The organism is Neobittarella massiliensis (ex Bilen et al. 2018), from assembly GCF_900289145.1.
Taxonomy (GTDB): Bacteria; Bacillota; Clostridia; order Oscillospirales; family Ruminococcaceae; genus Neobittarella; species Neobittarella massiliensis.
In genome coordinates this window covers 114801-172471 of the sequence record NZ_OKQO01000006.1, presented here as the reverse complement: position 1 = coordinate 172471, position 57671 = coordinate 114801, and the positions used below count along the sequence as shown (strand labels likewise).

Sequence of the window (57671 nt, the reverse complement as noted above, 5' to 3'; positions counted from 1 at the left end):
CGTATTCGCCAGACGATAACAAGGTATTCGTTGTATTAGTATGGGCCCTATGTCAGATTCTTTTTACTTTCTTTATATTGAACCTAAAACTATTTAAAGAAGGTATTAGAAAATGGCTAGGTAAGGGATTTAATCGTTTCATTATACTTAGTAGTTGGCTTATTTTATGTTCAGTCACATTCTTGGGTAATCTTATTTATAAAGACTCCCGCATCCAACTACAGGTGTCCTTAATTATTGGATTGAGCATACTTGTCTCTCTTTTGTGGTTAGCTGACGAAATCAAAAAGAGACAGGAACGGCACAAGTTGGAGGAGGCCAATCGGCAGTTATCGGCGGAGGTACATAAGTCAAAAGAGTTTTTACCCAGTATTCACAAGGTGATCCAAAAGCAGGCCGCCGGCGCAGTGCCCCGCGGCGTGCAGACCGAACTGGCGCGGATGGCGCAAGAACAGGAACTGGAGACCCGCTGTGCACTGCTGGAGTACGATCCGGTATCGGCCACAGGCCTTTACTTATTGGACGAGCAGTTGACCGATTACCGCCGTGAGGCCATTGACAAAGATGTGGACCTGTTTATTTCGGTACAGGACCCGGTGGCGCCGCTGGTGGAAAACGGCGTTATTACCCAGATACGGTTACAGCGGCTGATCGGCGATCTGATGCGCAACGCCTTTAACGCCATCGACCGACGCCCAAGCGGACCGAGAGGTCAGATCCTGCTTTTGCTGGGACTGACTGCCGACGGCTGCTATGAGATAGATATTTGTGGTAACGGCGCTCCTTTCCCCGCGTGGGTGCTGGAAAACCTGGGCGTGCGGGGGACCACTACCGGTGGCACTGGCAACGGTATGGCCGATATATTTGATACGCTGGCGCTGTGCAAAGCATCGTTTACTTTGCAAAAGGAGAGCGAGGGCCAGCTATATACCAAGCACATCACCATTTCGTTTGACGGAACGGGCAGGCTTGCTATAGATCACTAACGGAAGTATACGCGTGAGGTGCAAGGAGAGATTTTTTACATGTGTAGGTACAGATTTGAGCGGCACAAATACAACCTGCCCGAGGTGGGCGACTACTACAGCTACCGTATTGGTTTTTACCCGGAGGAACCCAACGGGCCGCCGCTAAAGGTGATCGAGGATGTATCGATGGACTTTGACTTTGCACGGCGGTTGACCGACTTACTGAACCAGTGTGAGGTGCACTTATGTCACTTTATGGATATCGTGGAGGATGCGCTGCTGTGAGCGGCTCGCGCACAATGTATTAAAAAAGACCCCGACCCTACCGGTTGGCGGTCTTTTTTTAGTTTTGTTTAGGCACTTTTGTGCCAGCAGGGACCCGGGCAGGAGCGCCCCTCTATTATATAGGGGCGCTCCTGCTCTTTTTGTGCCTTTTGGGCACAGCACAGAAAAAAGTGGGGAGCGCAGGATAACAGTCCGGTTTATGGGACAGCTAAGCTGGTAAGATAGAGTCACCACAAGAGATAAAGCCGCCAAGACGGCCCGACTGAAAAAAGGAGTGCTGAGAGATGGAGTACAGAGTAAAAGGCGTGAACGGCCACATTGAAGTATACGACAACTGGGGGAACTTCCTGTTCTCGGCCGACACTTATCAGGAGGCCGAGAGCGACCTGCGCGACATGGGCCTGGCAGCCTGAGCGCCGGATATATACTGCAGACCAAGCGGCGGGGCACCGAAGTGGCGCCCCGCTTTTTTGTGTGCGGCCGGGGGACAAGATCCACTTTTTGGCTGACAGAGGTTGTATGGCGGCGGGTATCGTGTATAATAAGATAGATGTAATATGCCCATACATAAAAGTGGCCGGGACCGGCTGTCGGACCGGCTTTTGATAAGGAGGTCACATATGTCGGCACTGTTCGTGTGTTACCCCAAATGCTCCACCTGCCAGAAGGCCAGCGCATGGCTCTGCGACCACGGCGTAGAATACCGGGAGCGCGATATCAAACTGGAAAACCCCACCGCCGAAGAACTGGCGGCGTGGCACAAGCTGAGCGGGCTGCCGCTGCGGCGCTTTTTTAACACCAGCGGAATGCTATACCGGGAGATGGGCCTAAAGGACAAGCTGCCGGATATGGACGAGGCGGCGCAGTACGCGCTGCTGGCCACCGACGGCATGCTGGTAAAGCGGCCGCTTTTGGTGACCGAGGACCGGGTGCTGGTGGGCTTTAGACCTAAAGAGTGGGAGACGCTGCTGTAGGGCGGCCCCCTTAAAGAGCACCAGAAGTTGAGGGCGGGCGGCGGCCCGCCGGAGGTACTATGCAGATAGACAGAGAAAACACGGGTGGCCGCGGGAGAGAGACCCGGGTATCGGCCACCATCGTGACTTACAATAACGCCGACAAGATCTTATCGGCGGTGGGAACGCTGCTGGAACACACCCGCGGGGTGGAGCTGACGGTATACCTGTCGGACAACAACTCCACCGACAGCACGGTGCGGCTGGTGCGGCAGCACTACCCGCAGGTGGTGATCTTGCAAAACGGCGGCAACGAGGGCTTTGGCTGGGGGCACAACCAGGTGCTGGACCTGCTGCGCTCGGATTACCACGCGATCGTGAACCCGGATATCATTCTGGACTGCGACTGCATCAGCGAGCTGTGCGGGTACATGGACGCCCACCCGGACGTGGGGATGATCACCCCCAAGATCCGCAACCTGGACGGCAGCGAGCAACATCTGCCCAAATTGAGCCCCACCTTAAAATACCTGTGCGGGGGGCGGTATGAGGATGTGGCGGCGTTTTTTAAGCGCTGGCGCACCGAGTACACCATGCGCGACAAGCAGCTGACCGACCCGGTAGACATTGAGTTTTGCACCGGCTGCTTTATGCTGATACGCACTGAGCTGTTCCGGCAGATAGGCGGATTCGACTGCCGGTACTTTATGTATTTTGAGGACGTGGACCTGACCCGCGAGGTGTTGGCACAGGGACAGCGGGTACAGTTTTACCCCGGCTGCTGGGTGTACCACGAGTGGGAGCGGGCGGCGGCCCAGAGCTTTAAGTACTTGTGGATCGAGGTGGTGTCGATGTGCAAGTTTTTTGACAAGTGGGGGCGGTACCGGCGGGGCGGCAAGCCCAAAAAGCCGGCCAAGCACACACCGCCGCCACAGCGCATTTGACGGTGGCACGGGTAGCGGTGGCGATGGCCACCTACAACGGGGCCGCCTTTTTGGACCAGCAGCTGGCGAGCATTTTGACCCAGTTGCCAGAGGACGGGCAGCTGGTGATATCGGACGATGGGTCGCGCGACGGGACCTGGGAGAAGCTGGAGCTGCTGGCGGCGCAGGACAGCCGGGTGCGGCTGGTGCGGGGACCGGGCAGGGGGCTGCTGCAGAACTTTGCCCACGCGCTGGGGCGGGCTGACGGCGACATCATTTTTTTGGCCGACCAGGACGACGTGTGGCACCCGGACAAGATCGAAAAGGTGCTGGCGGCTTTTGCGCGGCCGGAGGTGCTGGCGGTGCTGCACGACGCGCGGGTGATAGACGGTACGGGCAAGGTGGTAGCGCCTTCGTACTTTGCCATACGGCAGACCGGGCCGGGCTTTTGGCACAACCTGAAGAAAAACGGGTTTATCGGCTGCTGTATGGCGGTGCGGCGGGAGCTGGTGGCGGCGGCGCTGCCGCTGCCGGCGGGCATCCCCATGCACGACAGCTACCTGGGGCTGCTGGCCACCTGTCTGGGGGAGGTGGCCTATTTGCGGTGCGCACTGTTTGACTACCGGCGGCACGGCGGCAACCAGACCGGCGAGCAGCACGGCGGGGCGGGGGAGATGATCAGCCAGCGCTTGGGGCTGTACCGGGCGGGGCGGCGGCGGGCGCGGCAGATCAAGGCGGCGGGCGGTATTGACAGCAGTGCGGCGAGAGGGGGGCGGTGTTGATGGCTGGGGCGCGTATTTGCACGGTAGTGCTGGTGTACAACGTGCGCTGCCAGGACAGCGCCGCCTGCCGGGCGCTGGCGGCGATGGGCCGCCGCGATGTGCTGGTGGTGGATAACTCGACCAAAGACCTGCCAAACGGGGCGTACTGCCAAAAGCGCGGGTGGCAGTATGCGGCCATGGGCGGCAACTTTGGGCTGGCCCGGGCGTACAACCGGGCGACGGCGCTACTTTTGGATGCGTGTGACTATATCGTGTGGCTGGATGACGACACCCAGCTGACAGAGGACTACTTTGCGGCGCTGGAGACAGCCACCCGGCGGCAGGGCGGCGTGGATATATTTTTGCCGCTGGTCCACGACGAGGCGGGGCTGTTATCGCCCAGCGCTATTCGCGGCAACAAGGTGTGGCGGGTGGCGCGGCCGGAGGACATTGGGCCGGGAGAGATCACCGGTATCAACTCGGGCATGGCGGTGCGCACGGAGCTGTACCGCGATCACCGCTATGACGAGGGGTATTTTTTGGACTATATCGACCACGCCTTTTTGCGGGATATGAAAGCCGGCGGCGCGGTGATCGCCGTTTTGGACGCGGTGTTGCAACAGCGCTTTTTTGGCAACCAGCGGGGCGATGTGGCGGCGGCGGCGCGGCGGTTCGCCATTTTTAGAAAAGACTTTGCCCGCTTTTGCGGGCGCGGGCCAGGCGGGCGGCTGTATGCGGCGTACGGCATTTTGCGGCACGGCGCGGGGCTGGTTTTAAAAAACCGGTCGCTGGGCGTGCTATTTGGCGGCAGAGGCTGAACCCGGCAGCGAAGGTATAGATGGCCACGGGGCCACACCAGGGCGGTCCGGGACGGCGGTATTTCCGGACGAGACAGCAAGATAAAAAGCGGCGGCCCGCACGGGGCTGCCGCTTTATTTTTGTTGCCGCACAGGCTATCTCTCGAGCAGGGCAAATAGGAACTCCTTTACAGTGGGACGGCCGGTATTGATGTTGACGGCGTAGGGATAGTACTTCTCTAAGATATCGATGTCGGTGGTCTTCCAGGCGGAGTCGATCGCGGTGCGGATGGCCTTTTCGATATTCTGGTCGCGGGTGTTGTGGCGCCGGGCGATGATGGGAAACACTTTGCCGGACAGATCGGTATTGGTGCCATCCATCTCGCGCATGAGGCCGACCGCCTCGATGATGTACTTGTGCCCCTTGAGGTTGGACGTGATACCGATCTTACCCAACATGAGCGCCAGATCGCGCTGCTCGCGGTTGGCGGCGGGCAGGCGCACCTCGATATGCGGGGCAGTGACCGGAGCGGCGACGACACCTTTCTTAAAATATTTGGATGCGCGGTCAATAAAACCGATGACCTGAGCCGGGCTGTAGTCGAGCAGACTTTTGGTGAACACGAAACCGGCACCGTGCTCGCGGGCCATTTGCAGCGTGGGCTTGGACAGTGTATTGGTGGTGACCACCACGTAGGGGCGATCGATGACCGGCAGGTCGTCGAGCTGATACAGATAGTCGATACCGTTACCTTCGTTTAACTCCAGATCGAGGATGACCACGTCGGGATCGAGCTCACGGGTGAGTTCCATCGCGTGGCGGGCGCTGTCGGTGGTGGCCATCAGCTCCATGCGCTCACAGAGATCGATACAGTGCGCGAAGTTGTCGCACTCCTCTTGCTCATCTTCTACCAGCAGTATCTTTATCACGTCCATATTGCCTCCTCATTGCTGCACGATCCGTTGGGGCGGGCCAGCGATCACCGCTGACCGGCCACCTGTAAGAACTCTATCAGGGCCTGGCGGGCGGGCTCGGGCAACTGGTGCACCAGCCGCAGCAGGGTGATATCCTGCTCGCCGACACGGTACGCGAGCTCGCTTGCGCCTATGAGATAGTCGACCGAGACATCGAAATACGCCGCCAGCTTAAGCAGCGTGGGGATGTCGGGCTCGTACTTGAGATTTTCGTAATTGGCCACGCTCTGGGCGCTGACGCCCAGGTGGTCGGCCAACACCTGCTGCGAAATGTGCCGCTGCTTGCGCAGGCGTTTGAGCCGGGATAAATTCATGTGGTCTGCCTCCTCTTCCGCTGCCTGAACGGGCCGGCAGAAAAAGTATCGGTAACGGCCAGTACACCTATTTTGCAAAAAGCCACCTTTTGCGAACACCGCTGAGAACCGTACAGGTGTATAGATCCAAATGCATATCGATAACGACACCAATATACAATTATTACCATTTATGTATTTCTTTACCGGTTTACTTTTGTCACTAATATAACAATTTTTACTGGTTTTGTCTATCAGCAGTGCCGTTATTTCTCTTTTTCCGATAATTATCATCAAGTTATTGGGTAATTTTGAACAGAAAATTTTCACGATAGGCATATATGTATACAAAACAAAAACCGCTCTTTTATTCCTGCAGGCGAGTCTTGCAGCGGGGCCAACGGGTGGAGGTGCGGCGGGTGCACACTGTTTTTTGGAGCCGCTGCGGGGCAGCGGGCAGCAGCGGACGACAGTAACCGGACACCGGGCAGAGGTTGACGGGGTTTGGGCAGGGGAGAGCGTATCGAGCACACAGCGCCTCAAAAGAGCTACTAAAAATACCGGGGAGAGTCCCCACCAGGAGAGATACTGAAGTTGCGGGGCAACGGGGCGGGGAGGATGGTCGGAACGGGGCAGCGGCGGCGCCCGGCTGCTCTGGATGGTATGAGGTAGGGCGGGGCGTAGGTGGGGGTGGGGGTAAGTTGGAAGTATATTTTGCCGTTGGGGATGGGGCGTGCTGGGCCTGGGAGAAGCGGACAAGCAGGGCCGTGACCGGGTGCAGGCAGGCGGTGGGGTTGGACTGGGGCCGGGCCGTGATCGGGTTGTGGCAGGGTTGTGGCAGGTCTGTAGCTGGGCAGTGGGTGGGTTACACGCGGGCTACGGGCGGCTGTGATCGGGCTACGGCTGGGCGGTGGTTGGGTGGCGGCTGGACGGTGGTAGCAAAAGGGGCGGTCGGGCAACCTGACGAGGCGACACACTTTTTCGGGATGGGGCTTGTGGGAGCACTATGCTTTTTTCATTTTTACATGGGGAAAGTAAAAAACACCCCCATCCAGAGGATGGGGGTGCGGGCAGCTATTGAATAGATGATAGGCAGGCGCTGGGGCGCTATAGCAGGGCGCCGGCAGGCACAGCTATGGGCTATGTATGCCGTTCGGACGCCTGGGAGCCTATCGGCGGGTAGTGGATGGTGTTATCTACGCCTGCGGTTTTTTATAGCCACATTTGGGGCAGACGCCGTTTTCGTTGAGTGCGATCCCGCACAGCGGGCAGCGATCGATGACCTTGTTGGGGCTAAACTCCTCCGAGGCGGCATTGACACCACTGGTAAAGGTGATCTTGGCGATGTTCAGCTTGTCTTTGAGCAGATCGTAGACGATCTTGATCATGCCCTCGACGGTCATCGTCTCTTTCGTGACCACCAGGCGGCAGTCTGGGTAGGCTGTGGCCAGCTCGGTCTTAAAGGCGGGACCTTTCATCTGGTTGTTGGGCGCGCCGTTGCGGATACCCTGTTTCTCGTAGACATCGAGGATGGCGGGCAGCAGCGGATCATCTTGGCGCAGGATCAGTGCGTGGTCGAAGTTCTTCAGCACTCCCCAGGCTGTCTTTTGGATCTCGTTACAGGGAAAGACCATATTTACGCCGGGCTCGACGGTGTCCTCGACCTCGATGGTCAAGACACCGGTGTGACCGTGCAGGTACTGTGCCTCACCCTTAAAACCATAAAACCGATGTGCGTACTGTAGATCTAACGTGGTGATACTTCTCATTTTGACATCTCCCTGAATGTATATTTACGGGATCATGCACCCGTATGCGCACTGTTTATTAGGGCTCTGGGGCCCGGTGGGCCTTGGATTGGACTTGGGCGGGAACACGGGTAGGGCAAAGCTATTTTTGACACTGCGGACAGATGCCTTTGAACATGAGGTCGTGCCCGCTGAACTGAAAGCCGTGGGTGTCGCGTATCGCTTTTTGCAGATCCTCGATGTAGTCCATATCGACATCGAATACCCGGCCGCACTGCGTGCACCTGACGTGGTAGTGGTCGTGACAGCGGTGGTCGAACCGGTCGGCCGCGTCTGGGACCTCGATCTTGCGGATCTCCCCGCTCTGGGAAAGCTGATTGAGGTTGCGATATACAGTTGCTTTGCTGATGTTGGGGTGCTCGCCGACGACCGCCTGATAGACCTCTTCGGCGGTGGCGTGACACTTTAGTTTGTTTACTGCCTCGAGCACCAGCGCGCGCTGGATCGTATTGCGTCTCATCGTCACAAAAACCCCTCTAATGATATTTATTCTCAACTAGCATATTATCACATTCAATAACACATATCAATAGCAAAATGCAAATATTTCCTGTTTTTGTGGAACTGATGGGATAGAGCGGGGCGTAGATCGGGGCACCTTGTTTTTATATGTGCTATGCATGGGGGAATGGGTGGTCTAATTCATTTGGCAGGGACAGGAATAGCCGTATGAAGTTTAAAGATGTGTGTGGTCTGCCCGCAGCGGGTAATGCCGGGCAGGGCAGCAGTGTTACCACATTCAGATCGGAGCTGTAGGGCAGTAAGGCAGCTAGTGGGGCTGCTTATACATAGATGGGGTAGGGCCAGCCGCAGGAGGGATGTTCGCTGTTGCCAGGAGAGATACCGGATATAAAAACAGCCCCCAGTCGTTGAGAACGGGGGCTGTGGGCTTGCCAGGTTAAAAGGACAGGCTGATCTCTGGGTTTGTGGGAGGAAAGCAGTTGGGTATAGACAAAAAGGGGGGCAAAAAATTACACTCCCATCAGATGATGAGAGTGTAACCACAGCTGGTTGCGGGGGCCAGATTTGAACTGACGACCTTCGGGTTATGAGCCCGACGAGCTACCGGACTGCTCCACCCCGCGATATAGGCACCCTGTTTTGGGGTGCTCTATTAGTATAGCGATATAGCGCTGTGTTGTCAATACCCTGAAAGGATATTGCGCAAAAAACTTTTTGACCGGATGCGACCTGTTTTTTACAGCAGATCTTCTCCCTCGTCATCGGCGGCAACATCTTCGCCGACAGCCGGAGCATCTTCTTCCTCGGCCTCGTCGTCGCCGGCGGCACAGCAGTCGTCGCAGCAGCAGGTGGCGCAGTCGTCCTCGTCATACTCGTCCTCGTCGCCGAACTCCTCGGTGTAGGCGTCGAGGTACTCGCAGCCATCGGTGCCGTCGCAGCACACCAGGCAGTGTTTTTTGAAGAAGTTATATGCGAGGTAGATGACGCCGGCGGCAGATGCCAGTACTGCCAGCACCGAGATAAATTTTCCCAGCTTCATAATAATATCCCCCTATATTTCTATAGTTTCAGTATCTGTAGATTTCATTATAATATGTGGCGCACAAAAAAACAATAGCGGGTTGTGTCTGATTTGTGAATTTGTACCGACTGCCGGTCCTATTTAGGGATATGGTAGGCCCTACACGCATTTTGATAGGTGATGTCGCAGAGCTCCTGGCAGGAAATTTTTTTGATGCCGGCGATGACCTCGACCACCTCGGGCAGCATAGAGGAGTCGCAGCGGCGCTGGCCCTGTGCGTAGGGGGTGGCGTAGGGGGCGTCGGTCTCGAGTAGGATGCGCTCGAACGGGGTGTGCTCGATGGCTTTTAGCGGCATGTCGCGGTACTGGGGGTGGGTGATGTCGCCGCCAAAGCTGACGTACATGCCCAGATCCAGCACCCGGCGCAGGCCGTCCAGGTCGCCGGAAAAGCGATGCACTACCCCGGGCAGACGATAGCGCTCGAGCACCTGATAGGTGTCCTGATGGGCGTCGCGGTCATGGATGATGACCGGCAGGCCCAGCTCGCGCGCCAGTTCCATCTGCTCGCAGAAGATGCGCATCTGCAGGTCTTTGGGGTCGTCCCAGAAATAGTCGAGCCCGATCTCGCCGATGGCCACCACTTTGGGATCTTGTGCGGCGCGGCGCAGGCCGTCGAGATAATCGGCCGGGGTCTCGGGTGTCCAGTGGGGGTGCACCCCCACCGAGGCCCAGACAAAGTCGTACCGGCGGGCGATCTCGAGCACCCGGGGGACCACGCCCATATCGGAGCAGCAGTTGAGCACCCGGCTGACGCCTTGCCGCTGCAGCCCGTCGAGCACCGGCCAGCAGTCCTCGCCGAAAATGGCATCTTCGTAATGGGCGTGGGAGTCGAAAATATTGCGCACAGAAATACCCCTTTCTGCCGACAGGCGGCAGCTGCCAGACACCGGCGCGCCACCTGCCTATTTTACGGCGCCGGGGCACGGATATCCACTGCGGCGCCGATGGTGCGAAAAGAAAATACAAATTCACTATACACCAAATCCATCCCGGCCACAAGGGGCCGTGCCGTCGGCGGGCGCCTGCCTGTAGCTTTTCACAAAAAAACGGCCCTGCCAGGCGGTATTTTCCATTGTTGCGGCGGGGAAAAGAGATTGCAAAACGGCTCGAAAACTGCTAGAATAACTCTAACAACTGGATAGGTGGTATTTTGCGAAAAATACGCGGGAGGGAGGAAAAGCGAGGAAAACTTGATTCTTTCTTCCTTTTATTTTGCCCAAACGCGCCGCACTGCCGCCGCCACATACGAGACGACCCACTACTTGCCGCACTGTATACACGCCTGTGATACAGTGCCGTTTTATGAGTAGCCGCAACTGCCAAAAGGGGGATACGCCATTATGCTAGCAGGCCGCAATCTGCTCTCGCCTTCGGACTTTACGGCAGAAGAGCTCGACGAGCTTTTCGCCTTGGCCGACGACATCATCGACCGCCCGGATCAGTACCGAGATATCTGCCGTGGAAAATTACTGGCCACACTGTTTTTTGAGCCCAGCACCAGAACCAGACTCAGCTTTGAAGCTGCCATGCACCGTTTGGGTGGCAGCGTATTTGGGTTTTCTGATGCGGGCTCTTCTTCTGCCACCAAGGGGGAGACGGTGGAGGACACCATCCGCATGATCAGCTGTTACGCCGACGTGGCGGTGATGCGCCACCACATCGAGGGCGCGCCCCAGGCGGCGGCGCTGTACACGGCCATCCCGCTGATAAACGCCGGCGACGGCGGCCACCAACACCCCACCCAGACACTGACCGACCTGTACACCATCCGCACCGCCAAGGGCCGTCTGCACGACCTGACCATCGGCCTGTGCGGCGACTTAAAGTTCGGGCGCACCGTCCACTCGCTCATCGAGGCCATGGGCCGGTACACGGGCATCACCTTTTACTGCATCTCGCCCCGGGAGCTTGTGCTGCCCGACTACGTGATAGCGCAGATGGACAAAAACCCCAACATCACCTACACCCAGGTAGAGCGCATGGAGGACTGTCTGGACAAACTGGATGTGCTGTACATGACCCGGGTGCAGGGGGAGCGGTTTACCGATAAAGACGAGTACCTGCGGCTGCGGGACTGCTATATCTTAGACCCCGCTAAAATGGCTTTGGCCAAAGAGGATACCATCGTGCTGCACCCGCTGCCGCGGGTGAACGAGATAACCCCCGAGATAGACGCCGACGCGCGCGCCTACTACTTTACCCAGGCCCAGTACGGCATGTATGTGCGCATGGCGCTGCTGGTAAAACTGCTGGGGGCCGAGGACCCCGACAGCCAGGTGGGCGGCGCCAAGTGGCACCGGCGGCCCCACGCCCAGCTGGTGCAGCCGGAAAACCCCGACCACACCTGCCCCAACCCCAAGTGCATAACCAACGCCGAGCCGGGGCTGCCCCGCCGCTTTGAAAAGTTGGGCAGCGGCTGGCGCTGCCGCTACTGCGACAGCCAGCTGGACAGATGACCGGCGCCGCTTTTGACCGGGAGGGAGAGACTATGGCTGACCTGCTGATAAAAAACGCCCAGCTCGTCGACTGCGACGGCAGAGGGCGGGGAGACCTGCTGATAAGAGACGGCAAGATCGCCGCGGTGGGAGGAGAGATCGCCGCCGACTGCGCGGTGCTGGACGCCCAGGGCATGACGGTGATGCCGGCTTTCATCGACATGCACGCCCATTTTCGCGACCCGGGCTACACCTATAAAGAGGATATCGTCACCGGCAGCGCGGCGGCAGCGGCCGGCGGCTACTGCGCGGTGAACTTAATGGCCAACACCGACCCGGTGTGCTCGCACATGGACGTGGTGGAAAAGGTGCTGCAAAAGGCCGCGGACTGCGGGCTGGTGCAGGTGCACCAGTGCGTTTCGGTGACCGAGAACTTTGACGGCGAGACCACCAGCCACCTACAGGAGCTGGACGGGCGGGTAAAGCTGCTCAGCGAGGACGGCAAAGGCGTGATGAAAAACGCGGTGATGGAAAGAGCCATGCGCTTTGCCGCCAGCCGCCACATGGCGGTGCTCTCCCACGCCGAGGACATGGATATCTCGCCGTATGACTACCGTTTGGCCGAGAACATCGCCACCGCCCAGCACATCGTGCTGGCCCAGCACACCGGCTGCCATCTGCACCTGTGCCACGTGAGCACCAAAGAGGCCATCCGCTACATCATCGCCGCCAAAAAGGCGGGGGTGGACATCACCTGCGAGGTGGCGCCGCACCACATCTGGTTTGCCGACGGCGGTTACCGGGTAAACCCGCCCATCCGAAAGCAGGAGGATGTGGACGTGCTCATCGGCGCCATAAAAGACGGCTGGGTGGACATGATCGCCACCGACCACGCCCCCCACACAGACGACGACAAGCAAAAAGGCGCCCCGGGCATGGTGGGGCTGGAGACCGCCTTTGCGGTGTGCTACACCAAGCTGTGCATACAAAACAAGCTGCCGCTAGAACGGCTCAGCGCGCTGCTGAGCCGCGGCCCGGCCGAGCTGCTGGGGTACGACAAGGGGAGACTGCGGCCGGGCTTTGACGGCGACGTGGTGCTGGTTGACACCGATAAAAACTGGGTGGTAGACCCGGCGGCGCTGCACTCGAAAAGCCACAACACCCCGTTTGCCGGGGTAGAGCTGACCGGCCAGGTGCTGGCCACGGTGCGTGGCGGCCGGGTGACCTACCGCCGTTAAAAGAGCATAAAAACTGCCGTTTTGGCAGAGAGGATAGAGGTTCGGGCGGCGCCCGCGACAGAAAGGACGTATTACCATGAGCAAAATGATCGTTGACCGGCTGTACCAGTCTGTAGCTGAAAAGGGCCCCATCTGCGTGGGCCTGGACACCGATATCTCGTATGTGCCCCAGTGGCTGCGGGACGAGTGCGAAAACGACGGCGAGGCGGTGCTCGCTTTCAATAAACAGATCATCGACGCCTGCTGCGACGTGGCCGGCTGCTTTAAGGTGCAGATCGCCTATTACGAGTCGCTGGGGATGCAGGGGCTGCAGGCCTACCGCGACACGCTGGCCTACCTGCGCCAGAAGGGGCAGATCGTCATCGCCGACATCAAGCGCGGCGACATCGCCAAGACCGCCGAGATGTACGCCAAGGGCCACTTCACCGGCGACTTTGAGGCCGACCTGGTGACCCTGAGCCCGTTTATGGGGCTGGACAGCATCACCCCCTACCTGCCCTACATCAAAGAGCAGGAGAAAGGCGTGTTCGTGCTGGTGCGCACCTCCAACCCCGGCCGAGAGGACTTTCAGTACATCCGCTCCGAGAGCGGCGAGACCATCTACGACATCGTGGGACGCCGGCTGCAGGACGAGATCGGCGTGGACTGCATGGGCCAGTGCGGGTACTCCAGCGTGGGCGCGGTCATCGGCGGCACCTCCTCGCTGGAGGCCGAGACCATCCGCAAAAAACTCGACAAGACCTTCTTCCTCATCCCCGGGTACGGCGCCCAGGGCGGCAAGGCAGAGGATATTGCCCGCTACCTAAAAGACCGCAACGGCGGGGTAGTCAACTCCTCCCGCGCGGTGCTGCTGGCCTACAAAAAGGCCGGCGACGAGCGCGATTTCGCCACCGCCGCCAGAAATGAGGTCATCAAAGCCAGAGAGGAGATCTTAAGTGCCTGTGCAGAGTACGAGAAATAAGATACTGGAAAACACCCAGGTGACCGACACCGTGTACCGCATGGTGGTAGAGACCGCCACCCGCCCGGAGCCGGGCCAGTTTTACATGCTCAAGGGCTGGGGCGACGAGGGCCCGCTGCTGGCCAGGCCCATCAGCGTGTGCGACGCCGACGGGCGCACGGTGACCTTTTTGTACGAGGTGCGCGGCAAAGGCACCCGCCTGCTCTCGAAGCTGCGCGCCGGCGAGCAGCTGGAGCTGACCGGCCCGGTGGGCCACGGCTTTGCCATCGAGAAAGTTCGCGGCAAGGTGGCGGTGGTGACCGGGGGCATCGGCTTTGCGCCCATGGTGTATGTAGCCAAGAGCTTAAAAGATTGCCAGGTGGACTTTTTCGCCGGTTTTCGCGACGCCAGCTACCAGCTGGAGCTGGTGAGGCCCTATGTGCAGCGGGTGGCGGTGGCCACCGACAGCGGCGCCGAGGGGCAGAAGGGCTTTGTGACCGACCTGTTTGACCCGGCCGGCTACGACTTTGTGCTGACCTGCGGGCCCCAGGTGATGATGGAGAAACTGGCGAAGGCTTGTATGGCCTGCGGCACCACCTGCTACGTGTCGCTGGAGCGGCACATGGCCTGCGGGGTGGGGGCCTGTTTGGGCTGCACCTGCCAGACCACCGCCGGTGCCAAGTGCGTGTGCAAAGACGGCCCGGTATTTTTGGCCCAGGAGGTGTTTTAGATGCTAGCTACCGAACTGTGCGGCGTCACCTTAAAAAACCCGGTCATTGCCGCCTCGGGCACCTTTGGCTTTGGCAAGGAGTACGCCGAGATCTTTGACATCTCGCGCCTGGGGGGCATCTCCTCTAAAGGGCTGACCCTAGAGCCCCGCTTTGGCAACACCGGCGAGCGGGTGTACGAGACCGCCAGCGGCCTCATCAACTCCATCGGCCTGCAAAACCCCGGCGTAGAGGCCTTTATAAAAGAGGACCTGCCCTTTATGCAAAAGAGCGGGGCGGCGGTCATCGTAAACCTGGGCGGCCACGACCTGGACAGCTATTTAAAGGGTGTGGAGCTGCTGGACAGCCAGGACTTTGACCTGTTGGAGCTCAACATCTCCTGTCCCAACGTAAAGGCGGGCGGTATGGCTTTTGGCATGGAGCCGGCCACCGCCGGCCACGTGGTAAAAGAGGTGCGCGCCCGCTGCCACAAACCGCTGATGGTAAAGCTTTCGCCCAACGCGCCAGACCTGGTGGGGGTGGCGCTCTCCTGCCAGCAGGCGGGGGCCGACTGCCTGTCGCTGGTAAACACCTTTCAGGGCATGGCCATCGACATCTACCGCCAAAAGCCGGTATTCGACAACGTGTTCGCCGGCTTTTCGGGGCCGGCCATCCTGCCCATCGCGCTGCGCATGGTGTACCAGGTGTGCGCCGCGGTAGAGATACCGGTGGTGGGCCTGGGCGGTATTGCCAGCGCCGAGGACGCCATCGCCTTTATGATGGCCGGCGCCCGGGCGGTACAGGTGGGCACTGCCACCTTTGCCCGCCCCACTGCCATGCTCGACATCATAAGCGGGATGGAGGACTTCTGCCAGCAGCAGAAGCTGGCCCACATCGGCGACATCGTGGGCGCCGCCAACCCCAGCTTTCGGGGCCGCAGATGACCGACACAACACCTGCTTTGAGAGGGAGGTTTCTAGTTTGAGCGAACAGAAAAAAGCCTGGCTGCTCTTGGCCGACGGCACACTGCTGGAGGGGTATTCCTTTGGCGCTGCCGGCGAGAGCTTTGGCGAGGTGGTATTTAACACCGGCATGACCGGCTACCAGGAGGTGCTGACCGACCCGTCCTACTACGGGCAGATCGTGGTGCAGACCTACCCCATCATCGGCAACTACGGCATCAACACCGACGACATGGAATCCCAGAAGAGCTGGGTACAGGGCTACGTGGTGAGCGAGTGGTGCAAGTACCCCTCCAACTTTAGGGTGGCCATGACCATCGACGAGTTCCTCAAAAAAGAGGGCATCGTCTCGATTTGCGGGATCGCCACCCGCACCCTGACCAAAAAACTGCGGGAGGCCGGGGTGATGAACGGCGTGGTGACCACCGAGTACCGCGAGGACAGAAGAGAGGAGCTGCTGGAAAAATTGCGGCAGTTCTCTATCGTCGACGCGGTGAAGGCGGTCTCCTGCACCGAGGTACAGGAGATGGGCGCCGCCGAGGGCGACAGGGCCTACCGGGTGGTGCTGATGGATTTCGGCTACAAGCGCAACATCCTGCGCTCGCTGCAGAGCCGCGGCTGCCAGGTGACGGTGGTGCCCGGCCACACCAGCGCCGAGGACATTTTGGCGCTGTCGCCCGACGGCATCATGCTCTCTAACGGGCCGGGCGACCCGGCGGAGAACACCGCCATCATCGCCGAGATCGCCAAGCTGCTGCACAGCGGGGTGCCGGTATTCGGCATCTGCCTGGGGCACCAGCTGACGGCGCTGGCCACCGGGGCCAAGACCATCAAGTTAAAATACGGCCACCGCGGCGCCAACCAGCCGGTAAAAGATCTGGATCACGACCGCACCTACATCACCTCGCAAAACCACGGCTACGCGGTGGACGGCGACACGGTGGACGAGAGCGTGGGGTATGTGAGCCACGTGAACGCCAACGACGGCACGGTGGAGGGCATCCGCTACCGCAAGTACAACTGCTTTACGGTGCAGTTTCACCCCGAGGCCAGCGCCGGGCCCAAAGACACGGCGTACCTGTTTGACGAGTTTATCGACATGATGAAAAAAGGGGGCAAATAGGCTATGCCGAAAAGAGAAGATATCAAAAAAGTGCTGGTCATCGGCTCGGGCCCCATCGTCATCGGCCAGGCGGCGGAGTTTGACTACGCCGGCACCCAGGCCTGCCGCGCCCTGAAAGAGGAAGGGCTGGAGGTGGTGCTCATCAACTCCAACCCGGCCACCATCATGACCGACAAGGCCATGGCCGACAAGATCTACATCGAGCCACTGGTGCCGGAAGTGGTAAAGAAGATCATCCTGCTGGAAAAGCCGGACAGCGTACTGCCCACCCTGGGCGGGCAGACCGGGCTCAACCTGGCCATGGAGCTGGCCGAGGAGGGCTTTTTAGAGCAAAATAGCGTGAAGCTGCTGGGCGCCAACCCCGAGACCATCAAGAAAGCCGAGGACCGGCAGGCCTTTAAAGATACCATGGAGAGCATCGGCGAACCGTGCATCCCCTCGAAGGTGGTCAACACCACCCCCGACGCGCTGGAGTTTGCCGAGGTCATCGGCTACCCGGTCATCGTGCGGCCGGCCTTTACGCTGGGTGGCTCCGGCGGCGGTATCGCCCAGGACCCCGAGCAGCTGCACGAGATCTGCGACAACGGGCTGCGGCTGTCGCCCATCACCCAGGTGCTCATCGAGAAGTGCATCTCGGGCTGGAAAGAGATCGAGTACGAGGTGGTGCGCGACGGAAAAGGCAACGTCATCACCGTGTGCAACATGGAGAACATCGACCCGGTGGGTGTGCACACCGGCGACAGCGTGGTGGTGGCCCCCTCCCAGACGCTGACCGACCGCGAGTACCAGATGCTGCGCTCGTCGGCGCTAAACATCATCTCGACTTTAAAGATAGAGGGTGGCTGCAACGTGCAGTACGCGCTGCACCCGGACAGCTTTGAGTACGCCGTTATCGAGGTGAACCCCCGCGTGTCGCGCTCGTCGGCGCTGGCCTCGAAGGCCACCGGCTACCCCATCGCCAAGGTGGCGGCCAAAATAGCCATCGGTTACAGCTTGGACGAGATCCCCAACGCGGTGACCGGCAAGACCTGTGCCTGCTTTGAGCCGGCGCTGGACTACTGCGTGGTGAAGTTCCCCAAGTGGCCCTTTGACAAGTTCGTGTACGCCGAAAAGACGCTGGGCACCCAGATGAAGGCCACCGGCGAGGTGATGGCCATCGCCCAGAACTTTGAGCTGGCCATGATGAAGGCGGTGCACTCCATCGAGTTGGGGCTGGACACACTGACGCTGCCCCAGTTGGAGGACCTGCCCGACGAGGAGATCGTAAAACTGCTGGCGAACACCGACGACGAGCGGCTGTTCGTGGTGTACGAGGCCATCAAGCGCGGCATCTCGTTTGACGAGATCTTTGACATCACCAAGATCGACAAGTGGTTTTTGGCCAAATTCGGCAAGCTAGCCAAGATGGAGAACGCCCTGAAAGAGGGCGAGCTGACGGTGGAGAAGTACCGCGCGGCCAAGAAGCTGGGCTTTTTAGACGCCACCATGCGCCGGCTGTCGGGGCAGGAGTGCCCGGAGAAGCTGCTGGCCGACTACAAGATGGCGGACACCTGCGCGGCGGAGTTCACCGCCGAGACGCCGTACTTCTACTCCTCTTTTGACGGGGACAACGAGGCCGCCGAGCACATTGCCGCCCACGACAGCGGCAAGAAGAAGATCGTGGTCTTCGGCTCGGGGCCCATCCGCATCGGGCAGGGCATCGAGTTTGACTACTGCTGTGTGCACTGCGCCTGGGCGCTGAAAGAGAAGGGGTATGAGGCCATCATCGCCAACAACAACCCCGAGACGGTATCCACCGACTTTGACACCGGCGACCGGCTGTACTTCGACCCGCTCAACGCCGAGTACGTCGAGAGCCTGCTGGCCACCGAGAAACCCTATGGAGTGGTGGTGCAGTTCGGCGGCCAGACGGCCATCAAGCTGACCAAGCACCTGCAGAAGATGGGGGCTAACATTCTGGGCTCCTCGCCCGACGCCATCGACGAGGCCGAGGACAGAGAGCGCTTTGACGCGCTGCTGGAGCGCTGCGGCATCCCCCGCCCCCAGGGCCACACGGTGTACACCACCGAGGAGGCCATCAGGGCGGCCGGCGAGCTTGGCTACCCGGTGCTGCTGCGCCCCTCCTATGTGCTGGGCGGGCAGAACATGATCATCGCCTACTCGGACGCCGACGTGACCGAGTACATGCAGATCATCACCGCCCACGAGCTGGAGAACCCGGTGCTCATCGACAAATACCTGACCGGCATCGAGTGCGAGGTGGACGCCATCTGCGACGGCGAGGACTTCTTGATCCCCGGCATCATGCAGCACATCGAGCGGGCGGGCATCCACTCGGGCGACTCGATCTCGGTATACCCCAGCCAGGACCTGAGCGAGCAGGTAAAAGAGACCATCGTCGACTACACCGCCCGGCTGGCTCGGCAGCTGCACATCGTGGGGCTGATGAACATCCAGTACGTGGTGCACGAGGGAAAGGTGTACATCATCGAGGTCAACCCCCGCTCCTCGCGCACGGTGCCGTATATCAGCAAGGTGACCGGCGTGCCCATGGTCGACCTGGCCACCCGCTGCATGCTGGGTGAGCGCCTGGCCGACATGGGCTTTGGCACCGGGCTCTACCCGGAAAAGGACTTTGTGGCGGTAAAGGTGCCGGTATTCAGCTTTGAAAAGCTCAAGGATCTGGACACCCAACTGGGGCCGGAGATGAAATCTACCGGCGAGGTGCTGGGCGTGGCCGAGACCTTTGAGGACGCGCTGTTTAAGGGCCTGGCGGCAGCCGGCTACAAATTCAAGCGGCCCGGCGGGATCCTGTTCACGGTACGCGACCAGGACAAGCACGAGATCATCCCCATCGCCGAGCGCTTTGACGCCATGGGCTTTGATCTGTACGCCACCGGCGGCACCGCCCTGCGACTGAATAAAAACATGGTGGCCACCACCTCGGTGCGCAAGATCGGCGAGCCGTCGCCCAACGTGCTGGATCTGCTGGAGAGCGGCAAGATCGATTACGTGTTCTCCACCTCCAGCAAGGGCCGCACCCCCGAGCGGGACGGCGTGCGCATCCGCCGCAAGGCGGTGGAACACCAGATCCCCTGCCTGACGGCTATCGACACCATCGATATGCTCTCGCGCTGCCTTATCTCGGGCAAGAAGATCGAGGACATCAGCGTGGTGGATATCACCAAGATCTGACGACTGCAACTGCCGTAAGATAGAGAAGGCACCTGCCCTTAAGCGGCGGGTGCCTTTTTGGTGGCCGCACTGCTTTTTGAGGGGCTATGGGGCCGATCGGCGGTGCAGGGCCGCTAGGCGGCGGTAAAAGAGGTTGACGGGATAGACAAAATAGGGTATGCTTTACAGGCGTAAGGGAGTAGTCGCCGCCGGGGTGCCGGCGGGATGAAGCCAACATCTTGGAACGCAGTTCCTGGCTTTGTATGAAACGACGAGACTTATCTGCTGGTTGCAGGTAGGTCTTTTTTGTTGGGCCGGCGGCGGTACTGGCAAGAGAGCATTTTGAGAGAGGATGTAATAGATCATGAGCACCTGGGCGCTGTTTATCATTGCGGTGGGGCTGTCGATGGATGCCTTTGCCGTAGCCATTTGTAAAGGACTTTCGGTAAAGCGGGCCGGGATAAAGCACTGCGCAGTGACCGGGCTGTATTTTGGCGGCTTTCAGGGGCTGATGCCGCTGCTCGGCTACTTTTTGGGGGTGCAGTTCGAGTCGCTCATCACCAGCGTGGACCACTGGATCGCCTTTGTGCTGCTGGGGGCCATCGGCGTAAACATGATCCGTGAGTCGCGCAGCTGTGCCGAGTGTGAACAGCTCGACGGCTCGTTTGGGCCCCGGGCCATGCTGCCGCTGGCGGTGGCCACCAGCATCGACGCATTGGCGGTAGGGGTGACTTTTGCCTTTTTACAGGTAGACATCGTGCCGGCGGTGTGCTTTATCGGCGGCATCACCTTTATACTGTCGGCGGTAGGGGTAAAGGTGGGCAATATTTTTGGTGCCCGCTTCAAGTCGAGAGCCGAGCTGCTGGGCGGCGCGGTCCTGGTGCTGATGGGCGCCAAGATCCTGCTGGAACACCTGGGCATTTTGGGTGCATAAATAATAGGCGCCGCAGGGGATGGGCAGCAGGGCAGTATTCCCCGGGAAATGGGCCACCGCGGCGCGCCGGGCAGGCCGCTTTGCCGCTTGCGCGGGGCGGGGCAACGTGTTATGATGGAGACCGTGAAAAAGTGGGCCGCTGCGGCCCTGGGAAGATATATATGGAGGGATCTTACATGAACATCGTACTGCTGGAATCGCTGGGTGTGCCGGAGGATGTGCTGGCCGACTGCGCCAGTCCGCTGACCGAGGCGGGCCACACCTTTACCGCCTACCCCAAAGATACCGACCCCGCGGTGATGATCGAGCGCGCCCGCGACGCCGACGTGCTGATGATCGCCAACATGCCGCTGCCGGCCGAGGTGATCGAGGCCTGTGACCACCTGAAATTTATCGATGTCGCCTTTACCGGTGTGGACCATGTGGCGCTGGACGCCGCCGCCAAAAAAGGCGTAAAGGTGAGCAACGCTGCCGGGTACTCCACCCAGGCGGTGGCCGAGCTGAGCCTGTGCCTGATGTTATCGCTGCTGCGCCGCGTGCCCCAGGTAGAGGCTCGCTGCCGCGCCGGCCAGACCAAAGACGGCCTGGTGGGCTGTGAGCTCGCCGGCAAGACGGTGGGCATCGTGGGGACCGGTGCCATCGGCCTGCAGACCGCGCGGCTGTGCCGGGCTTTTGGCTGCAGGGTGCTGGCCTATGCCCCGCGCCCCAAAGAGGCCGCCAAAGAGCTGGTGGAGTACGTGTCGCTGGAGGAGCTGCTGGCCCAGTCGGACGTGGTGTCGCTGCACTGCCCCCTCAACGACTCGACACGCGGTATGATCGACGCGGCGCACATCGCCATGATGAAACCTACCGCCATTCTCATCAACGTGGCCCGTGGCCCGGTGGTGGACAGCCAGGCGCTGGCTGACGCCCTGAACGCCGGAAAGATCGCCGGGGCCGGCATCGACGTGTTCGAGACCGAGCCGCCGCTGGCCACCGACCACCCGCTGCTGCACAGCAAAAACACGCTGGTCACCCCGCATGTGGCATTTGCCTCGGCCGAGTCGATGGTGGCCCGGGCCCAAATCGTGTTCGACAACATCCAGAAATGGATGGACGGCGAGCAGGCCAATATCGTGCTGTAGTGCTATAGTGTTTAGGCGCTAAATTTTTTCAAAGCCCATAAAAGAGCCCCTGTCCGGCGTGCGTACGGACAGGGGCTCTTTTAGAAGTGTGAAAAATGGCCGGGCAGGGCCGACAGCTACTGCGAGGTGTGGCCGAGCAGCGCCTGCTGCCGGCAAAACCAGCGGAGCATGTGGGCGTGCCGCTGGGGGATACCGGTGAAGTGGTCGCCCCGTTCCCACCGGTAGGTGACGGCGTCATCCCCCACCTTTTGGCGCAAAATATCCGCTGCCTGCAGGGCACATGCGCCCACCTGGGACATGACCGGGTGGCGGGTCTTTTCTTCAGTATCGCCCAGCGACAGGTAGTAGCCGCCGGCACGGGGCTGATTTTGGCCCATATACTCCAGCCAGCGGGGAAACCACATCGACCCCGACATGGAGGCCGCAAAGCCAAAGGCAGAGCTGTCGTAGGCGGCGTAAATGGCGAAGAGACCGCCCAGCGAGTAGCCGGCGATACCGGCAGCCTGCGGGCCGGGCAAGACCCTGTACTGCGCCTGTATGAAAGGCAGCACCTGTTTTGTGATGAGCTGCAGATGCCCGCTGGCCCCGCCGCCAAACGGGGCGGCACCGCGAAACACGGCCGGCGCCGGCCAAGGCGTATAGTCGCGGTCGCGGTCGTCGGCATACACTCCCACCAGCAGACAGGGGGAGGCGGCAGCTACCGAGTCGGCGGTGAGCAGGCCGGTGAGCGCCGGCTCGATACCCTGCAACATGTCGCCGTCGGTACAGTAGAGTACCGGCAGGGGCCTCTCTTTTGGCAGGTCGGGCCGCCACACGAGCAGTTTGGTCTGTGACAGCTGATGGGTGTTTACCGTATAGCCGATGGACATCGCACACACCTCTCTTTACTAAAATGGGGCGGCATGGGCGCAGCCCCGATCACCGCTATTGTAACACCGGCGGCAAAGATGTGCAAAAAAACGCCGATCGTGCTAAACTAGAAACAACCGATCTTAGAGTGGGGAGGCCGCGACTATGGCTAAGCGCGCCGGGCAAAAACTGCGCATTTTACAGGTGATGCAGCTCATTTTGCAGCACACCGATGAGGAACACGGTCTGACCTTGGCCCAGATGGCGGCCATGCTGCGGGATCAGGGCCTCGACTGTGAGCGCAAGAGCTTATATGACGACATACAGACACTGCGCGATTTTGGACTGGATATATTACTGCAAAAGCAGGGGCGGCAGAGCGTATACCTGCTGGCCAGCCGCGACTTTGAGCTGCCGGAGCTAAAGCTTTTGGTGGACGCCGTACAGTCCTCCCGCTTTATCACTGCCAAAAAATCAGAACAGCTGATCGGCAAGATCGAGCGGCTGGCCAGCGTGCCCCAGGGGCGGCAGCTACAGCGCCAGGTGTATGTACAGGGCCGTATCAAGACGATGAACGAGAGCATCTACCACAATGTGGATAAACTGCACGAGGCTATATCGGCCGGGCGGCAGATAAAATTTCGCTACTTTCAGTGGTCGGTGCAGTTTGGCGGCGGCAGCCGGGTGGTAAAGTCGTACCGCCACGGCGGCGCGCTGTACCAGATAAGCCCCTGGGCGCTGTTGTGGGACGACGAGAACTACTACATGGTGGGATATGACGGCGCGGCGGGCAAGATTAAGCACTACCGGGTGGACAAGATGGAGGCCATACAGCTGACCGGTCTGGCGCGGGATGGGCAGCGGGAGTTTGCCAGTTTTGACACGGCGGTGTACTCGAAAAAGGTGTTTGGCATGTACGGCGGGCAGGAGCAGACGGTGCGCCTGCGATTTGCCGACTACCTGGCCGGGGTGGTGGTGGACCGCTTTGGTCCTGACCTGCCACTGCGCCCGGCGGGGCCGGGCCAGTTTATCGCCGTGGTACAGGTGCAGACCAGCCCCCAGTTTTTCAGCTGGATATTTGGGCTGGGCGACGGGGTACAGATCTTATCGCCCCAGCAGATAGTGGACGACTTTTTACACCACGCCCGCCAGGTGACCGACCTGTACCGGTGACCGAAATGGGCCGGACGCCGTATGATGACAGAGGGGGGCAAAAGACCTGTGGAGCTGGGACTGACGATACCTTTACAGCGGCAGACCGGGCACCGGGCAGGGCCCAGCGGCGGCAGCGGACCGATGTACTGCTGGGACCTGCACGGCATCGAACTGGCCGGACGGCGCTGCCTGCTGGGGGTGCAGACATCCAGCAGGTACAGCTTTGTGCTGTACGACCTGAGCCCTTTTCAGTGGCAGCAGCTGGCCGACACGGCGGTGCAGGCCGTTGGCCAGTGTCTGCACCTGGAGGGCTTTTCTGCCCCGCAGGTAGACCGGTACCTGGCGCTGGCCGGGAGCGCTGCGTACACCAAGACCCACGGCCGCCGCGAAGTGGCCTTTTTGAACCGGGCCTGGTTTTTTTGCCTGGAGCAGGAGCTGGCCGTAGACACCGGGCGGCAGCTGCAGACCGGGCTGATGGAGCTGTGCAACACCCAGCCCTGCCGCTGCGCCGGGCACCCGGGGCTGGGTGTGGCCAGAACGCGGTTTTGGCAAGATCTGGCTGCGTTGGGTCTGCGCCGATAGCCACAGTACGAGAAGTATGGAAACAGGGTGAGCACATGAGCCTTAAAAAAGCGCTTTTACATTTGAAGACCATCAACCACCACAAAAAGCTGGTGCGGCAACACTGTTTTCGGGTGGGGCTGTACCGCCGGGGACTGCTGCACGATCTGTCGAAATACACGCCGGCAGAATTTTTGGCCGGCGCCAGGTATTTTCAGGGCGACCGCAGCCCCAACGACGCCCAGCGCCAAGCCGAGGGCTACAGCGCTGCCTGGCTGCACCATAAGGGGCGCAACAAGCACCACCTGGAGTACTGGATCGACTACGACCCCCAGGGCAGTCACCAGCTGTGCGGGATGCAGATGCCGGTGGCCTATGTCGTGGAGATGTTTTGCGACCGGATGGCCGCCAGCAAGACCTACCGGGGCAGCGCCTACTGCGACCGCGACCCCTATGATTACTACATGCGGGCCAGAGACCACTACCTGCTGCACCCCACCACCCGGGCGCTGCTGGAAGCGATGCTCACCAAATTAAAAGATGAGGGGGAAGATGCGGTGTTTTCGTATATCCGTACCGATATACTAAAAAATGCGGCCAAATGAGTGTGCCCGACACCGCCGCCACTTTTTACCAGCTGACAGGTGCTGTGACCGCACCGGCCGGCTGGTGTTTTTTTACCGGCGGGCGGCGCCGCTGGAACGCGAGGCGGCAGAGGGTCCCAACAGGTACAGCTATTCCCGAAAACGGTGCCAGGCAAGTGGTTCTGTCAGCGGCACAACGCACAACACCGCCGGCAAAAAAACGTGCGCTGTGCCAAAGGTCCGCTGTTTTCGCCGCAACCCGACAAGGACAACACAAGTTGCCGGCAAAGTTTGGGCCATCCCTATGGGCTGCGCCGTGCTATACTGGGTATAGACCTTTTGAGGGGGAGGTATATACCGTGAGACAAACACAGGCCAAGCGGACCATCATCCAATTTATGGCCACCTACTTTTTGTTCCAGATGTTTATCAGCGGGCCGTCGAGCTACCTGCCGCTTTTTCTGCAGGATCGGGGGCTTTCCGACGCACAGATCGGCATCGTGCTGGGCGTGTCACCTTTTGTGTCGATGGCCGGGCAGTTTATATGGGCCGGGGTGGCCGACCGGGTGGGCTCGGTCAACCGCATCTTTTTTCAGCTGTCGGTGGTGTCGCTGCTCATCGTGCCGCTGCACCTGCTGTTCGGCGGCTTTTACTACATGTTTTTTATTCTGTGCATCTTCGACTTTTTCTACAGCGCTTTGGCTCCGCTGCTGGATTCGCTGGGCATCTACTACGCCCAGGCACAGAAATTCAACTTCGGCAACTTTCGCCTGATGGGGTCGCTGGGCTTTTTGGTGGCGGCGCTGATCTCCGGTTTTTTGGCCGATTTAAAGATCGACTACATCTACTACTTTCAGGTGGCTATGGGCGTGCTGTTTTTGGTGTGCATACCGCTGCTGCCCAAAGTGCAGATGCCCAAGATGAAAAAGGCGGTATTCAACCCCGTGGTGCTGCTGCGCAAGCCGTCGGCGCTGATGGTGCTGCTGGTGGTGGCCCCCATCATGTTTGGATTTGGCTACAGCCTGAGCTTTTACCCCACCTACCTGGTGGGACAGCTGGGGGCGCCCAGCTCGTATATCGGTATCGGCAACATCGTGTCGATCACCATTGAAGTGACGTTTTTGTTTTTTATGGATAAACTGGTGGACCGTGTGCCCATCAAGCTGCTGTTGGCTGGCATCTCGTTTTTGACCATCGTGCGGTGGACGGTGTACGGCTTATCGGACAGCATTTTACTGGTGCTGCTGTTTTTTGGCATACAGGGCATCACCTCGGTGGCGACCTACTTTTTCGCCTCGTTTTACTTTAAGCGCATCGCCCCGCCGGAGGGGAAGGTGAGCACCCAGACGCTGGTGTCGATCTACTGCTACGGTATATGCCGGGGGCTGGGGGCACTGCTGGGGGCGCCGCTGACCCAGCTGGTGGGCGGGACCCGCAACGCCTTTTTGGCCATTGCCGGTATAACGCTGGCGGCGCTGGTGCTGTTTATGCTGATCCCGGTGAAATTTGCACAGCAGGAACAGGCCGACAGTGGTGTGCAGATCGGTGACGAGGGCCGGTAAACCCACTTTACACACATCTTTAAGGGGCGGCGTGCCGGGGCACACCGCCCCTTGTTTTGCCTATCTCTTGTGTTATAATACTCTTATTATAGTCGGCGGTACTGCACGCCGAATGTAGTGCCGCCGGCCGGACCTGATGAGAGCAAGAGCGCCCCGCCGCACGATAGCGGCGGGCGGAGTTATTTGCTAGGAGGAAAAAATATGTACGATTTTCCCAAGATAGATCTGCACCTGCACCTGGATGGATCGGTGCGGCCAGCCACCTGTTTAGAGCTGGCCCGCCAGCAGGGCGTAACCGAGCTGGCCAACCTGACGCTGGCGGAGATGGCCGACCGCATGCGCATGCAGCCCGATGCTGCCGAGGACGATTTTTCGGCCTTCGACACGCCGCTCATGGTCATGCAGACTGCCGAGGCACTGACCCGCATCACCGCCGAGCTGGTGGAGGACCTGGCCGCACAGGGGCTGGTCTACGCCGAGATACGCTTTGCACCTCAGTTCCACTGCCAGCAGGGCATGAGCCAGCGGGAGGCCATAGAGGCGGTATTGCAGGGCGCCCACCAGGGGATGGAGCGCCACAGCAGCATAAAGGTGGGCATTATACTCTGCGCGATGGCTTTTGGGCCGGCGACAGAGACCTATACCCAGAACGTGGAGACCGCCCACCTGACCGGGGAGTATCTGGGGCGCGGAGTGGTGGCGATAGACCTGGCCGGATACGAGGACCGGCTGCCGGAATTTGCCCCTATTTTTGAGCTGGCACACCAGCTAGAGCTGCCCACCACCTGCCACGCCGAGCGGCACGTGGATCAGTGTGTGCCTTTTGCCACCGACCGCATCGGCCACGGTTACCAGGTGGCCGACGAGCCCGCGCTGACAGACTACGTGATAAAAGACAACGTGCCGCTGGAGATGTGCCCGCTGTCGAGCATGGTGTACGGCCTGCCCCGGGATGGCCGGCACCCGCTAAAACGGCTGTACGATGCCGGCGCACCGGTGACGGTGAACACCGACAATATGACTGTGCTAGATACCTGTCTAAAGCGGGAGTACGACATCTGCCGGGCCATGGGCTTTACCGAGCGCGACCTGATACAGCTGAACATCAATAGCGCCCGGGCCGCCTTTTTGCCCGCAGATGAAAAAGAGGCGCTGGTGGCCAAATTGCAGGCCTACTTGTGAGATACCAATAAAAAAGAGCGGCAGCTGGCCGCTCTTTTTTATTGCGCAAACGGCCGGTGATCTGGTACTTCCAAACTGGTAAAGCGCCAAAAAACACCCTGCACTTTGCAGCAAAACAGAAAATCGGCGCCCGGGCGCTGGGAATGGGGGAGAGCGGCACGTATAATGGAAAAAAGCGCAGAAAGGCGGAAGGACTATGCACAGGCGACTTGACTACAGGACCGTGACCCTGCGGGAGGATGGGCGGGCCATCCGCATCATCGACCAGACCCGGCTGCCCCAACAAGTGGTATTTTGCGACCTAGAGACTCAGGAGCAGATCCGGCATGCCATCTACACCCTGCAGGTGCGGGGCGCGCCGGCCATCGGCGTTACCGCCGCTTATGGGCTGGCACTGGCGGCCGGCGAAATAGACGCCCGGGACCGCGACGGCTTTATGGGGCAGCTGGCGGACAAAAAAGCGTATCTGGCGGCGGCTCGACCCACGGCGGTCAATCTGTTTTGGGCGCTGGACGAGATGGAGACCTTTGCCGCCGGGCTGTGTTACCGCGACCCAAAACAGATGGCGGCCGACATGTTGCAGCGCGCACGGGAGGTAGAGGCGCAGGACGTTCGGGTGTGCCGCCGGATCGGAGAGAACGGTTTGGTGCTGCTGCAGGATGGGTGGGGCATACTGACCCACTGTAACGCCGGGCAGCTGGCAGCCGTTTTGTACGGCACCGCGCTGGCCCCCGTCTACGCGGGAGCCGAGCGGGGATACACCTTTCATATGTACTGCGACGAGACCCGGCCGCTGCTACAGGGAGCCAGACTGACCGCTTTTGAGATGCGGGCAGCGGGCATAGACACCACGCTGCTGTGCGATAATATGGCCGCCACCGCCATGGCCCGGGGAGATATCCAGGCGGTGCTGGTGGGCGCTGACCGCATTGCCGCCAACGGCGACACAGCCAACAAGATCGGCACCTTGGGGGTGGCTATCCTCGCCCAGCATTACGGCATCCCATTTTATGTGTGCGCACCGCTGTCTACCTTTGACCCCTGCTGTGAGAGCGGAGCCGACATCACCATCGAGCAGCGGCCGGGCACAGAGATCAGTGAGATGTGGTATAAACAGCCTATGGCTCCGGCGGAGGTAAAGCTCTATAACCCCGCTTTTGACGTGACGCCGGCGGCGCTGATCACCGGTATCGTAAGCGAGTACGGGGTTGCCCGGGCCCCGTACACACACTCGATCCCGGCGCTGTTTGCGGCCCGCAAGCGGCAGCCGGTCTAGGGGGAGAGACAGATGCAAAGACAGCACTTGCCATTTTGCGAACAGCTGGTACAGGCCGGGCGGGAATTGCTCGGCAGTGGCCTGACCGTGGAGACCTGGGGCAACATCAGCTGCCGCGACCCGGCTACCGGCAATGTATATCTGACGCCCAGCGCTATGGCTTATGACCGCTGTACTGCCGCCGATATGGTGGTGTTTGCCGCCGACGGCACACAGATAGACGGCCGGCGGCGGCCCTCGGTAGAGGCGGCCATGCATCTGTCTATTTACCGGGCGCGCGGCGATGTACAGGCTATTTTACACACCCATCCGGTCTACTCCACCGTATTTGGCTGCCTGGGCGAAAAGATACCACCTATCATCGACGAGGCGGCACAGGCGCTGGGTGGACCGGTGCCGGTGACCGCCTACGCTCTGCCCGGCAGTGAACAGCTGGCACGAAACTGTGTAGATGCGCTGGGGGCGCTGGGCATGGCCTGCCTGCTGCGCAGCCATGGGGCCGTATGCTGTGGGGCGGACATGGCCGGCGCCTTTAAGACGGCGCGGGTGCTGGAGATGACGGCCCAGATCTACTATATGGCCCGCACCATCGGCACACCGGAGGTATTGCCGCGGGACAAGGTGGACTGGATGCGCGATTTTGCCCTCAACCGGTACCGCCAGTGACAGCAGCGGATGACCCCAGACCGGCGTGTGAAAGACTCCGCGGCGCAGGGAGGCAAACAGGAGATATCTTGCGGCGACGGTATCATACCGCCCCTTGTGGGGCGGTATTTTGGTGTGGCGGCGACGGTGCAGCCGGCAGTGCTTAGCAGTTTACACAAAATAGCAGAGACAAATTCGGTACAGGTAAGGGGGGACCGGCCCTAAAACAGCGGTGCAAAGTCCCGCATAGTACGATATAATAGGGACGTATGGAAACGAGCCCGCGGTGTTTAGACCGGCGGCTGTGAAATGGAGGACAAGACAATGAGAAAGATCTTAATGGATTGCGATACCGGCGGCGACGACGCGACTGCCATCTCTCTGGCGGTAGCCAGTGATGATATCGAGCTGTTGGGCGTAACGGCCTGCATGGGCAACCTGGAGCTGTCGGAGACGCTGCGCAACAATCTGGCCCTGGTGTCGTACCTGGGCGTGGCCGACCAGGTGCCGGTGGCCGAGGGGTCAAAAGACCCGCTGGTCCGCCCCCGCTGGGTGGGCGCCGCCGGCGAACACCGGCTGGAGATGCCCGGCTTGCCCGCCGACAGCGAGCTGCCGGCCCCGCACCAGCTGGACGCCGTGGAGTTTATGGCCAAGGTACTGCGGGAGAGCGACGACAAAGTGACGCTCATTCCTCTGGCTCCGCTGACCAACATCGCCAAGCTGATGATGCAGTACCCCGAGCTGGTAGAGGAAAAGGTGGACGACATCATCCTGATGGGTGGCGGCATGTACTTTGGCAATACCACCGGCGCTGCCGAGCTGAACTTCTACGCCGACCCTGAGGCCGCCAAAGCGGTGTTTGCCTTTGGCAAACCGGTCGTGATGTGCGGGCTGGACGTGTGCTATAACGGGTATATCACCCAGCAGGAAAACGATGAGATCCACGCTATCGGCAACAAACCGGCCGAGGTATTTTACCACATGACCCAGCACACCCTGAAGTGGCAAAAAGAGAATAACGGTGTGGAGCGCGCCCTGATGTACGACAGCGTGCCCATCATCTACATGCTGCACCCCGAGCTGTTTAAGACGGTAAAGGCCGACATCCAGATCGAGACTACCTCCGAACTGTGTGACGGCATGAGCGTGTGCGATGCGCGCGTGGGCCAGGAGGAGACCGGGCGGCCGCGCATCCACACGGTGGTGCTGGACGTAGACCGCGAGGGCTACATAGAGCGGGTAAAAGAGATCTTAAAACAGGCCGGCAAATAAGCTGACTGGCCCCTGGGCCGACCCCAATACGCGGGGGCGGCTATACGAGAGAAAGGCGCGAAGAACTATGGAACTGAAAAAGAGACCTGTCATCATCGACTGCGATCCCGGCGAGGACGACGCTGTCTGCCTGTTTATGATGTTCGCCGACGAGCAATTCGATATTCTGGGCATCACTCCGGTATGCGGCAATAAACCACTGGATTTTTGCACCACCAACGCCCTGCGTCTGTGCGAGCTGACCGGCTATACCGATATCCCGGTGCTCAAAGGGGCGCCGAAGGCCATCTTCCGCGAGGCCCGCACCGCCGGCGACATCCACGGCGCCACCGGCCTGGGCAACGTGGTACTGCCCGACCCGGTAAAAACTGTAGAGGACGAATACGCCTGGGACTTTATCTACCGGCAGGCGGTGGCCCACAAGGGCGAGCTGGAGATCTTGGCGGTAGGCCCGCTGACCAACCTGGCCACCGCTCTGCTCAAGTACCCGGACCTCAAGGATTACGTAAAGCAGATCGTGATCATGGGCGGCGCTTCGGGCATGGGCAACATGACCCCCACCGCCGAGTTCAACATCTGGGCTGACCCCGAAGGCGCAAAAGTGGTATTTAAAAGCGGCATCTCCATGGTGATGATGGGGCTGGAGATCTGCTATGACGCCTATGTGAGCCCGGAGGACTTAAAGCGTATTCGCGGCGACAAAGGCGGCAGAGTGGCCGGTGTGGCCGCCGACCTGATCTCGAAACGGGTAGACCACGCCACAGCCAACGGCATGCCCGGCGGCGTGCTGTGCGACGCGGTATCGGCCGCCTATATGATCGACCCCAGCGTGATCGAGTGCGAGCACGTACACGTGGATGTAGAGGTATCCGGTATGCTGACCGAGGGCAAGACGGTAGTGACCCGCTCGTTTACTGAAAATGCCAAACGCGAGCCCAACACCTACCTGGGCTGCGGGATCGATCAGCCCAGATTTATCGACCTGATCGTGGCGGCGGTCGAGAAGATCGACGCAGAGCTGGCCCAATAGCATGCTTGCAAGTACCTGATATACAGATATAAAATAGAAAAAGGGCAGTCTTTTGCGTTTTTGCATAAAGACTGCCCTTTTTTATGATAGAAAACACGCATTGTACACAGTGCAAAAATCGTGTAGCATAGAAAATGACCGGTGTGCTATCGAGACCGGAATACTGCTGATCAGAGGAGCTTACAAGCTATGGCCAGAAAAGTGATCTTAGATGTAGATACCGGCGGCGATGACGCGATCGCCATCATGACGGCGGCGCTCTGCCCTGACCTAGAAGTGGTGGGCATTTGTACCACTTGGGGAAACCTGCCCATCGAAAACACCACTGAAAATACACTGCGGGTGGTACAGCTGCTGGGGATGGATATCCCGGTGGCCAGGGGCGCCAGTCAGGCCATGGTAAAGACCCTGTTCCCCGGGCGGCTGCACAACCCCTATACGCCCGATTTTGTCATGGATGAAAACGGCAATCGCATCGGCTACCACGACCCCTATCTGCCCATCCCCGCGGCCACCATCAAAGAGAGCGACCTGTGTGCGGTGGAATTTTACATCAAGGCGCTGACCGAATCGGCGGAGAAGATCACCCTGATACCGGTGGGGCCGCTGACCAACCTGGCACTGGCCATGCGAGCCAAGCCCTCGATCTGTGAAAAGATCGAGCAGATCGTCATCATGGGCGGCGGGCACACCCAGCGCAACGATACCGCCTCGGCCGAGTTCAACATCTGGTGCGACCCGGAAGCCGCGCAGGTGGTGCTCACCTCGGGCTGTGACATCACCATCGTCCCGCTGGACGCCACCCACCGCACCGCACTGACTATGGACCACGCCCGCCGCTTTACCGAGATGCACACCCCGGTGGGGGACCTGACCGCCAAGCTCATCGAAGAGCGCATAACTGCCTACCAGCTGCTGCAGCCAGCCAACAGCACCGGCGAGCTGTCTACCCCCATCCACGATGCGCTGGCCGTGTGCGCAGTGATAGACCCCAGCGTGCTCACCGAGGTGCTGTACACCCGGGTGAACGTGGATATGTCGGGCGGGTATGCCGACGGCGCCACCATCGTCGACACACGTGAAAAGCAGGACCAACCCAAGAACTGCCACTTTGCACTGGATGCCGATATCGACAAATTCGCCGATATGCTGGTGAACTATCTGGGGCGGTTTGGAGGGTAGTGACCGTGTAATACCGCTATAAAAGGCTCGGGACCGCCCATCACGCCCCGGGCCTTTTATAGTAGACTTCTTTTAAAGGCAACTGGGGCGTATATGCTCTACCGGCAAAGCACTGCGCTGTGCGCGGTGAGAGGTGCGAGACCCGTACCGGCACCTGTAGCGGCCAATTAAACACGGTGACAGCAGCTGCACATAGCAGGCAGTAGACTACATGTCAGGCAAAAAAGGAAAGCCCTGATTAGGGCTTTCCTTTAAAAATGCTTCCTATTCTGCTATCACCGATCGCGGGCCAGTTTCTTTACACTGGTGCTCTGCAATACATGCATCCGCCCCCACACAAACCTGTCGGTGAAACCCCTGCTGATCTGTTTTTATTGAATTCAGCTATTGGTCGGAGTTGGAATATACCGGGGAGTTGCTGAATCCTCAGATCTTACAACTATCCATTGGACCTACCTCCGTCATTGAAAGCAGCTATTTTACAGTTTCGAAAGGAAGAAGAGATACACACCCCATCCTCTTTTCTTGACTATAGTATACACAATATTTTAAACATTGTAAATAGTTTTATCTGTTTTCTACTGTTTATACAAATATGACTATCTCTTATTGGTCAGGTAGCCCAGAGCCAGATCAGTAAGGCATTTTAAAGCCCAATTTGAGCAGCTCGTTGATGGGGTTCATAAATTCGGTATAGTGTTTGATCTTGCCGTCCTCTAAAATAAAGCGGTGCAGCGAGTGTTCGGAGTGTTGGGTGGAGGCGCGCTCTTCGGTGCCGGCTTTGAGCGAGGTGCCGGCTCCGTCCGCCTCTACAAAAATGATATTGGGGTCGCCGGTAAGGCGCAGGACCAGGTTTTTAAAAGACCAGTCGGGGAAGTCGCGCACATAAGACTCGTTGGTGGTGCGGATATTGTCGATCCCGCGATTGACCACCGGCTCTTTTTGGCCGGCAAAGCCCAGACTGAGGGTACTGTCGGGACCGTCGACGAACAATTTCCAACGGTTGAGCCGATCCTCGCCGGCAGCAGTCATGTAGCCGATGACCGCCTGCATATTTTTTTGGCGCTGCGCATCGTCGGCCGGGTCGTAATACTTTATCTCAAAATCCATGATATCCTCTCCTCCCTAATCGTTTTCGCCGGGGGCCGGCAGGGTAAAGCCCATCTCGATCAGCTCGCGCGCCGGATTTTTATATTGCAGGTAGTGGCGGATCTTTCCATCCTGCATTTGGAACGTGTGGATAAAATGACCGCCGTGTTGATAGCTGCCCACATCGGCGTTATGGGCCGAACCGGTGCCGTCGGTATCGGCCATGAGGTAGTTCGGGTCGGCGGTGACCAATATTTTGCCCCCCTGCCAGGTGAGGGCCGGGTAGCTGTTGGCCAGTTGCTGCAGGCGCTGCTGTACTGCGGCCCGCCCTGTGGCGATATCGGGCTGCCCGGTCTTGGTAAAGGCCTCCCCGTAAGAGATATCGTCCTCTTCGCAGAACAGGTGCATGCGCCGGGGCAGCTCAGCCCCGGTCAGTGCCAAAAATGTCTGTACGGTCTGCGCATTTTTGGCGCGCAGAGCATCGTCAGCCGGGTCAAAAGCGCGGATATCGATCTCGCTCATATACTTACCTCCCTAAATGTGAGCCTGTGCAGCACTTTTTGCTGCCAAGTCATATTTTTTATCAGTATAATCTTATTTTTACTACCGATTCAATGCATAAGATATGAACGCAGTGAGTCACATCAAGATATCAGCGCTTTGCACAACTAGATACGCACATATTTGCACTATTTACATGTTGTCTATACATATTTTTTCTGTTATATTATGTACAGATGTATATACAACTTTCGTTACATAAAGAGAGGTTGGTAAAAATGGAGCAGAACAAATTGTACGACCGCATATTGGGCAGTTTACTGACAGCGGGGGTGGGCGATGCTCTGGGCGCACCGAGTGAGGCGTTCAGCCCAGCCGAGATCAAGGCGCAGTTCGGGCGCATTACCAAATTTGAAGATCCCTCGAATAACTGTATCTCGCCGGATAACAAGATCGGCGAGGTGACCGATGACTCGTCGCAGATGTACGAGATGGCCCGCGCGGTGGTGCGCAGCGGCGGCGATTTTACTGCTCAGGATGCAGCCGATGCGCTGATCTACTGGGCGCAGCACTACCCCAAATACTATCCCCGCAATGCAGGGCCAACCACACAGCATGTGATCAAGGCGCTGCTGGCGGGTGAGGATCCCATCACGGTGGGGCAGACTGGAAAAATGTACGGGCGCGGCACCTCTAACGGGGCAGTGATGCGGGTGGCGGCGGCCGGTCTGATCCACCCAGGCGACTATGAGGGAGCCATCCAGACGGCTGTGGCTATGAGCGCCCCGTCGCACGGGACACAGCACGCCTACAGCGGCGCTGCGGCTATAGCCTGTGCTATAGCCGAGGCGCTGACCCCCCACAGCTCGGTGTGGTCGATCTTGCGGGCCGGCCTGTACGGCGCCCAGCAGGGGGAAAAGATCGGGCGGCGGACAGCGCGGATAGCAGCCGGAATCCCCGTGTACCCCAAGGTGGTAAAGGCGATCGAGATCGCGCTGCGCTGCCGCGATATGCAGGAGGCGGAGACCGAACTGGAGTGCACTATCGGCGCCGACGATATCTCGGTACAGGGGACCACTGCGCTGGCGCTGGGGCTGTTTGCCGCGGCGGACGGCGACTCGATGAAGACCATTTTGAGCGGGGCCAACATCGGCGGCGATACGGATACGATCGCCTGTGTTGCAGGGATGATCGCCGGGGCGTATAATGGTACCGGCGCCATTGACGGGCAGCTGCTGGCACAATTTGAACAGGCCAATACCTCGTTTGACTTCCGCGGGGTGGCCCAGGGACTGTGCGACATCGCCTGCCGGCAGCAGTGCGCAAACTAAAAAGACTGAGGATACACACATGACCGATATTTACTACCCGCTGATGCCCACCGTCGACATGACGGTGTTATTAGAGCAGCCACTGCCTATCGTGGAGGGGCAGACTAAAGATACCCGCTCGATGGTCATGCAGGCCGGCGGACTGGCCAACACCGTGATCGAGGCGGTGCGGCTGGGCCTGTCGGTGCTGCCCGTGGGGCAGATGGGCCAGGACCTGTTTGGCGACTGGCTGATAGAGCAGTATAAAGAGGAGCGCATCGATACCAGCCGCCTGCACCGAGAGCCGGGATTCGAGACCCAAAAAGTACTGGTATTGGCCGACCGACAGCGCGCCCACGCCTTTGTGAGCATGAACCGCGGAGCCTTTGGCCCGCTGCCGGATTGGCGGCAGGACCTGCAAGACAGCCGTGCGCTGTGCCTGACCGGCTACCATTTGGCCTGCGAAGACACCTGCGACCAGGCAGTTCGTATGCTAAAGACCGCTCATCAGATGGGCAAGCTGGTATTTTTTGACCCCGGCCCCACCATCGCCAAGCTGCCGCCCGACTGGGTGTGCAGTCTGTTACCGTACTGCGACTATCTGGTCCTTACCGCCGATGAGGCGGCCTATTTGGCCAGCGGCAGTGCAGAGGAGATGGCGGCGGCACTGGCGGCCCACGGCTGCCAGGTGGTGTTAAAAGACGGTGGGCGCGGCTGCTACCTATACCGCGGAAATACGGGTTTTTGGGCGCCGGGCTACCAGGTGCCGGTGGTGGATACCACCGGCGCCGGCGACAGCTTTTTAGCCGCCTTTATGCTGGGTGTACTCAGCGATCTGCCGCTCGCGGCCACCGCCGCTTTAGCTAACGGAGCGGGCGCGGCGATGGTACAAAAGTTGGGCAGTGGGCGCATGGTGCCCACCGTAGATGAGATCGCCGCGGTACTTGAACAGCGGTGGCCGCAAGCTTTTGGCGGCCGCCGGGTGCCGCAGCTGCTAGACGGGCTGCGCGCGCTTTTTCTCGGGGAGACACGGCAGTGATCCGGCGCACAGACGGGACGCTGTACCACCAGATCAAACAGTGGCTGCGGGGAGAGATCGAACACCTGCCGCCCGATGCACCGATCCCGTCGGAGCTCTCTATTGCCAAGCAGTTTGGGGTGAGCCGGGGGACGGTGCGGCAGGCAATCGCCGACCTGGTACACGAGCAGCTGATCTACCGTATCCAGGGCAAAGGATCATTTAAGAGCCCGGTGGCAGTCAACCACACCTCTGCTCACATGGACGGCCTGACCAGACAGCTTATGGACTGCGGGCTGCAGCCCAGTATCACCGACATTGCGCTGGACACCGCCGTGCTGCCGGAGCCCTATGTGGAGCCGCTACAGCTGGCAGCCGACGCCCCGGTGTGGCGGCTGCAGCGGGTGTGGCGGGCCAGCGGCCGGCCCATCTCGCTGGGGGTGGCCTATATCCCGCAGGGGGCGGTGCCGGGGCTGCACATCGAAGCTGGACAGTCGCTTTTGCAGGCGCTGAGCGCGCAGGGCATAACTATTGCCCGGGCGGAGAGCTACAGCCGGGCTGTTTTGGCTGACGCGCTGTGTGCCGAGCAGTTACAGGTACCGGTGGGGGCCGCAATTTTACAGATGACCTATTACGGGTACACCGCCGATGGGCGGCCAGCCTTTGTTGAGATGACCCGCACGGTAGGTGAGCACTATGTGCTGCACGTGACCCAACAGCTGTGATGCTATAACCGTATAAAAAGCAGGTAGGCCTAAGGCTTAATAGTGATAAGGTACTATTTAGCATTGCGAGGGGCAGAGAACGGTGTGACCGCAATGGTCACGCCGTTTTTCTGCGTCCAGGGGTAGATTTCGCAACAACAAGCTCGGAAACCACAGGAATCTCTACGTCATCCACGAAGTTGAAATAGATTTTCACCTTCTGTACCCGCTTGCCGCTGGATTTGTCCGGCGCAAACACCTCAATCTTCTTGATATATTCATTGACTATCGTAGGTGTCAATTCCGGCACATCCACATACTTCTGGGTCAGGGCGACAAAGGCGTCTACATCAGCACTCATAGTTTCCTGCGTTTCCAGCCATTCTTCCGTCACTTCAATTTCGAGTTTTAACCGTTCCTGTTCTGCCTCGTAATCGGCGGTCATTTTCTTGTACCGCTCCTTGCTCAGATCACCCAGGACAAAATCCTCATAAAGTCGGGACAGAAGAACATCCAGGTCAGCCAGCCGTTTCTTGGCCTGCTCCACTCGCTTCCGATCTTCTCGGATGTTGCGCTCCTGATCGGAGCGGCGGCATTGCAGCCATTCCTCTTGAAAACCCTCCACGTCCTGCCGAATATAGGCATTGACCGCACGGATGCGCTCCATCACCAGTTCCCGCAGTACATCTTCCCGGATATAGTGGGCAGAACAGGTGCCTCGACCGCTTTTGTAGCTGGAGCATACATAGTGGTCTTGCTTGCCGTCAAAGCTTTTGCAGGTAGCAAAGTGCAGCTTATTCCCACAATCGGGACAGAACAGAAGCCCGGAGAATAATCCCTGCCGTTCCGCCTTTGTGGGACGGCGTTTGTTTTTTCGCAGCTCCTGCACCCTGTCCCACTGAGCCTGAGAAACGATTGCTTCCTGCGTATCAGGGAAGATACACATATCTTCGATGGCATTGGGAATCCGCTTCTTCAGCTTATAGGACTTGGAATAGGTCTTGAAATTGCAGGTACAGCCGGTGTACTCCATCCGTTCCAGAATACCCGCAACCGATTGACCAATCCAATGGTAAGGGCGCTCCGGCATTTTCTTACGCTTTTTCGGGTCAGGATGATTTTCCGACTGTTTGGCATACAGCGCCTTGGTAGTCAACACCTTATCCTTCTCCAGTATACGGGCAATCTGTTCCGGCCCCTTGCCGTCAATAGCCAGGTCAAAGATGCGCTTGACTACTGGGGCGGCATCCTCGTCAATGATCCAATGGTCTTTATCGGTAGGGTCAGTGCGATAACCATAGGGCGGTTTTCCCAGATGCTTTCCGCTGGTGCCTTTCTGCCGGAATACGACCCGGACTTTTTTGCTGGTGTCCCGTGGATACCATTCGTTGAACAAATTACGAATAGCAGCAAAGCCGTCGCTGTCGCCTCGTTCACTGTCCACACCATCATTGACAGCGACAAAGCGCACATCGTAGCTGGGGAAAATGATGTCCGTGTACTGTCCAACGGTCAGGTAATCTCGGCCAAACCTACTAAGATCCTTGACCAGCCAGCAACCGACAAGCCCCTGCTTAACCAGTGCAAAGCCTTCCTGCACGCCGGGACGGTCAAAATTGGTTCCCGTATATCCGTCATCCACCAGAATTTTCAGGTTGGTGTAGCCATGCTCGGCTGCGTACCGGGTTAAAAACTCTTTTTGATTCTGTATCGAATTTGATTCTCCATCCAGTGCATCCTCATTGCTGAGGCGGCAGTACAGGATGGTGATTTTCTGCTGATCCAACATAGCGTCCTCCTTTACGGTTGGGTCAGCTGACAGAATCGGTGTGCATGGTGATATTGTAGCATGAATTTGAGTCTGTGTCATGAACAAAGCGCCTCCTTATCCGAGAAAATGAGCCGTTTTACCTTGTGGGTAAGCGGCTCATTCCCGTCACATACAGTCTCCAGCAGATACCAGGTATTTCCGATTTTTCGTTCTACCGTACCTGTAAAAGGGTTCATTCGGTTTTCCCAGCGTTTCCGGCATTCTTCCAGAAAATCAATCGGCGGTTCAAAAATCAGGTCAAAGCAGGATTCAATATCGATTTCGGCACAAGCGTTAATCAGCTTTTCCGAAGGAGAATCATCGAGCACCAACTTATTGAGTTTTGTTGTCAGATTGGTCATAAGCAAAAATTCCTTTCTGTTAAAGTTCTATATCTTGCGACTTGCGGCGGGAAGGTTGATCGTGCTGCCTTGTTTGCCGGGTACGGGTCAAAATGGCATCAAGAAAAGCCCGCACCTTTTCGGGTGCGAGCTTGACAGCGTCCAGATATGGCTGGACTTCCTTTTTCAGTTCTTGGTACTTGTCATAAATCTTTTCATATCGCTGTTTCCAGACAGCGGCACTTTTTTGTGCGCTTTGCAGTTTTTCTTCCAAACGGCTGTTTTCCGCTTTGGCAAGAATCCCGTTGACCGCATAATCCTTGAGTGTGCTGCACTCGGATGGGGTCAGAGTGATATTGCCGGTGATCGTCTTTTTCCCCATGGAGCGGATTTCCTGTACCGTCAGGGCGGCAGTACGCTGTTCTTTGGTCTGCTTTTGCAGGGATTGCAGCTCCTTCTGCTTTTTCTCAACGGCAGCCTGTGCGGTGCCCAGCGCCTGTTCTGTCTGAGCGATTTGAGCGGTCATAGCCTCCAGACGCTGCTGCTCCTGTGCCATCTTGAACTGGGTCACAGTCAGATGTTCCTCGGTACTGCCACGCTCTCCACGCTCCACATCGGTATATCCGGCAGCTTTCATATAGTTGAAGAAATCGTCTTGCAGGACACTGTACGATGTTCGCAGGACTTTCTTGCCCTTGGCGGTCAGAAGCGGATTGCCCTGCTCATCCAGAACTACCTTGGATTCCCACTTTTTGCTCCGGCTGACCTGCATGATCGTTTCCTTGACTGTACCCACAAGGGACTTATCCTTGCACCGCTTCGACCAGAGAATCTGTTTCTCCACCACCGGGACATACACCACATGAAGGTGGTAGTGGTATACATCCTGCCCCAGAGCTTCCGACATAGCCCGGTTGCGCTCATCAGCGTGCATGACAGCAGAGAGGATGTACTGCTCACCGCCCACAATCTCCACGGCTGCTTTGTATGCGTCGGTGTAGAATTGCTTGGCATATTCGTAGCCGCCGTGATTGTGGAAGTAAGCGGAGTTCACATCAAAAATTAGTTCCCCGTATTTCACCGCATCGGCTTTCAGGCCACGGGTGGAGATAATCCCATCAGCAATCAACTGATCGAACATAGCGGCATAGCTGTCGGTGCGAGCTTTGAAGTGAATATTCCGGTAGGTCTGGGTGGTATCAATATCCTGGTTGGAGTAGCTGTCCTTTTCTCGTTCGTTATGCTCCTGAACTTTCGCCACATCATCAAGTGTAGGCAAGTCCTGGTTGCGGGCAAAGGTACGGTCGATTCCGTCGTTTCTGGCCATAAAAATTAGCTCCTTTCTGTTGTGCGGTAGACGGCTCAGGGACGGGGATGCACTTCCTGCGGGAAGTGTAATAACCCACTATGACACTTTCATCCCAGAGGGCTGCAAAGTGCCGTGGGCTCTCCGAGGGGGAATGCGGCATCTGCGGATGCCTTGCCGCCTTTAGAGGCTTGTGTGTGGCACCCAAATCCTCAAAAGGCGGTGTGACCGACAGTCTCTCCGCACTCTTGATTGCTTCAATTCTGCCGCTCACAGGCAGAGCAGATTTTGCAAATCCACTCTGCCATCCATCTCCAAATCTGCGGATTTTTCGATGGTGGCGGGAGATACGACGGGTAAGAACGGCGGGCATCATGTGTCCCTCCGTTTCTGCCATACGAGATCATAGCCAAGGGCATCGGCAAGCTGTACTGCCTCCACATACCGCAGAGACTCTCGCTGGAGCTTGTTGGACAGATTGGAAACGCTGTCGCTCCAGCTGTAATCCTCAGAAAGCCGGTCAACGACTTCCTGCATCGTGTAGCCGGAACGCACGATGTACGACTTGATTTCATTTCTCAAATTGGATTTCATAGAAAGTACCTCATTCTTTAGTAAAATTTGTTTGTCGTGGAGCATACACGCTGCACGACTCGGCAAACATGGATAACATTCAAAAAATCGCTCAGAATGGTGTCTATGAAGAACTGTCCGCAACAGTACCCCACCGACTTTGCCATTAGGTGGGCTTGCAAGCGAAACCGTGAAAATAGCCACCTTCCCGCATACCACCATCATCGTTCTGTAAATCACCGAATAATGATTTGTGTTCTAATTATGGTAGTGTTTTTCACCGTTTGCACAACCATTGATTGGGCATAGCCAATTTTAATGCCCAGCCGAGCTATCAAATATAAAAATGAACTTCGATTTTTTGCGTTCGTGCGTTCCTTCGTTCCAAAGGCTGCACCCGATTAGGAACACATGAACGCACGAACAGAAAGTTTTGATGTTCCGTTACAACTCCATAGGCGAGAGCAGAACATAAATGCCCATATATCCCCGGCACCGTTTTCCACCGCCGATGTGTAGATTGTTGACCGGCTCCAAATGGTAGCGTTCAGCATTCTGGCTGAGCTGGTTTGCGAAGCTCTTTGGTGACAGTGGGTTTTCGGCGTTGTCCTCACACCACCGCTTATAGGCTGCATACAGATTTTTGGTGCTGGCTTCATAATCGGCCTTGAATGCCACATAACCCTCAGAATCGAGAAAGTCCAGAATGTTGTTGGCATCCCGAACTGCGGAAGTGATATTGTCCTTGGCTCTCTGGCTGATGGTAAAGTGATAGTGATTGGCGATCAGCCGCCGCAATCCCTCCAGCATCCAGAGGAAGATTCCCTCTTTTTCGGCAATCAATTTCTCAGCAAGAAACGGGTCATCAAACCGATCCACAGGCTTATCTTTGGTGGTCAGAATGATCTGACGGCGAAAGAAACCGTCGCTGCGGTCGTGAAGTGCAGTCAATACCCCGTTACCGAAACAGAGGAAGCGTACATAAAGCAGTCCCTGATAGCTTTGTTCTTTCTTCCGCTCCAAATCCATCCGCAATTCTGCTGTTACAATGGATTTTACATAGTTGGTTTTGGTCAAGGCGTTCATGTCCAGATCATCGTCCACCATCAGCAGCTTGCCCTCCAGGTCGGCTCTGGCAAACCGATTAGTTTCTACTTTTTGGATGGAAGTGGTATTCATGTTGAGCCCGAAAATGGTGTTCATCACCACACCGATGCGGCTTTTGCCCTCACCGCCCTTGCCGATCAGCATGAGCATTTTCTGTCCTTTGGTGGATGGAATCAGGCAGTAGCCCAGATACTCCTGCAAGGCGGGAATATCCTCCGGCTCCAGCAGTTCCGAAAGGAAGCGCAGCCAGTGTTCCGGTGCCGGAGCATCAGCCCGATAGGATACCGACAGACGGTTGCTGCAATACTCTTTTTCCTCTGTAAACGTGCCATCCAGAAAATAAGTGCCATTCGCCACATGGATGCGGTCACATTGCAGGGGCAACGGGTCTGCGTATGCCGCCAGCTTCAATGTCTTGAGCACCTGCTCCACCGTCTGTGCGACCTTGTCATGCAGCCAGGGCGAGATTTCCTCATAAATCGTTCTCTTCAATTTGCTTTCATCCGGCAACGGGCCATCCACAGTATAAAAGTGGTCATTGATGCAGCGCATCGGATGCCGGGACAGGAAATCCCGGCAGTATTCCGGTTCAACAATTTTCCCCTTATCATCGATCCAAATAGGGTTGTTCATGGTATCGCTCCTCTCTCAGACGGGCCTGTAATTTGCGGATGTATCCGTTTGCCGTTAGATTACTCACGGTTTCGCCTCGTTCATAGGAATCGCCTTGCAGCAGGATGTCCAGCTGATACTCTGCCCATGGCAGACGGTGGCAGGCTTCCACAAACCGCTCGTCCAGCACATCTTCCGGCGTTTGTGGTGCATACCGTTTTTTCCAATCCAGGAGCAATCGCCGATACTCGTTCAAAACAGAAAAGCACAGCCGCTCGTTTTCACGAAGCCGCTGTGCTCTGGTTTTGTGTTCCTTTTCCCGTCGAATGGCTTCCGGCAAGGGCTTGTCCGGCGCAAGGTGAAAGTCCGATGCCAGTTTTCGGGCCGCATCATACAGCCGAAGGTCAAACAGCTTGGCGGTCAGGTCGATCACATCTCCGTGTTCCCCACAGGCGAAACAGTGGTAGTGGTCATCCGACACATATAAGCTCGGATGACGGTCATTGTGGAACGGACACAGTGCCATGCCATGGTGGTTGACGTCGATTCCATACGTCTGCGCTACTTCTTGTGTGTTGATATTGGCTTTCACCACTTCAAACAGATTCATACCGATTCCCTCCATTTCCTTTTTGATGGGGTGGTTTTCTCACCCCTCTGTATAGGTTATGGGGAAAACCGAAAAAAACAGGCTAATGGCATGACAAGCTGTTTTCAAAAAACATGACAAGGCCTTTGTTGTGTGCTATTATGAAAATAGAAAAACATGACAGGAGGGAGAAGATGGATCAGATTATCAACCATGCCGTTTTATCTCTGGATTTCTGGCAGGACACCGTAACCTATGAGGGGTGTACGATGCCCACAGGAACCATTGGCTGCGAGGTGCTGAACATCCCGGACAGTACCATTGAAAAGCTGGATGCTCCCTGCAATGTGCTGAACCAACTGCTTCAGGGGATGAACACCGGTTCCGTGGATATGGAGCTGCTGCCGCAGGTGCAGCAAGCCGCTGGCGAGATCATCTCCTTTTTGCAGGTTACACCGCCCTTTTCCCGTCTGAATCGAAGCTATTTTGAGCAAAAACTTGCAGCCATATTTTCCGAAGAATATATGGAGGACGCCAAAGCCTATTTGCAGCTCTCTCATCAGGAGCAGTTGATCTGTGCCTTGACTGGTCAGCACAGCAAGGCAACCATGCTCGTCCGAATAGTGCAGGTGCTGGGGCATTTGAGTTATTCTCTGGGGCAGTACAAGGAAGCCTTGACAAAATTTGCAGAGCGGTTGAATGAACCAGGCTATGACCGTACCCCGGATGGTTATGCAGCAATGTTCGGGCAGTTCTTCAAAGGTGAGCCAACTCTGTCGCTGGATAACCCGGCCTGGATGACCCTGACCAATGCTTCGGTGCAGTATGTATCCGCTTTTCGGCCCGGAAAGACGGAGCCGCAGCTGGTCAAGCGGATGCACTATGTCTCCTTTGTGGGAATGTTCCGTTCTGATTTGTTTGAGGGGCTTTGTGTGGGCCATGCACCCAAGAAATGCCCCATCTGCGGCAGATGGTTTCTCACCATTGACGCACGGCATACCAAATACTGCGGCGGTCTGACCCCCGGCGACCAGCAGGGACGGACGTGCCGACAAATCGGCAATCTGAGAGGCCGGGAGCAGCGGGAGCTTGCAGATGATCATCCGATAAAGGCTATTTATACCCGCCGTATGAACACCATTTTGCAAAGCACCCGCCGTGGAAAGCTGGATAAAGAAACGGCAGCAGCTATGAAGAAGCTGGCAAAAGATAAGATGTTCCGTGCGCTTTCAGATCAGCGCTATGCCAGCACTGTCTACGAGCAGGAAATGACCCAGGATGCACTTTTAGAAGCAGTAAAAAAGAAATAAGCAAAGAAATAAGCAGCGAAACATCCGAAAGGTGGTGAGGGAAAATGGATACAGCGTGGACATGGGAGCTGTCCGACCACTGTGCCAAATACAGTTTTCTGACGGAATCCAAGGGCTTAACCATGCGGGAAGTGGAACGCATCTTTCAGCTTGACCCGGAACCGCCTGTTCTGGAAAATATGAACGACTACATCATTGAGGCTGTGCGGAGCCGTGAATTGCGCTGGTTCTCCTTTTTCCTGCACTGCTATGAAAATCGGCTTAATGGTCGTGTTCGCCGTTTCCTGCTGCGGGAGGGGCTGGATCGCTATGACCCAGAACGCTTTTTGGACTACAAAATGGGATGTGTGCTTGCCATGTTGGACTGTCTCCGGGGATACGATCCCGCACAAGGGGCAGATTTTCTGACCTATGCCCATCATTTTATCGGGAATGCCCTTTTGACCTGCCGGATGCAGGAGGAGGCCGGTTCCTTTGAAAATGTGGATGAGTACAAAGCTGTGCGTGGGATTGCTTGGCTCTACAATCAATCCGGTCAGTCTGAACAGGCGGCAATCCAGAAATATGCCCAGAAAAACGGTTGTACCGAGGAAACCGCAGCAAAGTTTTTGGCATTGGCCAAACAAAATCGAAGCCGGGTTCCGTTTTATCAGACCATTCAGGAGGCGGACAGCGAAGAAACCGGCGAGGAAGTGGCCGTAGATGACAGCTGGAATTATACCGATATTCTCTGGAATGGCGCTCAGGCTGAGAAGATCCAGAGGGCCTTTGAAAAGCTGAATTTCCGGGAGCAGACGCTGCTGGAAAAACGGCTGGCCCTCTGTATGACCTGTGGACGGGTCAGCTCATGGAAGAACCGCCCCACCTTTGAGGAGCTGGCGGTCTTGTTTGAGGGCAGCACCGCCAGCGGTGCAGAGCGAGCCTACCGCAAAGCTACGGAAAAGCTGACCCTGCTTGCAGCTGCCGAGGGAGCTGTCCGGGCGGTTCGCATCAAGCAGAAAGCCAAAACCAAGAGAAAAAAGAAAATCGCCGCAGCAGTCTACGAATATCAGGCAGACTGCGACGGCGAGTGGGGTGAAATTTCGTTGGATTTTGAAACCAGCACAGCAGAGATCCTTCGGCTGGCCGATTGGGACACCACTATTTCAAATTTCTATGCCAGAAAGGTGATCCAATATCTGCTGGGCTGTGACAATGACAAACTTCCAAAGGAAGCTATGTTTGCTTTTGAGGAAATTTGAAGTATAGTATGGGGGTAAGAAGGTAGCACCAATTTGGAGCTGTCTTTGGGAACAAGTGTTAGAATAATCAAAGTAATCCTAACAGATACAACAGATACAGAAATGAGGTAATTTATGAGAGCATATACCAGCAAAGAAGAACTGAAAGACGAGATCAAGAAAACCTATACCAAATTCATTGCCGAGTTTGACAATATCCCGGAAGAGATGAAAGACCTTCGGGCGGAAGATGTTGACCGTACTCCGGCGGAAAATCTGGCTTATAAGGTTGGCTGGACAACTCTTGTGCTGAAGTGGGAACAGGATGAGAGAAACGGTCTGGAAGTAAAAACCCCGTCCGATCAGTTCAAGTGGAACCAGCTGGGGGAACTGTATCAGTGGTTCACGGATACCTATGCCGGTCTATCGCTCCATGAACTCAGAACGAAGCTGGACACGAATATCCAGAGGATCTATGGGATGATCGACGCCATGACCGGCGAGGATCTCTTTGCTCCCCACAGACGCAAGTGGGCAGACGGGGCGACAAAATCTGCGGTATGGGAAGTTTATAAGTTTATCCATGTCAACACCGTGGCTCCCTTTGGCACCTTCCGCACAAAAATCAGAAAGTGGAAGAAGCTCATGCTGTAAAAGTTTTCTCTTTATATAGAGGCTATATTTACAGCGCTACCAAATCTGTAAAAAATACGGTCAAGGAACTTTTTCCTTGACCGTATTCTTTATTGGGCTCTAATACCCATATGTTTTACGAAGTTTATGGAAAGATTCTTCACTGACACAGTGTTCCAGGCGGCAAGCTTCAATTTCGGCTGTTTCCGGAGAAACACCGGCGCTTATCAGTCTATCCTTAAAATAGCAATGTTTTTCATAGATGCAGCTTGCGATTGCTCTTCCAGAATCTGTGAGAACAAGGTCATAGTCCTGATTCATTTTGAGAAATCCGTTCTTTTTTAATAGAGCAACTGCATGACTAACGCTCGCTTTAGATACATTCATGTACTCAGCAACCTCTACTGAACGAACTGAACCATGTTGCGCTTCAAGAATAAATATGGATTTTAGATAGTCTTCTCCTGAAGAATGAAGTCTTTCTTTTGTAACCGCCTCAGCCACACTGCTGGACATTATTTCACATGAACAGATGCAATGTCTACATAGCTGGCATCTGTGTAGAAGTCATAGCCAGTTATCTTATCAGTATTCCACAGAGCCAGATCGTGAGTGCCGGTTACAGGCACCAGAAGATTCTGATCTGCAATACCATTCAGAATCATTCCATAGATTTCCTGCACACGCTGAGAATCAGAAGTGGAGTCCAATTCTGCGAAAATTTCAGGATTCTCAAAGAAAGCAGAGAACTGGCAGAGGATCGGATCACCCATAGCGCCAGGAGCCATATTGCTCATATCTGTTGCAGGGTCAAAGGAACCGCCAGCAGTATTGTAGAAGGTCAGATCATATTCGCCAGACATCAAGGCTCCATACCAAGTGTTCATGTCTACTGCATCAATAGTAACATCGAAGCCGAGTTCTTTAAGAGAAGCTGCAATAGAAAGAACTGCATTGTCAACACTTGCAAGGCTCTGAGAATAGTTGAAATGAATGGCGAGAGAAGTTCCGTCCTTCTCCAGGATACCGTCATCATTGGTATCCTCATAGCCGGCTTCCTTCATGAGCTGCTTTGCCTTTTCCATGTCGGTAGGATAGGTCTTAACCTCCACACCGCAGTTGGGCTTTTCATTCGTAAAGAGGGTTTCGGCAGCAGTCTCCAGACCATCGAAAACAGAGGTTTCCAACTCCTGCTGATTAACAGCGTAGGATACTGCTTCCCTTACAAGAGGATCATTAAAGGGAGCCTTATTCAGGTTCATACCCAGATAACGAGTTTGGTTGGTGCTGTCATCCATGGCATGACCGAAAGCGGCATCCTGGGAAATTTCCGTGTAGCCTTCTGCGCTAAGTCTGCTGGAGCCGAGAATTGCATCGATTTCGCCGTTGCGCAGAGCAAGAATTTTTGCAGCATTATCAGGAATCACTTTGACTTTGAACTCGTCCACTTCAGGAGCTTCGCCCCAGTAGTAGGGATTGCGGATAAAGGTATAGGTATCTCCCTCGACCCGGTCAAACATATAGGGACCAGTACCCATAGTTGCACTCACGCAATTCTCGTAAGCCTTTTCTACGCCGCCTTCAAAGGCTGCGGGATTCACAATACCAAGAGGCAGCGCCATGGTCAGATTGTCAAGAGCAGCGTAATAAGGGGTCTTCAAAGTCATTACAAAGGTTTTTTCATCCGGGGTTTCCAGCTTGTCAAACAAAGTAGTGAGCTTACCGAAGGCACCATTCTGGGGACCCAGATTGGTTACTACTGCTTCAAGGGTCATCTTTACTGCCTCGGAAGTCAGAGGAGTACCGTCAGAAAATTTGACACCATCACGCAGATGGAAGGTGTAAGTCTTGCCGTCATCACTGATTTCCCAGGTTTCAGCCAACTCGCCCTGGATCTTCCCGTTATCATCGTAGCTTACCAGAGTGTTGTAAAAATTACGACTCCAGAATCCGGCACCATAAGTGCTGGATACCATAGGCGTGATGACAGGATAGAAGCCTACAGAAAAGTCCCAATTCTCGGTGACAGTGATTGAGACCGGCTCTGCATCGGTTTTCTCGTCAGGGTTCGTGCCGCAAGCAGCCATAGCAAGGCACATCACAAGTGCGAGTCCGAAAGCTAAAAGTTTTTTCAGTTTCATGTACAAAATCTCCTTTATTTATTTTTATATCATGCTTTTCAGCAGGGTATACGTATTTATTGAATGGTTTAACCCAAATATGGAGCAATAGAATGCAGCAGAAGCTTGGTATACGGATGTGTAAAGCAGTCTGTCGAACCGTGAAATGTACGGTCTTCGATAATCTTACCGCAGCGCATCACCATCACACGGTCTGCAAGATATAGCGCAACGTCCAGGTCATGGGTAATGAAAAAGCAAGTCATTTTTCGCTCCTGATGGAGTCGCTTCAGCAAATCAAGAATATGTTTACGAACCAGGACATCCAGCCCACTGACTGCTTCATCAAAAATCAACACATCCGGTTGAGCCGCTAACGCTCTTGCAATACATACACGTTTTTGTTGTCCACCGGATAGCTCATGAGCTTTTCGCAGCTTGATCTCTTCGGGAAGCTCCATCATGGTAAGAAGATCATTGATTTCCCGTTCTTCTTCCTTTTTGCTGAGTTTTCTGAAATTGCGAATTGGCTCTGCAATGATTTGATATACCGTAAAGCGAGGGTCCATTGCTCCCTTGCCATCCTGAAGAATCAGCTGTATTTTAGATCGCAGTACCTGCTTTTGCTTGCCCCGGCAGAGGGAAATGTTTTTTCCTTCAAACAGTACCTCTCCAGAAGATGGAACCAGAAGACCGCACATGAGCTGAGCCAAAGTGCTTTTACCAGATCCGCTTTCTCCTACCAAAGCGCAAAATGAACCATTCTGAATAGTAAAATCTACATGATCAACGGCCAGAAGCTCGTTGCTTGTGCCTTGTTCGTGAAATTCTTTTGATAGGTTGTTGACTTTAATCATGATTCCGCCCCTTTCGTGAAAGCACAGGAAAGGGAGTAAGCTTCAATCAGCGACCTTGTATAAGGTTCTGTGGTATGATCGAAGACAGATTGAACTTCACCGGATTCTATAATTTTTCCTTCTTTCATCACCAACATGTTTCCACCTAATTGAAGAGCTGTTGCGAAATCATGAGTTACCATAAGAATCCCAACTCCATTTGCTTTCATCTGCGAAAATAAATCTATGATTCCATTTCTGTGAATCACATCCAAAGCAGTTGTCGGCTCATCGGCAAGCACGAATTTTGCATCAAGCATCATAGCCATTGCGATAATGACACGCTGAAGCATTCCTCCGGAAAGCATATGGGGGTATGCTCTGTATACCCTGTCAGGATCATCTAAGCCTACATCATGCAGAAGCCGCAGAATATAGTTGTAACGCTGCTGGCGGGATTTGTCGGAATGAAGCCGTAGCGTTTCATCCATCTGTCTGCCAATACGCATAGAAGGGTCCAATGCAGTCATCGGATTTTGCGGGATATAGACAATCTGGTTTCCGTATATTCCTCGTCTCTGCTTTTCTGACGAATTCAAAAGATCAGTCTCACCGAAGAAAACGGAACCCGACACCTTAAATTTTTTAGGGTCCAATAAGTTTAGCACCGCACTACAGGTCATTGTTTTGCCGCTGCCTGACTGGCCTAACAAGATCAAAGACTCTCCTTCTTTGATTGCAAAGGATATTTCAGAAACCAAGTTATCCGTGCCTGACCGAAGATTAATGCTTAAATGATCAATCATAAGTGATGGCATCATAGGCTGTCCTCCTCCGGCGTCAGAATATCACGGAGTGCTTCTCCAAATAAATTGAAGCCTGCTGCCGTTACGAAGATGCACAAGCCTGGATAGATTAGCAATTCCGGATGAGAGTAAAGCGCTGTCCTGGCATCATTTAACATGGCACCCCATTCCGGTGTGCCGGAGGGAAGGCCAAGTCCGAGGAAAGCAAAGCTGGAAACCATAATGATGGAAGAAGCGACACCAGTGGAAACATACACAAGAAACTGTGGCAGAATGTTAGGAATCAGATGTCTGAAGACCAGCTTTCCTGTATTGCACCCAGAAATCCGGGCTGCCAGGATATAATCTTTACCCATTTCTTGAACGGAATAAGATCTGACAATACGAACAAACCAAGCCCAGGTCGCTATCACAACAGAAACGGCAATGTTTTGGAGTCCGTTCCCCAGAACTCCTATGACAGCAATAGCAATGATAAGAGAAGGAAAAGCAATAAACACATCACAGAGTATAGTAATGAAATGGTCTGCTTTTTCTCCAGCACAGGCGCTAAAAGTACCGACAATCAGACCAATCACAGACAAAATCAGCAGCACAGGTAAACTGATTCCGATGGAATATCTGGCTCCATACAGCAGCCTTGATAAGGTACACCTGCCCAATTGATCTGTTCCAAGAGGGTATTCTGCGTCAGGCTGAGCATACTTTTGCGATAAATTCACCAATTCAGGGTCGTGAGGCGAAAAAGCAGGTGCTGCAATCGCAATTACAATCACAATAGCAATCAGGCATAGACCGATGATTGCCTGCGGCCTTTTGAGTAGCTTATGTATCATTTTCTTCCCTCACCATCCATGGACAAAGCAGACGGTTGATTATGTCTGCCATGAAATTTGCGACGACAAAAATTGCCGCAATGACGACTATACAGGTAGAAACTGCAATCGTATCTGCTGCAATCACACTGTCCACCAGATAAGTTCCGATTCCCTTGATTGAAAAAACACTTTCGATTACCGCCCCTCCGGCAATTAGAAAGCCGAATTGCTGAAAGAAAATTGTAACAACAGGCGGTAAGGCATTTCGCAGAATGTGGCATACCAGAATTCTGTTGGCAGATAGTCCACGGGCTTTTGCAAACCGAACATAATCAGAAGATAATTCAGCCAGAAGAGAGGAACGCATAATTCGGATGAGTGAACACGAACTGGGAACCGCCAGGGCAAATGAAGGTAGTAAAAAGCCCCTCCAACCTGGACTTGGTAAGACACTGAACCATTTCAGATGAATCGCAAAGAACAGTAGAAGAAGGAATCCCAGCCAGAAAGTTGGCACACAAATACCGCAGATAGTAATGCCTCTGGTAACCTGATCGAAAAGGCGGTTCCGCTTTCTGGCACAGAGCAAACTAATCGGAACGGTGAGTACGATAATCCATAGAATAGCCATCCCTACAAGAGATGTGGTCGTAGCCAGATACTTGTGCAGATCCTTTACAATCGGTTGATGAGTGGTCAAAGAAGTCCCAAGTTCTCCTGTAAACATTCCGGAAAGCCACTGAATATATCGCACAGGGAGAGGTTGATCCAATCCCATTTCCACCCGAATCATCTCAATCTGTTCCGGCGTAGGATTGGATACGCCTCGGTGTGCAATAATTTCTGCAGGATCTTTTCCGGACCAAGCAATCAACAAAAAACTCAGGACGCTGACTCCTATCAGCACAATGAGGAAGCTAATGATCCTTTTTCCAATATATTTCTTCAAATAATGCACCTCCTCACGCTGGCAATCAGTTAGACATAGTTAACTAAATGCCTTTAAGTTACCCTTCAGTGCGGCCTGCATCTGAAAGGTAACCTGCTTAGTAGTTAAATTTCTCTGCCAGATTGGACTTTTCTATCATCTTTCTATATGTGGACGACTGTTTCAGCAGATGAGCATGCTTTCCGCAGGCTTCTACGGTACCTGCTTTCATAACGACGATCTTATCTGCATTTTCAATAGACTTTAGTCTGTGTGAAATAACAATCACGGTCTTGCCTTGAATCAAATGATTTAATCCAGTCTGTATTTGGACTTCTGTTTCCACATCTAACGATGCGGCAATCTCATCCAGAATGATAATTGGAGCATCCTTCAGGATTGCTCTGGCAATAGACAGACGCTGACGTTCTCCACCGGAGAGTTTGGTACCATTTTCCCCGATTATTGTCTGGTAGGTGTCTGGCAGACGGCTGACAAACTCATTGCAACCAGCCAGTTTTGCAGCTCGTATTACTTCTTCGTCAGAAGCATCCAGCCGCCCAAGGCGAATATTTTCCATAATAGAAGTATTGAATAGAATGACTTCCTGAAAAACAATGGAGACATACTTGAACAAGCTATCAGTGTGAATTTCTCGTATGTCGGTTCCTCCGATTTGAACGGTGCCGGAATCTGCATCATATAGTCTGCTGATGAGCTTAAGCATTGTTGTTTTTCCGCAGCCGCTGGGACCGACCAATGCGGTTACCTGTCCTTGCTCCGCCGTAAAGGATGCATGGCGAATCACCTGGGTGTCTTTCTGGTAGGAAAAACAAACGTCCTTTATTTCTACATTGAAATCTGAGAGGACTGCCTTTTCTCCACCCTGAAGTTCATGATTCTTGATTTCACCAATCCTGGCGATCCTTGCATCCAAATAAAAGATTTCCGTCAGATAGAGCAAAACACCACCCATGGCCCCGCTGAGTTTCGCCGCCATAATAATATAGCCCAGAAGAATCAGGATACTTACCTGACCGGAGGCAAGCATCGAAAGGCCAACAGTTGCCGTGATTCCAATAGGAAGAATCGATAAAGTCTGGCCGATTGTAACAGGAATCGTCTGGGTGATCTGGGCTTTCCACTGAAGATTTTCTGACTCATCCAACTGCTGGTCCATTTGAGCTTCTACTTTTTCTTTCAACCCATAGCTTTTAATTTCCTGATTCAGTTCGATTGCATTCTGAAAGCTTTCAGAAATATCTCTCAACTTATCATAATGTTTATTTACATCTCTGACCTGCAGTTTCTTTGTCAGGAAAAGAACCGAAGCAGAAGCAAGAACGGGAAGCAATACACAGAGCCCTAATTTCCAATTCATGATCAGAAGGGCTGCGCTGATAACCAAAAAGTAAATTGCAAATCCTATGGTATTAGCCACTGCGTTCGCAAAAGCATGCTCAATCGAAGCCACATCTGCCATGATTGTTTGAGCAAGGTCAGACAAATTGTGCTTTGAAAAATAGGATAGGGGCAGCTTGGAAAGCTGTTCCGCCAAATCAATTCTTAAATTTGCAGATTCCTGGTAGGTTTCATCATAGGTCGTTTTATAGTTATAGTTAATAACTAAGTACATCACCAGGGTCGCTACCAGCATAAACAGGAGATATACCACCGGTTTCCCGGTGTTTCCATGCAGCAGCCTGTCTGCAAACAGAAAAACACAAATCATCGGCGGTACAAAAGAGACATAATAGAGGAAGAATGACCAGATTGATTTTACAAGGCCTTTCGCACCCGAATCACTAAGCTGGAAGGCTTTTTTTAGATATGTCTTCATCATGCCAACCTCCACTGATTTGCCTTGCAGTATACATCCTGAAAATCTTTATAACGTCCATTGTAGGACATCAGCTCATTGTGGGTTCCTTGTTCCACAACTTTTCCATTCTGGACAAACAGGATCTGGTCTACATTCTGAATAGAGGACAGCCTGTGTGCAATCATGATAACTGTTTTGCCTCTCATCAGTTTTTGGAAAGCCTGCTGCAACTCGTATTCGTTTTCCGGATCTGCAGCTGCAGATGCCTCATCCATAATGATGATATTCGCATTCTTTAGAATAGCCCTTGCAATGGCGATCCTCTGCACCTCGCCACCGGAAAGGTATACGCCCTTTGCCCCGATGACGGTCATCTCTCGCTGGGAGAATTTGTCAAGAATAGATGTGCAGTTCGCTGCGTCAAGTGCATCCATAATCTGCTGCCGTGTTGCCTGAGAATTTCCGATTCGGACATTTTCGTAAATTGAGGTCTTCAGTAATTGACTGTGCTGGAAGACAAATGCTATGTTCTGAATGAGAGCTTTTTCAGAATAACTCTGAATGTTCTTTCCACCAATCAGGATCTCGCCGCCATCAACAGGATAAAATCCTGAAATCAGCTTTGCAATGGTAGATTTGCCTCCGCCGGAAGACCCGATAAGCGCATAAGTTTTATTCTGATGCAGTGTCAGGTTAAAATTCTTCAGCACGAAGGTGTCATCATATTTAAAGTCAACATGACGAAATTCAATATCGAAATTTTGGAAGTTCTCTTCGCTTCCATGCGGAAGCTTTGCCTGATCCATTGAAGCAGTCAGCTCATCAAGCTGATTCAGCGTATTTTGTGCGCCAAAGTTATCCTGCCCCGTAAACATAATCGATGTGAAAGAAGTAAATACAGCTCCGGAGAATACAGCAAAGAAAACAATCTTTGCCAAGATCAGCATGGCAGGTTCTCCATAGCTGATGAGTACAACTGCGGCTGGTACGGCAAAAGCATAAAACACGTTGAACAGAACCTGGAATCCAACATAGGGATTCTTACAACTGAGGCTATACTGATAGACGTACTGTTTGTACTCCTTGATCGAGTCAATCAGAGTTTTGTAATACTGTACAGTTACACCGAAGATTTTTATGATCTGCATTCCTCTGATATATTCTACTGTTGCCGCACTCATCTTTTGAAGTGCCGCTGAATAGCCAGACAGAAATTCAGTACCACCGGACATTTTACGATACTGAAGAACACCAATTACAGTTGTAAGGATCAAGAGAATACCAAGGCGGTAATCAATTGCAAACATCAGCACAAACATTAACACCGGCGTCATAACAGCAGTGATGTTGTCTGGAATCAAATGGGCCACTGTTTTGTGTGTTTCTGCTGCGTTATCATCAATAACTTTTCGAATCTCTCCAGAACTGTTGTGGTCAAAAAAGGAAGAAGAGGCATCCAATAATTTATGAAGCCCATTTTTTCTTAAGTTTGTTTCAAGCCGGAAGCCTAAATAGTGGGAACACGTTGCCGATGCAATGTTGAGGATGCCTCGTAAAATCATAAGTGCGACTACGATAATTGCATCATACATGGCCTTCTCATATGCAGGGATAACCAGAATGGACACAATGGATTGCCAGAGAAACCAATAAGCTCCCATATATGAGCAGACGGCAGCGGCAGATAGTGCCATAGAAGAATATGCCCAAATTCTTTTATCCGGGACATATTGCAACAGTTTTTTATATAAACTACGAATTGACTTCAAATCCGAGCCTCCTTTTTGCTAAAAACGGTTTGACACACATCAACTCTTTCATTATAATTAGTTGCGGGTAACTGTAAAGGACAAAACAGATATAAAGTCTGAACAAGGTACTAATAAATCTAACCGAGGTATCTTTGGAGGGGCCAATGATAGAAGTTGAACGAGAGGATTTCTTTGTTGAATCGATAAAAAATCCACTAGAGTACGGAACATACTATAAGATCAATCAGAAATATGGAATCGGATTTCAATGGACGAGTGAGGTTCACCACGATTTCGTCATTACAGTGACAGACATACGATTTAATCAGGAAACCATGGTTGGAGAACATATTGGGCCTGGATATGTACTTGCTCTCTATATTAGTGGCGCAGGAGATGAATTTTATCCGTATCAAAATGTTTCTCCGAATACATTGCGCTGTTATGAACCATCTGAAAAGTACAAAGCTATTTATCATCCTCAGATTCCATTAAGATGTATTACTGTGCAGTTTGACCAGGAATTTATTGATCAGTATCTCCAGGAAATTTCCGGTGATCTTGAAGTGAACTTTTCTGATTTCTTCAAAGAAAAAGGGAAATTCTATTTACCAAATGTCAATCGTGCTATGCAAAGCCTATATGAGTATCTGCTTTCCATGAAAGCGTCCAGAATTACAGTAGAAGCAAAAATATATGAAATCATCTCGATTCTTGCTTCTTATTTGAAAGAAAACAGACTAAATGAAGAGAATGCCCGATCCATCAACGAAACAGATTTACAGGCATTAGATGAACTAACGCATTACATGGATGAACATTACAGTTTTAATATTACATTACAGACGCTTTCCACCATTGCATGTATGAGTGAAAGCAAGATGAAAAAGCTATTTAAGTCAGTTTATAATATGTCCATTACCGAATACATTCAGAGGAAAAGGATCTCTGTAGCCGAGCACATGCTTATTCAGACCGACCTCACCATTGCGGAAATTTCAAGAATTGTTGGATACTCCAACCCCAGTAGATTGATTGAAATATTCAAAAGGTATTATGGATTTACCCCTTCAAAATACAGAGAATAAGAGAATAAAAGTATTATACTAATTTTATCTAACACTATAAAATGAAATCGCCGATGTAAGCGTTGCTCACTCACATCGGCGATTTCATTGTTTAATCCAGCGGCTTGTACTCGGTCACATTTTTCAGATATGCTTTCG

At 55.2% G+C, this 57671-nt stretch carries 57 protein-coding genes, 1 tRNA gene and 1 pseudogene (1 of these 59 only partly in view); 34 read left to right on the top strand and 25 right to left on the bottom strand.

Translation table 11 applies throughout. From position 1 onward, the window contains the following. Nucleotides 1-308: 308 nt before the first annotated feature. The 7 genes from C6Y32_RS09885 to C6Y32_RS09860 all read left to right on the top strand — a co-directional run bounded on the left by C6Y32_RS09885 (nt 309) and on the right by C6Y32_RS09860 (nt 4708). Entirely contained in the window at nt 309-986 is a 678-nt protein-coding gene (locus tag C6Y32_RS09885) for a hypothetical protein (protein WP_105205094.1), read from the top strand. Nucleotides 987-1025: 39 nt separating this feature from the next. Further along, nucleotides 1026-1253, top strand: a complete 228-nt coding sequence (locus C6Y32_RS09880) for a DUF6514 family protein (protein WP_105205093.1) — start codon at nt 1026-1028, stop codon at nt 1251-1253. 284 nt (nt 1254-1537) lie between these two features. Beyond that, nucleotides 1538-1666 (top strand): hypothetical protein, encoded by a 129-nt coding sequence (locus C6Y32_RS15765; RefSeq protein ID WP_279287501.1) that lies wholly within the window; start codon nt 1538-1540, stop codon nt 1664-1666. 207 nt (nt 1667-1873) lie between these two features. Then, nucleotides 1874-2227 carry an arsenate reductase family protein gene (locus tag C6Y32_RS09875; protein WP_105205092.1) on the top strand — a complete coding sequence of 118 codons (354 nt, stop codon included), beginning with the start codon at nt 1874-1876 and terminating at the stop codon, nt 2225-2227. 59 nt (nt 2228-2286) lie between these two features. Then, nucleotides 2287-3150, top strand: a complete 864-nt coding sequence (locus tag C6Y32_RS09870) for a glycosyltransferase family 2 protein (protein WP_105205091.1) — start codon at nt 2287-2289, stop codon at nt 3148-3150. Beyond that, nucleotides 3078-3911 (top strand): glycosyltransferase family 2 protein, encoded by an 834-nt coding sequence (locus C6Y32_RS09865; RefSeq protein WP_370738817.1) that lies wholly within the window; start codon nt 3078-3080, stop codon nt 3909-3911. Before C6Y32_RS09870 ends, C6Y32_RS09865 begins: the two co-directional genes overlap by 73 nt. Further along, nucleotides 3911-4708 (top strand): glycosyltransferase, encoded by a 798-nt coding sequence (locus C6Y32_RS09860; protein ID WP_105205089.1) that lies wholly within the window; start codon nt 3911-3913, stop codon nt 4706-4708. Before C6Y32_RS09865 ends, C6Y32_RS09860 begins: the two co-directional genes overlap by 1 nt. A 135-nt stretch (nt 4709-4843) precedes the next feature. Here the strand turns inward: C6Y32_RS09860 and C6Y32_RS09855 are convergent, their stop codons facing one another. The 7 genes from C6Y32_RS09855 to C6Y32_RS09820 form a co-directional block, all read right to left on the bottom strand. Next, nucleotides 4844-5623, bottom strand: coding sequence for a sporulation initiation factor Spo0A C-terminal domain-containing protein (locus C6Y32_RS09855; RefSeq protein ID WP_105205088.1), 780 nt, complete (start codon nt 5621-5623; stop codon nt 4844-4846). A gap of 44 nt (nt 5624-5667) precedes the next feature. After that, nucleotides 5668-5976, bottom strand: a complete 309-nt coding sequence (locus C6Y32_RS09850; RefSeq protein WP_105205087.1) for a helix-turn-helix domain-containing protein — start codon at nt 5974-5976, stop codon at nt 5668-5670. A gap of 1175 nt (nt 5977-7151) precedes the next feature. Beyond that, nucleotides 7152-7724: a 6-carboxytetrahydropterin synthase gene (locus C6Y32_RS09840; protein ID WP_105205085.1), complete on the bottom strand. Its 573-nt coding sequence runs from the start codon at nt 7722-7724 to the stop codon at nt 7152-7154. Nucleotides 7725-7845: 121 nt separating this feature from the next. Beyond that, nucleotides 7846-8223 (bottom strand): Fur family transcriptional regulator, encoded by a 378-nt coding sequence (locus C6Y32_RS09835; protein WP_105205084.1) that lies wholly within the window; start codon nt 8221-8223, stop codon nt 7846-7848. A gap of 548 nt (nt 8224-8771) precedes the next feature. Then, nucleotides 8772-8848 (bottom strand) — tRNA-Met (locus C6Y32_RS09830). Between the two features lie 113 nt (nt 8849-8961). Then, nucleotides 8962-9264 carry a hypothetical protein gene (locus C6Y32_RS09825; protein ID WP_105205083.1) on the bottom strand — a complete coding sequence of 101 codons (303 nt, stop codon included), beginning with the start codon at nt 9262-9264 and terminating at the stop codon, nt 8962-8964. A gap of 119 nt (nt 9265-9383) precedes the next feature. Further along, complete coding sequence (locus C6Y32_RS09820) at nt 9384-10151, bottom strand: TatD family hydrolase (RefSeq protein ID WP_164998212.1); 768 nt, start codon at nt 10149-10151, stop codon at nt 9384-9386. A 495-nt stretch (nt 10152-10646) separates the two neighbouring features. Between C6Y32_RS09820 and pyrB the strand changes: the two are divergent. The 10 genes and pseudogenes from pyrB to C6Y32_RS09775 form a co-directional block, all read left to right on the top strand. Further along, a pseudogene (pyrB, locus tag C6Y32_RS09815) lies at nt 10647-11567 on the top strand (aspartate carbamoyltransferase); the annotation flags it as partial. A 15-nt stretch (nt 11568-11582) separates the two neighbouring features. Beyond that, a complete protein-coding gene (locus tag C6Y32_RS15660) occupies nt 11583-11762 on the top strand; it encodes a hypothetical protein (protein WP_243562689.1) in 180 nt (59 codons plus the stop codon). A gap of 41 nt (nt 11763-11803) precedes the next feature. Then, nucleotides 11804-12979: a dihydroorotase gene (locus tag C6Y32_RS09810; protein ID WP_105205204.1), complete on the top strand. Its 1176-nt coding sequence runs from the start codon at nt 11804-11806 to the stop codon at nt 12977-12979. A gap of 85 nt (nt 12980-13064) precedes the next feature. Next, a complete protein-coding gene (gene pyrF, locus C6Y32_RS09805; protein ID WP_105205203.1) occupies nt 13065-13940 on the top strand; it encodes an orotidine-5'-phosphate decarboxylase in 876 nt (291 codons plus the stop codon). Next, the gene (locus C6Y32_RS09800) at nt 13921-14649 is read left to right on the top strand and encodes a dihydroorotate dehydrogenase electron transfer subunit (RefSeq protein ID WP_164998210.1); all 729 of its coding nucleotides are present in this window, start codon (nt 13921-13923) and stop codon (nt 14647-14649) included. The genes pyrF and C6Y32_RS09800 overlap by 20 nt, the downstream gene beginning before the upstream one ends. Then, nucleotides 14650-15570, top strand: coding sequence for a dihydroorotate dehydrogenase (locus C6Y32_RS09795; RefSeq protein ID WP_105205080.1), 921 nt, complete (start codon nt 14650-14652; stop codon nt 15568-15570). It begins immediately after the preceding gene. Nucleotides 15571-15607: 37 nt separating this feature from the next. Further along, nucleotides 15608-16711 carry a carbamoyl phosphate synthase small subunit gene (locus tag C6Y32_RS09790; RefSeq protein WP_105205079.1) on the top strand — a complete coding sequence of 368 codons (1104 nt, stop codon included), beginning with the start codon at nt 15608-15610 and terminating at the stop codon, nt 16709-16711. 3 nt (nt 16712-16714) lie between these two features. Continuing rightward, on the top strand, nt 16715-19906 hold the full coding sequence (gene carB / locus C6Y32_RS09785) for a carbamoyl-phosphate synthase large subunit (protein ID WP_105205078.1): 3192 nt from the start codon (nt 16715-16717) through the stop codon (nt 19904-19906). Between the two features lie 343 nt (nt 19907-20249). Continuing rightward, nucleotides 20250-20819, top strand: a complete 570-nt coding sequence (locus C6Y32_RS09780) for a manganese efflux pump MntP (protein ID WP_105205077.1) — start codon at nt 20250-20252, stop codon at nt 20817-20819. Between the two features lie 176 nt (nt 20820-20995). After that, nucleotides 20996-21943 carry a 2-hydroxyacid dehydrogenase gene (locus C6Y32_RS09775; RefSeq protein ID WP_105205076.1) on the top strand — a complete coding sequence of 316 codons (948 nt, stop codon included), beginning with the start codon at nt 20996-20998 and terminating at the stop codon, nt 21941-21943. 116 nt (nt 21944-22059) lie between these two features. On the opposite strand, the gene C6Y32_RS09770 is transcribed toward C6Y32_RS09775, so the two are convergent. Then, entirely contained in the window at nt 22060-22812 is a 753-nt protein-coding gene (locus C6Y32_RS09770) for an alpha/beta hydrolase (protein ID WP_105205075.1), read from the bottom strand. Between the two features lie 145 nt (nt 22813-22957). On the opposite strand from C6Y32_RS09770, the gene C6Y32_RS09765 reads away from it, so the two are divergent. The 10 genes from C6Y32_RS09765 to C6Y32_RS09720 all read left to right on the top strand — a co-directional run bounded on the left by C6Y32_RS09765 (nt 22958) and on the right by C6Y32_RS09720 (nt 33241). Next, complete coding sequence (locus C6Y32_RS09765; RefSeq protein ID WP_105205074.1) at nt 22958-23965, top strand: helix-turn-helix transcriptional regulator; 1008 nt, start codon at nt 22958-22960, stop codon at nt 23963-23965. Nucleotides 23966-24013: 48 nt separating this feature from the next. Next, nucleotides 24014-24529, top strand: a complete 516-nt coding sequence (locus C6Y32_RS09760; protein ID WP_105205073.1) for a DUF6933 domain-containing protein — start codon at nt 24014-24016, stop codon at nt 24527-24529. A gap of 35 nt (nt 24530-24564) precedes the next feature. Further along, nucleotides 24565-25113, top strand: a complete 549-nt coding sequence (locus tag C6Y32_RS09755) for a DUF5662 family protein (protein WP_105205072.1) — start codon at nt 24565-24567, stop codon at nt 25111-25113. 338 nt (nt 25114-25451) lie between these two features. Further along, entirely contained in the window at nt 25452-26654 is a 1203-nt protein-coding gene (locus tag C6Y32_RS09750; RefSeq protein WP_164998209.1) for an MFS transporter, read from the top strand. A 201-nt stretch (nt 26655-26855) separates the two neighbouring features. Continuing rightward, nucleotides 26856-27836, top strand: coding sequence for an adenosine deaminase (add, locus tag C6Y32_RS09745; protein ID WP_105205070.1), 981 nt, complete (start codon nt 26856-26858; stop codon nt 27834-27836). Between the two features lie 196 nt (nt 27837-28032). After that, on the top strand, nt 28033-29112 hold the full coding sequence (gene mtnA, locus C6Y32_RS09740; protein ID WP_105205069.1) for an S-methyl-5-thioribose-1-phosphate isomerase: 1080 nt from the start codon (nt 28033-28035) through the stop codon (nt 29110-29112). Nucleotides 29113-29124: 12 nt separating this feature from the next. Beyond that, entirely contained in the window at nt 29125-29778 is a 654-nt protein-coding gene (locus C6Y32_RS09735) for a class II aldolase/adducin family protein (protein ID WP_105205068.1), read from the top strand. Between the two features lie 303 nt (nt 29779-30081). Then, nucleotides 30082-31029, top strand: coding sequence for a nucleoside hydrolase (locus C6Y32_RS09730; protein ID WP_164998208.1), 948 nt, complete (start codon nt 30082-30084; stop codon nt 31027-31029). 67 nt (nt 31030-31096) lie between these two features. Further along, nucleotides 31097-32059 carry a nucleoside hydrolase gene (locus C6Y32_RS09725; protein ID WP_105205066.1) on the top strand — a complete coding sequence of 321 codons (963 nt, stop codon included), beginning with the start codon at nt 31097-31099 and terminating at the stop codon, nt 32057-32059. A 189-nt stretch (nt 32060-32248) separates the two neighbouring features. Further along, entirely contained in the window at nt 32249-33241 is a 993-nt protein-coding gene (locus C6Y32_RS09720) for a nucleoside hydrolase (RefSeq protein ID WP_105205065.1), read from the top strand. 633 nt (nt 33242-33874) lie between these two features. Here C6Y32_RS09720 and C6Y32_RS09715 read toward each other — a convergent pair. Both C6Y32_RS09715 and C6Y32_RS09710 read right to left on the bottom strand, forming a co-directional pair. After that, nucleotides 33875-34351 (bottom strand): PhzA/PhzB family protein, encoded by a 477-nt coding sequence (locus tag C6Y32_RS09715; protein WP_105205064.1) that lies wholly within the window; start codon nt 34349-34351, stop codon nt 33875-33877. A 15-nt stretch (nt 34352-34366) separates the two neighbouring features. Then, on the bottom strand, nt 34367-34852 hold the full coding sequence (locus C6Y32_RS09710) for a PhzA/PhzB family protein (protein ID WP_105205063.1): 486 nt from the start codon (nt 34850-34852) through the stop codon (nt 34367-34369). 257 nt (nt 34853-35109) lie between these two features. Here C6Y32_RS09710 and C6Y32_RS09705 point away from each other — a divergent pair, with 257 nt between their 5' ends. The 3 genes from C6Y32_RS09705 to C6Y32_RS09695 are packed head-to-tail and all read left to right on the top strand — an operon-like array spanning nt 35110 to nt 37884. Then, a complete protein-coding gene (locus C6Y32_RS09705) occupies nt 35110-36162 on the top strand; it encodes an ADP-ribosylglycohydrolase family protein (RefSeq protein WP_105205062.1) in 1053 nt (350 codons plus the stop codon). 19 nt (nt 36163-36181) lie between these two features. Then, complete coding sequence (locus C6Y32_RS09700) at nt 36182-37180, top strand: carbohydrate kinase family protein (protein WP_164998207.1); 999 nt, start codon at nt 36182-36184, stop codon at nt 37178-37180. After that, a complete protein-coding gene (locus C6Y32_RS09695; protein ID WP_164998206.1) occupies nt 37177-37884 on the top strand; it encodes a GntR family transcriptional regulator in 708 nt (235 codons plus the stop codon). The genes C6Y32_RS09700 and C6Y32_RS09695 overlap by 4 nt, the downstream gene beginning before the upstream one ends. A gap of 97 nt (nt 37885-37981) precedes the next feature. Here the strand turns inward: C6Y32_RS09695 and C6Y32_RS09690 are convergent, their stop codons facing one another. From C6Y32_RS09690 to C6Y32_RS09665, 6 genes are all read right to left on the bottom strand, one after another. After that, a complete protein-coding gene (locus C6Y32_RS09690) occupies nt 37982-39733 on the bottom strand; it encodes a recombinase family protein (RefSeq protein ID WP_009321728.1) in 1752 nt (583 codons plus the stop codon). Further along, nucleotides 39730-40035, bottom strand: coding sequence for a hypothetical protein (locus C6Y32_RS09685; RefSeq protein ID WP_009321729.1), 306 nt, complete (start codon nt 40033-40035; stop codon nt 39730-39732). Before C6Y32_RS09685 ends, C6Y32_RS09690 begins: the two co-directional genes overlap by 4 nt. A gap of 19 nt (nt 40036-40054) precedes the next feature. Next, nucleotides 40055-41341 carry a plasmid recombination protein gene (locus C6Y32_RS09680; RefSeq protein ID WP_105205059.1) on the bottom strand — a complete coding sequence of 429 codons (1287 nt, stop codon included), beginning with the start codon at nt 41339-41341 and terminating at the stop codon, nt 40055-40057. A gap of 351 nt (nt 41342-41692) precedes the next feature. Then, nucleotides 41693-41914 (bottom strand): LLM class flavin-dependent oxidoreductase, encoded by a 222-nt coding sequence (locus tag C6Y32_RS09675; RefSeq protein WP_009321731.1) that lies wholly within the window; start codon nt 41912-41914, stop codon nt 41693-41695. Nucleotides 41915-42337: 423 nt separating this feature from the next. Next, nucleotides 42338-43633, bottom strand: coding sequence for a DNA primase family protein (locus C6Y32_RS09670; protein WP_009321732.1), 1296 nt, complete (start codon nt 43631-43633; stop codon nt 42338-42340). Then, on the bottom strand, nt 43608-44222 hold the full coding sequence (locus C6Y32_RS09665) for a CHC2 zinc finger domain-containing protein (RefSeq protein WP_009321733.1): 615 nt from the start codon (nt 44220-44222) through the stop codon (nt 43608-43610). Before C6Y32_RS09665 ends, C6Y32_RS09670 begins: the two co-directional genes overlap by 26 nt. 173 nt (nt 44223-44395) lie before the next feature. Between C6Y32_RS09665 and C6Y32_RS09660 the strand changes: the two genes are divergently transcribed. The 3 genes from C6Y32_RS09660 to C6Y32_RS09650 all read left to right on the top strand — a co-directional run bounded on the left by C6Y32_RS09660 (nt 44396) and on the right by C6Y32_RS09650 (nt 47385). Beyond that, nucleotides 44396-45511: a DUF6076 domain-containing protein gene (locus tag C6Y32_RS09660; RefSeq protein ID WP_009321734.1), complete on the top strand. Its 1116-nt coding sequence runs from the start codon at nt 44396-44398 to the stop codon at nt 45509-45511. Nucleotides 45512-45555: 44 nt separating this feature from the next. Continuing rightward, the gene (locus tag C6Y32_RS09655) at nt 45556-46752 is read left to right on the top strand and encodes a hypothetical protein (RefSeq protein ID WP_009321735.1); all 1197 of its coding nucleotides are present in this window, start codon (nt 45556-45558) and stop codon (nt 46750-46752) included. 114 nt (nt 46753-46866) lie between these two features. After that, complete coding sequence (locus C6Y32_RS09650; RefSeq protein ID WP_009321736.1) at nt 46867-47385, top strand: ClbS/DfsB family four-helix bundle protein; 519 nt, start codon at nt 46867-46869, stop codon at nt 47383-47385. Between the two features lie 99 nt (nt 47386-47484). Here the strand turns inward: C6Y32_RS09650 and C6Y32_RS09645 are convergent, their stop codons facing one another. From C6Y32_RS09645 to C6Y32_RS09610, 8 genes are all read right to left on the bottom strand, one after another. Beyond that, on the bottom strand, nt 47485-47880 hold the full coding sequence (locus C6Y32_RS09645; RefSeq protein WP_105205058.1) for a metal-dependent transcriptional regulator: 396 nt from the start codon (nt 47878-47880) through the stop codon (nt 47485-47487). Beyond that, nucleotides 47880-49505 carry an ABC transporter substrate-binding protein gene (locus C6Y32_RS09640; protein ID WP_105205057.1) on the bottom strand — a complete coding sequence of 542 codons (1626 nt, stop codon included), beginning with the start codon at nt 49503-49505 and terminating at the stop codon, nt 47880-47882. The genes C6Y32_RS09645 and C6Y32_RS09640 overlap by 1 nt, the downstream gene beginning before the upstream one ends. Nucleotides 49506-49573: 68 nt before the next feature. After that, complete coding sequence (locus C6Y32_RS09635; protein ID WP_098924535.1) at nt 49574-50341, bottom strand: ABC transporter ATP-binding protein; 768 nt, start codon at nt 50339-50341, stop codon at nt 49574-49576. Then, complete coding sequence (locus C6Y32_RS09630; protein ID WP_105205056.1) at nt 50338-51141, bottom strand: ABC transporter ATP-binding protein; 804 nt, start codon at nt 51139-51141, stop codon at nt 50338-50340. Before C6Y32_RS09630 ends, C6Y32_RS09635 begins: the two co-directional genes overlap by 4 nt. After that, nucleotides 51138-51962, bottom strand: coding sequence for an ABC transporter permease (locus tag C6Y32_RS09625; RefSeq protein ID WP_105205055.1), 825 nt, complete (start codon nt 51960-51962; stop codon nt 51138-51140). Before C6Y32_RS09625 ends, C6Y32_RS09630 begins: the two co-directional genes overlap by 4 nt. Continuing rightward, nucleotides 51952-52893 carry an ABC transporter permease gene (locus tag C6Y32_RS09620; protein WP_055180893.1) on the bottom strand — a complete coding sequence of 314 codons (942 nt, stop codon included), beginning with the start codon at nt 52891-52893 and terminating at the stop codon, nt 51952-51954. The genes C6Y32_RS09625 and C6Y32_RS09620 overlap by 11 nt, the downstream gene beginning before the upstream one ends. A 97-nt stretch (nt 52894-52990) precedes the next feature. Continuing rightward, a complete protein-coding gene (locus tag C6Y32_RS09615; RefSeq protein ID WP_207204830.1) occupies nt 52991-54712 on the bottom strand; it encodes an ABC transporter ATP-binding protein in 1722 nt (573 codons plus the stop codon). Beyond that, nucleotides 54712-56463, bottom strand: a complete 1752-nt coding sequence (locus C6Y32_RS09610; RefSeq protein WP_105205053.1) for an ABC transporter ATP-binding protein — start codon at nt 56461-56463, stop codon at nt 54712-54714. The genes C6Y32_RS09615 and C6Y32_RS09610 overlap by 1 nt, the downstream gene beginning before the upstream one ends. A 146-nt stretch (nt 56464-56609) precedes the next feature. On the opposite strand from C6Y32_RS09610, the gene C6Y32_RS09605 reads away from it, so the two are divergent. Further along, entirely contained in the window at nt 56610-57533 is a 924-nt protein-coding gene (locus C6Y32_RS09605) for a helix-turn-helix transcriptional regulator (RefSeq protein ID WP_009321748.1), read from the top strand. Between the two features lie 91 nt (nt 57534-57624). Here the strand turns inward: C6Y32_RS09605 and C6Y32_RS09600 are convergent, their stop codons facing one another. Beyond that, nucleotides 57625-57671 carry the 3' end of a DUF6061 family protein gene (locus tag C6Y32_RS09600; protein ID WP_009321749.1) on the bottom strand. Its footprint extends 199 nt past the window's final position, so 47 of the gene's 246 nt are visible here — the last part of the coding sequence; its start codon lies off the right edge, out of view; its stop codon occupies nt 57625-57627.

Coding starts and splice junctions, on each gene's coding strand:
- C6Y32_RS09720 (WP_105205065.1), top strand. CDS start 32,249: ATGGCCAGAAAAGTGATCTTAGATGTAGATACCGGCGGCGATGACGCG.
- C6Y32_RS09880 (WP_105205093.1), top strand. CDS start 1,026: ATGTGTAGGTACAGATTTGAGCGGCACAAATACAACCTGCCCGAGGTG.
- C6Y32_RS09730 (WP_164998208.1), top strand. CDS start 30,082: ATGAGAAAGATCTTAATGGATTGCGATACCGGCGGCGACGACGCGACT.
- C6Y32_RS09640 (WP_105205057.1), bottom strand. CDS start 49,505: ATGAAACTGAAAAAACTTTTAGCTTTCGGACTCGCACTTGTGATGTGC.
- C6Y32_RS09860 (WP_105205089.1), top strand. CDS start 3,911: ATGGCTGGGGCGCGTATTTGCACGGTAGTGCTGGTGTACAACGTGCGC.
- C6Y32_RS09710 (WP_105205063.1), bottom strand. CDS start 34,852: ATGAGCGAGATCGATATCCGCGCTTTTGACCCGGCTGACGATGCTCTG.
- C6Y32_RS09635 (WP_098924535.1), bottom strand. CDS start 50,341: ATGATTAAAGTCAACAACCTATCAAAAGAATTTCACGAACAAGGCACA.
- C6Y32_RS09870 (WP_105205091.1), top strand. CDS start 2,287: ATGCAGATAGACAGAGAAAACACGGGTGGCCGCGGGAGAGAGACCCGG.
- C6Y32_RS09705 (WP_105205062.1), top strand. CDS start 35,110: ATGGAGCAGAACAAATTGTACGACCGCATATTGGGCAGTTTACTGACA.
- C6Y32_RS09650 (WP_009321736.1), top strand. CDS start 46,867: ATGAGAGCATATACCAGCAAAGAAGAACTGAAAGACGAGATCAAGAAA.
- C6Y32_RS09795 (WP_105205080.1), top strand. CDS start 14,650: ATGCTAGCTACCGAACTGTGCGGCGTCACCTTAAAAAACCCGGTCATT.
- C6Y32_RS09775 (WP_105205076.1), top strand. CDS start 20,996: ATGAACATCGTACTGCTGGAATCGCTGGGTGTGCCGGAGGATGTGCTG.
- C6Y32_RS09765 (WP_105205074.1), top strand. CDS start 22,958: ATGGCTAAGCGCGCCGGGCAAAAACTGCGCATTTTACAGGTGATGCAG.
- C6Y32_RS09630 (WP_105205056.1), bottom strand. CDS start 51,141: ATGATGCCATCACTTATGATTGATCATTTAAGCATTAATCTTCGGTCA.
- C6Y32_RS09605 (WP_009321748.1), top strand. CDS start 56,610: ATGATAGAAGTTGAACGAGAGGATTTCTTTGTTGAATCGATAAAAAAT.
- C6Y32_RS09690 (WP_009321728.1), bottom strand. CDS start 39,733: ATGACACAGACTCAAATTCATGCTACAATATCACCATGCACACCGATT.
- C6Y32_RS09625 (WP_105205055.1), bottom strand. CDS start 51,962: ATGATACATAAGCTACTCAAAAGGCCGCAGGCAATCATCGGTCTATGC.
- C6Y32_RS09840 (WP_105205085.1), bottom strand. CDS start 7,724: ATGAGAAGTATCACCACGTTAGATCTACAGTACGCACATCGGTTTTAT.
- mtnA (WP_105205069.1), top strand. CDS start 28,033: ATGCACAGGCGACTTGACTACAGGACCGTGACCCTGCGGGAGGATGGG.
- C6Y32_RS09780 (WP_105205077.1), top strand. CDS start 20,250: ATGAGCACCTGGGCGCTGTTTATCATTGCGGTGGGGCTGTCGATGGAT.
- pyrF (WP_105205203.1), top strand. CDS start 13,065: ATGATCGTTGACCGGCTGTACCAGTCTGTAGCTGAAAAGGGCCCCATC.
- C6Y32_RS09735 (WP_105205068.1), top strand. CDS start 29,125: ATGCAAAGACAGCACTTGCCATTTTGCGAACAGCTGGTACAGGCCGGG.
- C6Y32_RS09825 (WP_105205083.1), bottom strand. CDS start 9,264: ATGAAGCTGGGAAAATTTATCTCGGTGCTGGCAGTACTGGCATCTGCC.
- C6Y32_RS09680 (WP_105205059.1), bottom strand. CDS start 41,341: ATGGCCAGAAACGACGGAATCGACCGTACCTTTGCCCGCAACCAGGAC.
- C6Y32_RS09770 (WP_105205075.1), bottom strand. CDS start 22,812: ATGTCCATCGGCTATACGGTAAACACCCATCAGCTGTCACAGACCAAA.
- C6Y32_RS09755 (WP_105205072.1), top strand. CDS start 24,565: ATGAGCCTTAAAAAAGCGCTTTTACATTTGAAGACCATCAACCACCAC.
- add (WP_105205070.1), top strand. CDS start 26,856: ATGTACGATTTTCCCAAGATAGATCTGCACCTGCACCTGGATGGATCG.
- C6Y32_RS09655 (WP_009321735.1), top strand. CDS start 45,556: ATGGATACAGCGTGGACATGGGAGCTGTCCGACCACTGTGCCAAATAC.
- C6Y32_RS09675 (WP_009321731.1), bottom strand. CDS start 41,914: ATGAAATCCAATTTGAGAAATGAAATCAAGTCGTACATCGTGCGTTCC.
- C6Y32_RS15765 (WP_279287501.1), top strand. CDS start 1,538: ATGGAGTACAGAGTAAAAGGCGTGAACGGCCACATTGAAGTATACGAC.
- C6Y32_RS09660 (WP_009321734.1), top strand. CDS start 44,396: ATGGATCAGATTATCAACCATGCCGTTTTATCTCTGGATTTCTGGCAG.
- C6Y32_RS09715 (WP_105205064.1), bottom strand. CDS start 34,351: ATGGATTTTGAGATAAAGTATTACGACCCGGCCGACGATGCGCAGCGC.
- C6Y32_RS09645 (WP_105205058.1), bottom strand. CDS start 47,880: ATGTCCAGCAGTGTGGCTGAGGCGGTTACAAAAGAAAGACTTCATTCT.
- C6Y32_RS09685 (WP_009321729.1), bottom strand. CDS start 40,035: ATGACCAATCTGACAACAAAACTCAATAAGTTGGTGCTCGATGATTCT.
- carB (WP_105205078.1), top strand. CDS start 16,715: ATGCCGAAAAGAGAAGATATCAAAAAAGTGCTGGTCATCGGCTCGGGC.
- C6Y32_RS09855 (WP_105205088.1), bottom strand. CDS start 5,623: ATGGACGTGATAAAGATACTGCTGGTAGAAGATGAGCAAGAGGAGTGC.
- C6Y32_RS09665 (WP_009321733.1), bottom strand. CDS start 44,222: ATGAATCTGTTTGAAGTGGTGAAAGCCAATATCAACACACAAGAAGTA.
- C6Y32_RS09835 (WP_105205084.1), bottom strand. CDS start 8,223: ATGAGACGCAATACGATCCAGCGCGCGCTGGTGCTCGAGGCAGTAAAC.
- C6Y32_RS09700 (WP_164998207.1), top strand. CDS start 36,182: ATGACCGATATTTACTACCCGCTGATGCCCACCGTCGACATGACGGTG.
- C6Y32_RS09670 (WP_009321732.1), bottom strand. CDS start 43,633: ATGAACAACCCTATTTGGATCGATGATAAGGGGAAAATTGTTGAACCG.
- C6Y32_RS09615 (WP_207204830.1), bottom strand. CDS start 54,712: ATGAAGACATATCTAAAAAAAGCCTTCCAGCTTAGTGATTCGGGTGCG.
- C6Y32_RS09725 (WP_105205066.1), top strand. CDS start 31,097: ATGGAACTGAAAAAGAGACCTGTCATCATCGACTGCGATCCCGGCGAG.
- C6Y32_RS09850 (WP_105205087.1), bottom strand. CDS start 5,976: ATGAATTTATCCCGGCTCAAACGCCTGCGCAAGCAGCGGCACATTTCG.
- C6Y32_RS09875 (WP_105205092.1), top strand. CDS start 1,874: ATGTCGGCACTGTTCGTGTGTTACCCCAAATGCTCCACCTGCCAGAAG.